This is a genomic window from Sphingobacterium griseoflavum (genome assembly GCF_014653155.1).
In the GTDB taxonomy this organism is placed as follows: domain Bacteria; phylum Bacteroidota; class Bacteroidia; order Sphingobacteriales; family Sphingobacteriaceae; genus Sphingobacterium; species Sphingobacterium griseoflavum.
This window is the reverse complement of the sequence record NZ_BNAF01000002.1, coordinates 173015-230685: the sequence shown is the minus strand read 5'-3', so window position 1 is coordinate 230685 and position 57671 is coordinate 173015. Positions and strand designations below refer to the sequence as shown.

The window sequence follows — 57671 nt, the reverse complement described above, 5'->3', positions numbered from 1 at the left end:
AGAAGCGATGCGTGGTGCATCCTGTATTAAATAAGTATAGTGATGATAAAACCTGTTTTAAAATTTAAGAAAATGCGGGAAGCGAATTTCCTGCGTTATGCAAACAATGTAGTTGCGCGTATGGAGGAGCATGCAGCTCTTTTTCCGGATTGTGAGCCACCGCTCTCGGTGTTGAAAGACACCTTGTGCCAGCTGTCAAACGCTATGGCCGAAGCCCAATTTCGTGATATGCGCTGTGTGGCTATCAAAAATCATTTGTTGCGTATGCACAAGGAACAGCTGTACCGGTTGTCCTTATATATAGCACAAGTAGCCCAAGGTGATCCTTGGATTATTCTATCGGCGGGCTTTGCGACCAATAAGCCTTATGCGCCAATTGGTGCCGCGCCCAAGCCACACAACTTGCGCGTGCAGGTTCAGATGCAACGGCCGGGATGCGTGCGCTGTCGGGTGGAAGTGTGGAAGAAAGCAACAGGATGTCGTTTTGAATACCGCAAGGTGGGCGATGCATTGTGGAACATCCTGTTCACCACGAAGTCTTCCTGTGAAATCAACGGATTGCAGTCTTTGGAGCAACATGAGTTTCGTGTAGCCTACACGAGCAGTAACCCCACGATAACTTACAGCTCGGTTGTACGCTCTTATGTGGTCTAGCCTGTTGGATTCATGTTGAGAAGAGTAATTTTTGATGTATTTTTATCTTTATTGCATCGATATGTAAGATTTGTAATTATGGAAAAGATGAATGTGCTGAAGTATGCCCCCAAGCTTCCGGCGGCGATCGCCTATTTTGTGTTGCTCGTGCTGATTATGCTTTTATTTTTTGGTCGTAAGACGATGTCGCTACGCCCCGCTGTTATTGTCGAACAATGGCCTGATTTTTATCTTCATGTATCCAATTTTTCTATCAGCTACCTGATGTTGGGCGGGGTGGGTTTTATGTGGATTTTGATAGGTATCCCCGTCAGGTTTTTGGTTGTTTGCGGGATGTTGTTGATCGGCTGTAATTTTGTTTATGAACTTTGGGTACCTATACTAAATACGCCGGATGTGGTTGATGCCTATTATGGTGTTGCGGGAACGATCTTAGCACTTTGCTTTTTGCTCTGTGTAAAACGTTTCGGACTCGTCCCTTTAAAAAAAGAGTCCGAAACGTAAATAGAAGCAGGTATTACTCGTCGCGTAGGCTTTTTATCGGATTACTGTGGCTGGCTCGCAACACCAACCCAGCAATAAACAAAAGTAAGATGGCGGATACACCTATGATCGGTAAGATAAATAGTTGTGGTTGCAGATCGATCTTTACCGCATAGTTCATCAGCCACTGGTGCATGAAGAAATAGGTAAGCGGAATGCTGACACATAAGGCTGCCGCAAAAATGACGAAAAATTCCTTGCTGAACAGCAGCACCATATTGCGGAGGTTAGCCCCTAAAACCTTTCTGATGCCGATTTCTTTCAGCCGTAGGTTGATGGAGATCGATGTAAGACCGATGATGCCGAGTACGACGATGAGCATCGAAATAGCCGTCGCGCTCTGTGAGGCCCGTTTCAATTGTATTTCGGTGCTGTACATGGCTTGGATGGTTTCATCCATGAACTTATATTTAAACGGTGCATCAGGCATCAGTTCCTTCCATCGGTTTTCCAATGCATGTACGGCAGGGGCGATCGCGCCAGCTTTTAGTCGGATAGAAAGAAAACGGTACTGCATGTTGGCCTGCACGGGAAACCACACGACGGCTGGTGATGCACTGTGCATGGAGTTTGCGTAGAAATCTTCCGTGACACCGGAAATGGTTCCCGTGAAGCCTCCGTCATAGAGCGTTATCGGTTGGCCAATAGCGTCATGAACCTGTTCATAGCCCAACGCTTGTGCAGCCTTTCTATTGATCACCACCTTGGACGCGATGCTAGCGTCTTCCTTGGACGCGAAAAATTGTCCCGCCAAAACTGGGATCTCGTAGGTGGAAGCAAAATGCTGGTCGGACGTGATGACCAGCGCGTCTATGCCTTGATCGGCACCTACTTTACTAACGGTCTGTATACCGTTACCAAAGGAATTAGGAATGCCATAGGAGAGGCTGATATCTTTTACCTGCGCTAGCTGCCTAAGCTCTTGCTGTACCTGCTGGATATTATGCAAGCCCTTTTCGGACCAATCGCGTGGCACCTGCGCGGTAAGCAAATAATCTTTGTTGTAGCCCAGCTGTCCGTTGATGAACGTGTCGACTTGTCTAGCGATGATGACCGATGATATAAGCACCAGCACCGCTACGGCAAACTGCAGCAAGAGGAGTGATCGTCGAATGAGATGCTTTCCGCGATGCTCGCTCAATTGGTTCTTGACTGCGCTCACGATGGAGTTGCTGGATAGTTTGAGGGCGGGATAGATTCCAGCAGTGAGGCCTAAGGCTAAAATTCCGGTGAAAAATAGTGCAAAAAAGCGGAAAGGGAGAACGGAGAGGGACGGAAGTTCTTTCATCATGACCGATGAAAACCAAGGCGCCAGCAGCGGGTACAGTACCAGCGCCAACAAGCCGGCAATAAAAACCATCAAGCAGTATTCTGCAAGAAGTTGTAGGATAAGCTGTTTGCGGCTGCTGCCCAATATCTTGCGCAGGCCTACTTCCTTCAGCCTGGTGAGGCTTTGGCTGATGCTGAGGTTCACAAAGTTGATAATGGCCATGATGATAAGGAAGGCCGCCGTCAAACTTAATACCAAGAGCAACTGTCTGATCGCTCCTTGGTTGTCGTCCAAGTAATAGGAAGAGAGGGGCTTAAGCTGCGGTTGTAGATTCTCGGCAATCTGTTTATCCGCATGCTGTTCCAGTAATTGTTTAATAGGTTGCTGAAGTTGGTCGGGTGTCACGCCTTCCTGAAGCTCGATAAAGCCCGCTATCCATAGGTTTTGCCAGTTGTTCACATTGCGTCCAAAGTATTTTTCGCTACTTATGGGTAGGAAGATCGCGGTCTGCATACTGGGCATCAGGCGCATGACGGAATTTTCGGAGGCCTGACGGATGACGGCCGTGACTTCGAAATCGCGCTGCTCTCCCGCAAAGTTGCGTATACGTAGTCGCTCACCCACAGCTTCTTTCTTTCCAAAATATTTCATAGCCGCTTGTTCGTCAATGACGACCGAAAAGGGATTGGATAGGGCTGTTAAGGCATTGCCCTGCAGCAAGGAAAAGCCGTACATCGTGAGGAGTGTAGAGTCACCTAGCGATACATTCTCTTCAAATACCTCGCTACCGTTCGAGACAATGCACGTTAAGCCATCCAGTCGATAGTAGTTGGCCACCAGTGCGGGGTACTCCTCTTGGAGTGCCCGCGGCAAAGCACCGATCGTCGTAAGATCGAGCCCTATGCCTGGTTGTTTATAGCTGCTTTGTAAAGCGAATTGTCTATCCTTGTTTCGTAATCCAGCATTTACCTGATAAGCCTGCCAAATGTAGGCGCTTATCAATAGCACAAAAGCCATGCTGCACAGCAAACCAACAATGTTGATCATGCTGTGTATTTTGTGCTTGCGCAAATTGCGCCAAGCGATTTTCGTTGTTAGGTATATGCTGGACATGATGAAATTAAAAAGTCAAAAATAAAAACTAAAAACGTGTAGCTCCGAATCTAAGCAGGCAGTAGTTCACTACTCATCTCGCAAGCTATCGACTGGATTTGCGCGTGCCGCGCGCAATGTCTGATAGCTGATGGTCAATACCGTGATGACCAGGCATAAGGCCATGGCAGAGAAAAACATCCACCAGCTTAGTTTTATGCGAAAGGCAAAACCCGTTAGCCAATGGTTTAGTAGGTACACGCTGATTGGTATGGCAATAACAACTGCCGCGGCAATCCATTTAAAAAAATCTATTGATAATATGCTCAGAATGCCCATGACACTAGAGCCGAGAATTTTGCGAATACCGACCTCCTTGGTTCTTTTCGCGATATGCATAGACATCAATCCCAAAAGACCAAGTGCCGTTACGGCGATGGCCATAAGGGCGGCGATCCAGATTAGTTTTTCCAGCAGCGCTTCTTTCTGGTATAGCGCGGCGATCTGATCGTCGTAGAAGGCGAACTGAAAAAGTTCCGACGGATACCATACGGTCCAATTTTTTTCAAGGTCCTTCAGCATGGCGGACGCATTATGCCCGCTATATTTTATAGCCAACTTTTTGATTCGGCCCTCGTGAACGCCGATGACGGTTGGCGAAATAGGTTCATACAAGGCGTTGGTATTGAAATCTTCGACAACACCGACAATGCGGCCTTTACTCTCGTCATGGAGCCCGCCTGCATACAGGCTTTTTCCCAACGCTTCATCAGGCGTTGCCAACCCTAAGTTTAGCGCCATCTGTTTGTTGATCAGAAATTCTGCTTCCGGAGCATTTTGGCGAAAATTACGACCCGCGAGCAGACGTATCCCAAAAGTACGGATGTATGCGGTGTCGCCTATGGCATACCGGGCCGGCCAGGTTTCCCAAACATCGCGATCGTCAAATTGGAAAGTCCCTCCCCATGCTTTTTCATTTGCTGGCGGATTGTCACAAAATGTGAAGGATGCGATATCGGATCGGCTCCTTAAAAAGGATTCTATTTTACCTTTTTGGCTTAGCATATCCTGTTTTATGGGTAAGGTAAGGATGGCGTCACGGTTAAATCCTAGGTCGGTACGCTTTAAGTGATTTACTTGGGCAACGATGACGATCGTGGATACGACCAAAATAAACGCAGTCATGTGTTGTACTAGCAATAATAATTTTGTGCCCAATCCCACATTTTTCGAATACTGTTTTGGCACGGTGCCGTTCCGTAATGTGCTAGTTAAAAAGAATGCCGGATACATGCTGGTAGCAACAAGGATTGCCAGCCAGATTGACAGTGCGGTCGTCGCGAGATGTGTCACGGATAGATTGTATATCGGGTCGTTCTTCAACAAAAACTGGTTTGACCAAGTTAGGAACAGATAGAACAGCGATATACCTAGGAGCAAGGCGAAAAAACTAACCAGTAGCGAGTCTAGCAGGTATTGCAAGAATAATTGCCATTTGGTGCTTCCAAGCACCTTTCTAATCCCCATTTCGGTGTTTCTATAGATCTGTTGCGCAGAAACGATATTGCAGTAGTTGACAACGGCCATCATAAGTATGACACCGGCAGCAATACCTAATAAGAGCAATAATGATTGTTGGGTGCCTTTTCCATAATCTGTATCAAAATGGAAATCCGTTATGGGGAGAAGCTTGTAACTAAAATACTGCAGCACATCGCTGTGCCAGTGCTTAGCCACCAGATCGTGGAAACATTTCTCGACCGCATGTTGATCGCCACTTGTTTTCAAGGTTAACAGGATGTTGTTTGTCGTTTGGGTATAGCCCCACTGGTTAAAAAAGCCATCTGTTTTCGGAATATTTCTAATTTGCGACAACGCGGACAAAGCGATGTACATTTCTGACCTAAAGTCAGAGTTTTTACGACTATCATCAATCACCCCAACGACAGTCAAATCGATCTCTCCTTCCACGGTCATGGTTTTGCCCAATGCATCTTGATCGCCGAAATATTTTTTTGCCAATGATTTGGTCAGCGCAACCGCATTAGGCTGATCTAAATCCTCGGGGTTTCCAGCAATCCAAGGGAAATCCAAAATTTCGAAGTACGACGATGAGGCGTAGGCCGCCTTTCCATCGGATTTAAAACGGTCATTGCCGATATCGATCGTGAGATCTTGTTTTTCGATAAATATTGCGGCTCGCTCGACTTGCGGCAACTCCGATTTGATGGCCTCGAACATGGCAAAGGATCCGCCTTTGCTGAACTCCGTTTTGTCCAATTTCAAATCTTGTACTAACAGGAAGGTACGAGCCGCTTTGCGGTGAAACCGATCAAAACTGCGTTGATACGTATTAAACGTGTAGATGAAAAAGAAGCAGGCTAAAGCCAAACCCAAACTAACGATATGCAGTAGGGTGTAAAACTTATATTTTAGCAATTGGCGCCAAGCCGATTTGAAGAATAACTTTAGCATATGGGAAGTTAAAAAAAAATCAAAACATAATCGTGAACGTGCAGCTACTCACTACTCATCTCGCAAGCTATCCACCGGATTGCTGGTTGCTGCACGTAGCGTTTGCCAGGTAATTGTTGCAAGTGCTATTCCGGTAATCAGTATGCCGGCAGCGGCAAACATCCACCATTGTATATCTATTCGGTAGGCATAGCCTTGCAACCACGAGCGCATCATCCACCAAGCCAATGGCGATGCGATAAAAAACGCAATCAGCATGAGTCCCATAAATTCTTTGGATAATAACAGCATAATCTGCATCACGGAGGAGCCCAGCACCTTTCTGATGCCGATTTCTTTCACTCTTTTATTGATCATCAAGAGTGCGAGTGCAAACAAACCAAGACAGGAGATGGAAATGGCCACAATGGCGCCGCTGATGACAATCTGCACGAAACGTTGCTCATCGCGGTACATGTTCTGTGTGTTTTCGTCTAGGTAGGATGCAGCGATATTCGCTTTTGGGTTTATCTTTTTCCAGATGTCTTCCAGCTTGCTCATGCTGTCGCCCAAGTTGTCTGTTTTGACGCGTACGAAGATGTAAGAGACGGAGAAGATATTTGGATTGATCGATAAGGTTAGCGGCTCGACCTTTCGGCGTAAATCCTGAAAGTTAAAATCATCAATGACACCAATCACTTGGGGGTTGCCATCTATCTCCAACGTTTTCCCAAGAACCTTGTCTGCCCCGCCGAGTTGCATCGCCATCTGTCTGTTGATCACGACACTGGCGGTGTCATTCAGGTAGCGGCGGTCAAAGTCCCGCCCGTCCAGCAGTTTAATGCCTAAGGTTTTCAAGTAATCAAAATCTACCCGCATAAAATTCGTATAGATCTGTTTCCCTTCAAAATCAAAACCGAAACGGCTGGTGGACATGCTACCATCGCGTCCGCGCCCAAGGTTCATGTCCGATGCACTGACAGCCTGTACCCAAGGGTGTGCTGCAAGAGCTACACGCATTTGCTGCAGGGCATTTTCGGGATCTATCCCTTCACCAATAGGGATGCTGATGACTTCCGTTTTATCAAAACCCAGCGGCCGCTCAGCCATATAGCGTAACTGAAAACTGATGACGATGGTTGCCAAGATCAAGACGATGGCAATCGAAAACTGCAGCACCGTTAAGCTATTGCGTAAGCGGCTGCTTTTGACGGAGACCTTTCCTTTTAGGGTCTGTATAATATTTGCTTTTGCGATGCGCCAAGCGGGATATCCCCCAGACACTAGTGTTAGGAGCAAGAACGTCAGCAAAAAGAAGAGGAGATTGAGCGGCGAGAGCAATTGCGCAATGGACAAGCTGTAATTCATGATCGCATTGTACTGCGCCAACAACACCCAAGCTAGTCCTATTCCAATACAGGTCGCCAATATACATAACAGCAATGATTCTGTCCACAATTGCGCCATCAGTTGGAAGGTTGTTCCGCCTAACGTTTTTCGGGTGCCTATTTCTCGATTTCGGGCGAACGAATTGGCTAACGAAAGATTGACAAAATTGGAGCAAGCGATAAAAAGAATCAAGCCAGCAATAATAAGTAAGATCCATGGATATAGCGGTGCGGAGCCATGACCGACGCCTAGATCATTACGGTGATATTTTGTTAAAGGTAGCAGGTGGAGGGCAACGTAAGCCCCATTTTTGTCTACCCCCCAACCATCGCGCTTGCGCATATTAATTTCATCTTTATAATACAGATCCACAAAAGGTTTAGCTTTTTTGGTAAATGCCTCGTCGTTTATTGAACCCGATTTCAGTTTTACAAATACGCTGTGATCTTCGTGCCCCCAATCGTTGAGATTGGCTTGGTAATTTGGTTTATGTTCAAAACGCAACAGTGTATTGAAAGTCAAGCTCGAGTTGTTGGGTATTTTAGCGAGTACGGCACTAATGGTCTTTGATCCCCATTTTCCGTTCTGGTATACCTCCACCTGTTTGCCGATGACGGAAGGGCTGCCGAAGAGGTTGTTGGCCGTGGTTTCGTCGATCACCAGGTTGTCCAACTCGTTTAGGGCCGATGTGTTTCCAGCCACAAAGGGAAAGCTAAAGATGGAAAGGAAGTCGGGGTCAACGTATTTGTTGCTTGCTTCCAGTTGCTTGTCTCCGTTTCGCAAGATAATACCGCTGTTCATGTATCGGCTAACATAGGCCATCTCTGGAAAGCCGGTTTTTAAAACGGGAGCCAAGGGTGTAGCTACCGTGGAGCTGCGCTTTGTTCCTTCCTCTGGCTGCATTTCGGTGTATAGCAAGCCTACTCGCTCGCGGTGCTCGTGGAAATTATCGAAAGACAACTCGAACATCGCTGTCAAATAGAGCAAGGTTGAGGAAGCGATAGCTACAGCTAAGCCGAAGATGTGTATGGCGTTTAGTGCTTTGGCCTTACTTAAAGACCGCCAAGCGATTTTTATGTGGTTCGTGATCATGTTAAAAATTAAAAAGTCAAAATTAAAAAGTCAAAAATATGCTTTGCTACGGAAGCACTCACTACCTGTACGCACTACTCATCCCTTAAGCTATCTACCGGGTTAGCCATGGAAGCGCGTATCGCTTGACCGCTGATGGTAAAGAGGGCAATAAATAAGGAGCTGGCGCCAGCGATGGCAAAAATCCACCATGGAATGGTAATATGATAGGCAAAATCACTGAGCCATTGGTTCATGGCCCACCAGGCCAAGGGAACGGCAATAAATAGAGCGATGATGACCAAGCGCAGAAAGTCTATAGAGAGCAGTTTGACGATACTAAAGGTGGATGCGCCCAGCACTTTACGCACACCTATTTCTTTGGTGCGTTGCTGCGCGGTGTAGGTTGCCAAGCCCAACAAGCCTAGACAGGCGATGAAAAGAGCCAAACCCGAGAAGGCGGAGAACAGTCGTCTGAAGCGATAGTCTGCGTCATACTGACGGTTGAAGCTATCATCAAGAAATCTGTATAGAAAAGGGCGATGCGGCGCTACGGAGGACCATATGTCGGCCAGTTTAGCGATTGTTTCCGGATTGCCGGCCTGCTGTATCTTCAAGGTGATGAACTTGCTACTCAGCGGTTCGAGGCGTAGGGTCAACGGTTCTATTTTTTGATGGAGCGAAAGGTAGTTGAAGTCTTTCACAACGCCAATGACCTGCCCTTCACGTCCCCATTGCGCGAAGCGCTTTCCAATGATCTTTTCTGGATCGGGGTAGCCCCACAGTTTGGCCGCGGCCTCATTGATGACCAGTGAGTTTATGGTGTCGGCGGGAAATTCCCTAGCATAGGGTCGGCCGGCAGCCATCTGTATATCGAAGTTGGGAATAAAGTCGACATCCACCTCGAATATAGCTTGGTTTAAGGATTTCATTTCACCGTCGGGCAGCTCGATCTGTGTGCCAGCATTGGGGAAATAAGAGCCCGGAATGCTTCGAGAGGCGGAAACGGAGAGGACGTCCTTTTGCTGGACAAAGGTTTGTTTGATGGCATCTAGGTTTTGCAGCACCTGATCGTCGTAGTTGAAGTCAATGACCAGCATTTGCGTTCTCTGGAACCCCAGATCCGTTTGTTGCAGGTGGCGCAGTTGTGAAAACACAATCAAGGTACCTGCAATCAATGCGATGGACAAACCGAATTGGAAAACGACCAACCCTTTTCTCAACCAAGTACCGCCCGCCGCTAAGCCGGATGAACCTTTAAATACTTTTACCGGCTTGAAGTTGGCTAATACAAATGCGGGATAGCTGGCTGCAACCAAAGAAGTGATCAAGACGATACATATAAAGAGGCTGAAGGTTTGCATTTGGAATAAACTGGATAGCGCAAAGCGTTTGCCTGCAAACATCTCCATAAAAGGCAATGAGCAGATGACGAGTGCGAAGGCCAATAGTGCTGCGAAGACCACGAGCAGGAGCGACTCACTCATAAACTGCACGATCAGATTTTTTCGGCTAGCGCCCACAACTTTACGCACACCGACTTCCTTGGCTCGTTCCAACGAACGGGAGGTAGCGAGGTTCATGAAATTAACGCAGGCGATGCAGAGGATGAAAGCGCCGATGATTGCGAAAATATAGATGTTTTGCATGTTTCCCACAGGGCCAGGTTGGCGGTCTGCTTTGGAATTTAGATAGGCGCCAAGCATGGGTTCGAAGTGAATGTTGTATTTACCTTCTTGAGAAGCCTGATGACGCGCAATAAAATCGGGTACCTGTTTCTCCAGTTTATGGATGTCGTAGCCCTCGGGCAGGAGCAGGTAGGTATAGAAATCTACGTATTCCCATTGATCGAATACTTCAGCCCACGATTGCCGAAAGGAACTCATGGAGAGCAGGGCATCGAAGGTAAAATGGGAGTTGGAAGGGAGGTCTTCTATCACGGCGGTGACAGTATATATGCCTGGCGCAGCGCGGCCGCCGGTGACGCCTCCTTCCAAGGTTTGACCAATAGGGTTGCTGTCGGCAAAGTATTTCTTGGCCATAGTCTCGGTCAATACGATCGAGTAAGGTGCCGCCAATGCGGTGTGGGGATTGCCTGCAATACATGTCCAGCTGAACATATCAAATGCGGTGGAGTCCATGCAGAAGACACGCTCTTCCTGAAATGCCTTTTCGCCCTGCTTCAGTAGGATGGATATCTGACCGGAAAACTGTACGATCGTTTGCACCTCTGGGAAATCGGCTTTCAGGGCTGCACCAACGGGTGCATTTCCCCATATCTGCTGTGTTTCCATCCCATTTTTTTCTTTCCAATCGTGCACTACACGATAGATGCGGTCCTTCTTGGTATGGTAATGGTCAAAGGAAAGCTCGTCTTGGATATACAGAACAACCAATAGGCAACATGCCAGCCCAATAGCTAAGCCGAGGATGTTGATCGACGAATATCCCTTGTTTTTCAAGAGGTTTCGCCAAGCGATTTTAAAATAGTTCCTTATCATAGTACGTTGTATTTAGATAATAGTATGTAGACCGTAGATGATACATTTGCTTTTAAAGCCCTAGTCCCATGCTTATTAACCCTGTCAGTTTTTCCCTTTTTAATTTTTACTACTCATCCCTTAAGCTATCTACGGGATTGGCCTTGGCCGCTTTCAACGCTTGAAAGCCGATCGTGATGAGGGCGATTCCCGTAGCGAATGAACCCGCAATTAGAAATGACCACCACGGAATAGCGATCTTATCGTTAAAATTCTGCAACCAATCGGAGAATATCCACCAGGCAATAGGGCTCGCAATGACCAATGATAGGAGGATCAAGAGCAAAAAGTGCGCGGATAGTAACTGTACAATCTTATAAATACTCGCGCCAAGTACCTTCCGAACACCGATTTCTTTTCGACGTTGTTCGGCCGTAAATGCTGCCAGTCCAAATAAGCCGATGCAGGCTACCAAAATGGTCAGGAGGGAGGCCGTCGTGATGATGTTGTTGGTCCTGCTCTCTGAGGAGTAATAGTTTTTGATATGGTCGTCCATAAACTGATAGTCAAAAGCAGCCTGCGGCAGCTGCGTCTCAAAGATCTGTCTTACTTGGAGCACGTAGTCCTCTTTTTTATTGGTTTGGTAGCGGAGCAACAAGTAACGGTAGCTTTCGCTGGGGTGATTCATGCGGGAGTAAACGTAACCACCGATGTCGCCTTTTAGGCTGTTGAAATTGAAGTTGCGCACCACGCCGCTGATGATGGAGCGATTGCTCATTTCCGTGTCGATATTTTTCCCGACGGCATCGTTTGGATCAGTATATCCTAAGTAGGCTGAAACAACTTCGTTGATCAGGACGTAACAGGTTGTGTCGTTGGGGGACAGTTGCGAAGGTAAATCGGTTCCGGCAATCAGGTGCAAGCCCAAAGTTGCTACTACGGGTCCGTTGCTGCTGCTGGTAGCTGTGGGAAGTCCCTCTTGGAGTGCCCCAGGCCGATGTATATTTTTTCCGCTTTCTCCGTAACCGGGGAATGATTGTAGCGTGGCGCTACTGACGGTGCCCGCTAGCCCTTCCACAGCCTGTTTGATGCTGTTGTATTTGTCCATGGACGGTATCGAGCGTATGGGTACAATCATGATATTTGTAGGTTGGTAGCCTAAATCTTTACTGGCTACATGTTTCATCTGCAGGGAGATGATGATCACCCCTATGATTAAGATGATCGAGCAAGTAAACTGGAAGAGTACCAGTCCTTGGCGGAAAATGGGCATGCCTCCTTTAGACGATGTAATCTTCTTCATCAACGATAATGAGGGGATGTTTGCCATCAAGGTTGCCGGGTAGGTGCCTCCCAACAGCGTAGTGATGAGCCAAAGAGCGAGGCACAGCCCTACACTTTCTTTACTTAAAAGCTGCGCAGCAGACATATTGGCATCTACCAGTGTATTGAATATAGGCGCGACGACTAATGCTAAAACGAGGCCGGCGCAGATGGAAAAAAAGGTGATGAATGCGGTCTCTAAGTAAAAGCGTGCCTTGATCTGTTTTGGTCGTGCTCCCAGCACTTTGTTTATGCCTACTTCTTTAGCATGGCGCTGCGAACGTGCAGTAGCCAGATTCATGTAGTTTATGCAGGCGATAACGATGATCAGCGCGGCAAGCAGAACAACCATTCTCACACTGGCGATGTTTCCTTGCCTGCTGAGTACGGTCTCTTCTAGGTCTGCCGAGTAAAGGTGTACCTGTGCAAGAGGTTGTAAAAAGAACTTGTTGTAGTATTGCTTGTCTGTCGGGATATATTTGTCGATCAAAGCGGTGGCTTTCGCTTCGACATCGGCCGGTGCAACCTTTTCATCCAGCAAGCAATAGGTTTGATAACTGGCATTTGACCAATGCACATTTTTGCCCATCCACGAGTCCATGATATTCAACATGATGGTGGCATCGAAGGAGCTGTTTGTCGGTAAATCGGCGTAGACGCCGGAGATATAGACGGTATCGCGTTGGTTGATGACCATCGTTTGGTTGAGGGCTGGACTATCGCCAAAGATCTTTCGCTTTTGGGTCTCGGAAATAACGACGCTCCCCGGCCTGGAGAAGCTGCTGCTGCGAGTGCCTTCCAAAAACTCTACGTCGAACAGATCAAAGAAAGCCGCGTCCGTAAGCACGATATTTTTTTCGATAAAGGTGTCGTCGTTTGCCTGAAATGAAGCAAAGCCGGTAAAGTCAAGCTTCACCAAGCGCGCAAAAGATTTTACCTCGGGGATGTCGGACAACATAAATGGCCCGACAGCGTTGGGGAGGTTGGTCCACTTTTCAAAGTTGTACTTTGCGTTTGCTTGCAAGTAAACCCTGTAGATATTCGACCCGTTGTTAAAGTGTCTGTTGTAGCTCCATTCTTGTTGCGCGTAGGAAAATAATAAGATGGCTGCTGCCAAGCTTATCGCTAAACCAACGACATTCAATAGGCTGAAGAAGCGGTTTTTTAAGATGCTACGCCAAGCGATTTTTATATAGTTCTTTATCATTTTTCTAGTATTTAGATGATAGTACTTAGACCGTAGACGATGCATTTGCTTGTGACTAATTCGCACCATGCTTGTCACCCCCTGTCGGTTTTTTTAATTTTTAGTTTTTCATTTTTACTTTTCCCTACTCATTCCGCAGGCTATCTACGGGATTTGCACGGGCAGCTTTAATGGACTGGTAGCTTACTGTGATAGCGGAAATAAACAATGCCCCAAGACCTGCTAGCATGAAAATGTCCCAGCCTATGGCCGTTCGATAAGCAAATGACTTGAGGTAGTTGCTCATTGCCCAAAAGGCGATGGGAAATGCCACTAAGCAAGCAAACAGTACTAGGGATAAAAATTCATTGGAAAGCAACTTGCTGATTGAGAAAATAGAAGCCCCCAAAACCTTACGGATACCAATCTCCTTGGTGCGATTTTCCGCCATAAAGGCCGCAAGACCTAAAAGGCCAAGGCAGGAGATAAAAATGGTGAGTCCAGAAAATAAGGATGCTAGCTTTCCTATCTTTTGAGATTCCGCAAATTTGTCGGCATACTCATCGTCAATAAATTTGTACTCAAATGGATAGTCGGGGTTAAATGTTTTAAATACCTGTTCCGTTCTTTCCAATGCCTCTTTGGTGGTCAAGTTGAGGTTAAATTTGATGTGTATGGTTTGCATGCCAAATCCATTTGCCCCTTCAAATACTAGCGGCAGCACTGGATCAAATGGTGACTCTTGAATAAAATCCTTGATGACGCCAATGATGTGGAACTTAGATCCTCCATCCATGATATAGTTTCCTACCGGATCCTTCAATCCCATGACTTGTATAGCCGATTCATTTAATATTGCAGCATTAGAATCTGTCGGAAATTTGTTGAGGTCGAAGTCACGTCCCTCAACTAAGGTAAAGCCAGCGGTTTGCACCAGCTTGTCATCTGCCGTTTGTCTGTTAAACTGTATTATGCTCTTCGGATCTTTTCCCTCCCAAGAGAAACCGTTCCATCCGCTCCAACGCTCGGTGAGGGGTGACATGGTACGTGTTATCGATGCGGCGATCTGCTGCTCCATCAAAGCCTGTTTGATTAGTTGAATGTTTTTAGAGATATCGCCTTTTTCGGGAATGTATACGAGGTTGTCCTTTTGGTATCCGCTTTCGCGATCTTGTCCGTGCTGGATTTGTTGTTGGATAACTAGGGTGCTAATGATCAAGATGATGGCTATCACAAACTGAAAGACAACCAATATCTTTCGGGCACTTATCTTGCCCTGTACTTGTTGAAACCTTCCTTTCAGCACTTTTATAGGGCGAAAGGAGGACAGGAAGAAAGCGGGATAACTCCCTGCCAACAATCCTGTAAATAGGATAAACGCACCGAATAACGACCAAAATTTCCAAGAGGTAAAATCGATGAATAGTTCTCTGCCAACCAATTGGCTGAAGGCTGGTAAAGCAAGTAGCGACAACACTATGGCGAAGATCCCAGCGAGGGTTGTCAATAAAAGAGATTCCGTAAGAAATTGCGCGATCAATGTCCGCTTTTGGGCACCGATGACCTTGCGTACACCGACTTCTTTTGCGCGCTTTTCGGATTGTGCGGTGCTTAGGTTCATAAAGTTTATGCAGGCAATCAACAGGATAAATCCGGCGATGATGGTAAAGACCCGCACCATCTCTACGCGGCCGCCTACAGCTTTGCCATTTTCGAATTTGCTGTACAGATACTTCTCGGACAAAGGCTGAAGAAAGGTTTCAGATCGTAAATCTGCAGAATGCCGTTGTAGGATTTTTTGCATCTTTCGCTGCACGGCGGGAAGATCCGCTTGTGGTTTCAGTTCGACAAAGGCGAGCACGGAGCTATTGCCCCAACTTTCATCGGCGTACCCTAGTTTTTCCATACAGGTCCAAGGAAGCAGATACTCCCAAGTGGCAAAGCGGCTATTGCTCGGAATAGGCTTAATGACTCCACTGACCGTAAGAATTTCGTTGCGATCTAAAGCAAGATTTTTCCCGATGACATCTGTGGTTCCATAGAGTTTTCTTGCAAGATCTTCTGATAGAACAATGCTGGACGGATCGGTTAACGCTGTTTTCGGATCTCCAGACAGAAGAGGCAGTCCAAACATTTCTAAAAAAGTGGAGTCGACGAAGGCCGCATCACCGGTCGTCAATTTTTTGCTATCTACCGTGAACAAGAAGCCGTTGATTCTTGAAACACGGGTGCTGTTCGTTACTTCAGGAAACTCCTCTTTGATAACCGGAGCTAATGGTTTTGGCGTCGAGAAAAAGACTGATATTTCATTGTCTAGTGGCTCTCGCGTACCCACAGCATATAAGCGATCTGTATTCGGGTAAAACCGATCGAAGTTTACCTCACTGCTAATCCAAAGGAAAATAAGCATAGCTGCTGCCATACCAATGGCAAGCCCCAGTATATTGATCGCTGTAAAGCCTTTGTTCTTACGAAGGCTTCTCCAAGCGATTTTAAAATAGTTCCTTATCATTTTTCTAGTATTTAGATGATAGTACTTAGACCGTAGACGAGGCATTTGCTTGTGACTAATTCGCACCATGCTTGTCACCCCCTGTCGGTTTTTTAAATTTTTACTTTTGCTTTTTTACTTTTCCCTACTCATCCCGCAGGCTGTCCACGGGATTTGCACGCGCAGCTTTAATGGACTGGTAGCTGATGGTAACCATGCTGATTAAGACAGCAGCTAACCCTGCGGAAAGAAAATAGTGCCACTGTATTTCAATGCGGTAGCTGTAATCTTGCAGCCATTTTTCCATTGCCCACCAGGCTACTGGAGAGGCAATGAGAATCGCGATAAGGACCAGTTTGATGAAATCGATGGATAGCAGCGACGTCACTTGGAGGATACTTGCCCCCAATACCTTTCTCACAGCGATCTCTTTGATGCGCGTTTCGGCCATGTACGTGATCAGTGCCAATAGCCCAAGACAAGAGATAAAGATGGTTAATCCCGCAAAGAGCAGGGAGATGGTCCCGATGGACTGCGCTTCCTTAAATTTGTCTTCAAATGATTGATCAATAAAGCTGTATTCGAAAGGGTATTCCGTATTAAATTTATTAAAGATCGTTTCGATAACTTTTAGATTATCGGATGTGCTGTTTGTGGTGTTCAGTCTGTAATGGATATTGGAAAACCAAGACTGTGGTCCAAATACAACCATGGGATAAGGGGAGTAGAAGGGTGACTCGACGATAAAATCTTTGATCACCCCAACCACTGTCCAGTTTTGTCCATCTCCTTGAATAGTCTGTCCGACGGGGTTTTCTAAACGCATCTTTTGGACGGCAGTTTCTGTTAGCAGCATGGCATTACTATCGGTCGCATACTTATATATATTAATATCCCGACCGTCAACAAGGGTAAACCCTAGTGTTTTTACCGCGTCGGCATCTGTACTAAAGCGATTGAAAGATATCCTTTTATCGCTTTCTGCGCTTCCGGCCCAACTAAATCCCCATCCGTTACTGTAGCGACTAGTTACGGGGGACATGTTCTTAGATACCGAGGTTACGGCATTGCTGGCCAGTAGTTCTTGGCGAAGGCTTTCGTAGTTTTTGTACAAATCTCCGGAGAATTTCGTTGTTACCAGACCGTTTACATTGTAGCCGCGGTCTCTGTCTTTGGTATGCTGAATTTGCTGGAAGACGATGATGGTTGATATGGTGAGGATAATAGCAAAGCTAAACTGCATGACAACTAGCAGCGACCTCAGGTTAAGACCTTTGCTGTAAGCCATCATTTTTCCCTTCAAGGTATGCATAGGCTTGAACGAAGAGAGGAAGAATGCGGGGTAGCTACCTGCCAAGATTCCTGTCACGATGCTGAAGATGGCTAGGAAGAGCCAGTTACATCCGGCTAGGAGAGAAATGGTCAGGTTTTTTTCGACCAAATTGTTAAAGGACGGAAGAGCGATAACCACCATAATCACCGCAAATACTGCTGCGCATAAGCTGATTAATACACTTTCCGTGATGAACTGTAGAATCAAGCTTTTGCGTGTCGCTCCAATAACTTTTCTAACCCCAACCTCTTTTGCTCTTCGCTCGGATCTTGCGGTGCTCAAGTTCATAAAATTTATGCAGGCGACAAGTAGGATGAATACACCGATCCAGCTAAAAAGATGTACGAGTCGAATGCGGCCTGTTGTGTAGTTACCCTGCTCGCTCGCGTCATATAGGTAAGTGTCTCGGTAAGGGAATGCAAATAATTCATTCGTTGATTTGATCTCGTTGTCGCCAACATTGATATGATTTTGGCTAAAGAGGCGAATGTTGTTGTTAAAATTGCTTAGTGTCGTTCCTTCTTTTAGCAATACATAGGTGTATGTGGAATTGTTGGACCAGTTTTCATCGACGTAGCCCATTTTTTTAGCGAGATCCCAAGATACGAGGTAGTCGAATTGCAGACTGCTAACGCTGGAGGGATCTTTTAGCACAGCTTTTACCACAACAGGGTGAGTCGACTCTATCTCCAATGATTTTCCGATGGGATCTTCATCGCCAAAAAGTGCCTGCGCATATTTTTCTGTAAGAACTACGGAATTGGCATCTGCCAGTGGGTTGACCCTATCGCCTCGAAGTAGTTCGTAGCTGAACATATTAAAAAAGCCGGGATCCACGAAAGCGACTTTTGAAACGAGTTTCTTCTCCTTGTTTGTTGTAAGAAACTCGTGTCCTTGGTCGATACGTGTAAAACTTTCAATTTCTGGAAAGTCATTCTTTAACGTTGGCCCCATGATTTTTGGGGTATTCAACCAGGCTTGAAGTTCGCCCTGATAGGTGTCGCGGTTGCTCATGACATACAGTCGATCACTTTTTGCATGAAAGTGATCCATGGAAAGCATATTTTGTAGCCAAAGTGCAATGAGCAGTGCACCCGCCATCCCGATAGCTAATCCTAAAATGTTGATGATAGAGAATGATTTACTCTTTCGTAAATTGCGCCAAGCTATCCTTATATAGTTCTTTATCATTTTTCAAGTATTTAGATGATAGTACTTAGACCGTAGACGAGGCATTTGCTTGTGACTAATTCGCGCCATGCTTGTCATCCCCTGTCGGTTTTTTTTAATTTTACTTTCGCTTTTTTACTTTTCCCTACTCATCCCGCAGGCTATCCACCGGATTTGCACGTGCAGCAAGAACCGTTTTCGATAGGAGTACAGCTGTTGCAACAAGGAGTAAGCCGATAGCCGATACGGCAAATATCCACCAGTTGATTGTCGTTCGGTAGGCAAAGTCCTGCAACCAATTGTTGACTAAATACCAAGCGATCGGAAATGCGATCAGACAGGCTATAGCCACTAAGGAGATCAGGTTTTTGAGCAGCAGGGCGACAATTTGTGCTGCGGTAGCACCCAATACTTTACGGATACCAATTTCTTTGGATCGCTGGTTGGCCGTGAATATGGCTAACCCAAATAGACCTAAACCGGCAATGACGATAGATAAGCTCACGGCCCATCGCAGTAGTTTGGACAGCTGCTGTTCTTTCATGTAGAAGCCTGCAATAGTTTCGTCGAGAAACTTGTATTCGAAGGCATCCTCTGGGAACAGTGCGCTGTATTCCTTGGATATCTTATCGATGGCTGTTTTCCAGTTTTCGGGATGTTGCTGATCTAGGGCGATATGCATAACATATCCTCTCTTATCCCCCCAATAAATGAGTGGCCGTACTTCGTGATGGGCAGAGGCCACATCAAAATCTTTCATAACGCCTACGACAGTTAATTCACCATTATTTAGGGATAGTCCCAAGGCGTCTTGCGGCGACTTCAGGTGAAGCAGCGGGAGTGCTTTTTCGTTGATCATGGCCTCGGTAATGGAGTCACGAAGTTCGATATTGCGCCCTGCCACGAGCGGAATATTGTATACCTCGAGATAATGCTCGTCGCCCGTTCTAGAGTCTAAGGTCACCAGTTTGTTGTCCTCTTCGTTGCCGGTGTTTATGGTGGTGTTCATCCATCCGGAGAAGGCCGGCGATTGGTTACCAAAACTTAAGGCCTTTATTTCGGGCATGGCTGTGAGCTTGCTCTTTAACAGTTTTCCTTTTTCTGTATTGCTGAACGAACCGGGTATATAGAAATTGATAATAGCTTCCTTCCGAAAGCCCATGTCCTTATGGGTAGCAAAGTGTATCTGCTTGCTGACCACCAAGACGGCTATCAGAAAAACTTGTGCTAAAACAAATTGAAATACGGTTAAGGTTTTGCGGATACCGGCGCTTCTCGACAGATTACTGTTTTTGGATAGCTGATTTTTAAGTGCTAACACCGGTGCATAGCCCGTCAGTATCCAAGCTGGGTAAAATCCGGCGATTAAGGTTACGAAGACAAGTTGGACGAATAGAAACAGCGCCATACTGGCTATTGGCAAGTTTTGCCAGGTAATTCCTTTGGGGATAAATCCGGCAAAGGTTTGTAGCAGGATAGGCAGTAAAATAATAGATAGCAGGTTCGCAACGAACGCTACGATGCATGTTTCGGTGAGAAACTGTAGCACCAGCTTCCGCTTAGAGCTGCCTAAGGTTTTGCGAATACCGATCTCTTTTGCCCGTTCGATGGATTGGGCCGTAGAAAGGTTGACAAAGTTGATGATGCCTAAGGACAGTAGAAACAGCGCTAGTATAAGCAGGTTGCGCAAGGTATCCGGCTTGGTGGCACTGTAATTAAAATCCGTGTTGAAGTGTACATCTGCAAGGGGCTGCAGCTTGAACTTGTCTTCCCAACCATCGATGTCTATCTTTTTATGCTTGGCCAATAGTGCAAGGATCTCTTTCTCCATGTGTTCGATGGAGGTACCCGCTTTGATCTTTAGCAGGCATTGGTAGGCATCCGAGTAATTACTCCATGCGTCCCAATTAAATTGTTCTTTGAGGCTTGCATACAGGGGTATCGTTGCGACGCCGACAAAGCTCGTAAACTTGAAATCGGAATTGTAGGACATCTCCTTGACAATCCCAGCGATCTCCAGCGTGATAGAATCGCCCAAGACAAACGTTTTGCCAATGGCTTCTGTAGGCGAAACATTCGGGAAATAGCGTTGCAGATCTTTGTCGGTCAATACGGCCATGCTCTGCTGATCGAGTGCGGCTGGCGATCCGGCCAGCCATGTGTGTGGATAGAATGCAAAATATTGGCTATTGGTGAAGACGAAGCCTTGCTGTTTGGTTAACACCTGCTGCTGTTTGCTGCCGGGCGTGGAGGCCTTTATTTTCGCGTTTTGGATCTTGTAAAGCGGAAGCACGGACTCGATGGCTGTCAGTTCGGTTTCTAGCATACGTACCAAGGGAACCAAAGTGCCGGAATTCTTAAAGTCGCCATCACTCACCAAACGGTACACGCGGTCTCGATCCGTGACTTCCTTGTCAAAGCTTAAGTCGTGTTGGATCAGCAGAAAGATAACCAAAGTGGCGCTAATGCCAATCGCTAAGCTGAGTATATTGATACCTGTAATCACCTTGTTCTTCAAGGTGTATCGGACTGCTGTTTTAAAATAATTCCTTACCATAGTACTTCGTATTTAGATAATAGTAGTTAGATCGTAGACGACACATTTGCTTTTAAAACCTCCGCAACCTGCTTATCACCCTTGTCGGTTTTTTTACTTTTTAATTTTGACTTTTCATCACTCATCCCGTAAGCTCTTGACAGGATTCATCCTTGCTGTTCTTAGCGCATGGTAGCAGATGGTGCCCATAGCTATAAACAGGCTGATGCCGCCGGTCAACGCAAATACCCACCATTCTACTTCGATGCGGTAATTAAAATCTTGTAACCAGCTTTGCATGGCCCACCAAGCGATAGGTGTGGCAATAAGTAAAGCCAATATTATCAGTTTTAGGAATCCAAAGGATAGCAGCTGGATAATGCGCGATACACTTGCCCCTAACACTTTGCGCACCCCGATTTCCTTGGTGCGCTGTGCCGTGGTATAGGCTGCCAGACCGAACAGTCCCAAACAGGCGATAAATATCGTAATGATGGCGAAGGCCGTGAAGATGCCTTGGGTACGCTGTACATCGTTGTATAGCGAGGCAAAACCTTCATCCAAGAAACTGTACTGTATCTGTTGCTGTGGCAAAAATTTAGTCCAAATGTTGCTGATATCTCGTAGGGTTTGCGTGGCATCGGCTGCTTTGATTTTAACGGATATGAGCGAATTGCTGCCGCCAATAACCATACAAAGGGGATCTAAGCCCTCTTCGCGTAGAGAGCCGAAGATGAAATCTTCAACCACACCGATGATGGTGTAGCTGTTGCCGTTAGTAATGCGTGCACCGATAGGATCTTTGATACCCAGCTCTCTGACCATCCGTTGGTTTACGATCGCAGCTGTCGAGTCGGACGCGATATCCATATTGAAGTTTCGCCCAGCCATCAAATGCAGCCCAAATGTGCTGATGTAGTCTTTATCGACTATCCAAAACTGTCCTCCTTTGCTAGTTTCCACTTGTTGCGTGTCTTCGAGATTAAACGTATTGCCATTACGCTTGGATCCGTCGATATTCACGGGTAGGTAATCGCTAATGGCAACACTTTGTATGCTGGGGATATTGCTGAGTTCATCTTTAAAAACCTCCGCCTGATTGCCTAAGGTTTTTGTTCCATGTAAAACCAAGACTTGGTCTTTGTTGAAGCCAATGTCTTTGTTCAGGATGAAATTAAGCTGTTGGTTGATAATGAGCGTGCCGATAATCAAGATAATGGAGGTGGCAAATTGAAAGATGACCAATCCATTACGGAAGTTGGAGCTACCGCTTGTTGGCGATACGTTGCCTTTGAGCACCGCGATAGGTTTGAAGCTGGAGAGTACGAAGGCGGGATACATGCCCGAAAGCAAGCCTAGGCCTGCTGCCGCAAGTAAGGCCGCAGGCAGAAAGTACCAGCTGTCCCACGGAATGTGCAAGGTCTTATCAGCTAGGTTGTTGAATAGGGGCAACAGCAGAAAGCTGATGGCGATACCTAGAAACACCGAGATGAGGCTATAAAGCAAAGATTCGGTGATAAACTGTTTGATCAAGGCCTTCTTGCTGGATCCGATGGTTTTCCGCACACCGACTTCTTTGGCGCGACTGCTCGCATTGGCAGTAGATAGGTTGATGAAATTAATTACGGCAATAAGTAGGATAAAGCTGGCGATGCCCGCAAAGATCCATACCACCTTGATGTCGCCGCGTTGCTGGGTCTCGATCTTGTAATCGTTTATGTCGGTCGAGTAGAGGTGTATCTTCTCGAGCGGCTGCAGTACGAGCCGTGCGGAATTTAATACTGGATTTACCTGCATACCGGCCTGCAGGATAGCCGGAATGTAATGGTCGTTGATGTATGATTTTGTGAGCTGCTTGGCAAGCAGCTCGGTATCTGTTCCTTTCTTGACCTTGATGTATGTGGCATAATTGCTGGCTACCCAATTTTGCTGTTCGCCGGGGTAGAAGTCGATGCCCGATAGGGTCATAAAGAAGTTGAAACCATAGAGGTGGGAGTTGCTCGGCACATCTTCGATAACGGCATTGATTTTATAGGGTTTTTCTTTATCGTTATTTAGGTAGATGATTTTGCCGATAGGGTCTCCTTTGAAATACTTCTCGGCTTTGCTTTTGGTGATCACGATGCTGTTGGGTTCGTCAAGTGCGCGAGGTAAGGAACCAAACACGGTGGCTAGCGGCAGCATATCCAACAGCGCCTGATCCACGTAGGTGAAGCCATTATCGGCGAAGTTTTCCGGATTTTCATTCGTAGATAACTGATTGCTCCCCGCGCCAAACAAGGGGTTGGAAAGCATCCGTCCCGTCGATTCCACAGCAGGAAATTCTGCTTGGAAGGTCGGTCCGGTAGGTGCCGGCATGGAGATACCCTTGCGGATGATATTGTCTTGCTTGGCTACGCCGACCAAGCGGAATACTTGATCCGCCTCCGGGTAAAATTTATCGTAGCTTAGCTCATGCTGCACGAACAACGCAATAAGCAGGGAAACAGCAATTCCAAAAGCAAAGCCTCCGATTTTAATGGTAGAGAAAAGCCGCTGGCTGCGTAGGTTTCTCCAAGCTATTTTGATGTCGTTCTGTAACATGTTAGAATTTAAAAAGTCAAAAGATGTACCTCCGATGCAACGCAGGTAGTAACTTTTACTATTCATCCCGCAAGCTGTCGATTGGGTTAGCTCTCGCTGCTTTTAATGCTTGATAGCTTACTGATAGGAAAGCGATCAACATGGTTAGTATGCCCGTTAGCAATAGCATCCACCATTGAATCTCTATGCGGTAGGCAAAATCTTCTAACCATTTACGCATACCCCACCACGCTAAGGGACAGGCAATCAAAATCGCAATACCAACCAATTGAATGTAGTCTTTTGCCAAAAGTGCGATGACGTTTACCACGCTGCTACCCAAAACTTTTCGTATCCCAATTTCCTTGGTGCGCTGGTAAGCGGTAAGGGTTACGAGTCCGATAAGGCCTAAACAACTTAAGACGATTGTTACCGCTGTAGCCAAGTTGATGATGCGCGCCTGTTTGATATCAGACTCGTACAACGATTTCATTTCATCATCATAAAAGCGAAAGGTAAAGGGGGCATTCGGATAGAAATGCTTCCACTCTTTTTCCAAAAGGGCAATGGCATGCGGCCAATCTTTTGGAGAGTTCGCTAGACGGATGTTGAATGCTTGCAATACCTGTTTGTTTCGTGAGATACGAATTGCAAGCGCCTCTTTTGCATTATGCAAGTCTTTTTGGTGGAAATCATTAATTATTCCAGTTATCGTAAAAAGCTTACCGTCGAAATCGGACACCTGTTGTCCTACAGCGGCGTCATTGCTTTTGAATCCTAGTCGCGCGCGGGCGCTTTCGTTCAAGAACACGACATTGGCCGTATCACTGGCTAAAGGAGATCGTCCGGCCAAGGTTTTGATCCCGTAAACGTTTAAATAGTCCGGATCGACGTATTTAAATGCTAAGTTAAGCTGCACTTGCCCCGTGTCCGATTTCGCAATTAAGCTATTCCCCCAATGGTTATTGTTTAAAGGGAGGTGCCCCAAGGCGATAGCAGCGATTTCAGGTCGGTTTTCCAACTCGTGTTTATATAAAAACGGATTAACTTCCGCATTTTGATAGGATTTGTACGGAAGCTTAATGGTGATCACTGCATTTTTTTCAAATCCCAGATCGGTGTTCATCATATAGTTTATCTGCGAGGCCACGATAAAAGCGCCGATAACAAATACCTGTGCGATAACAAACTGGAATACGATTAATAGTTTACGTACAGAAAGATTTCCTAGCGACAGTTTGCCCAAACCGTTTATTTTGATAACATCAGCAATATTAACCTTGTTGATCAGATAGGCTGGGTATAAGCCCGCGAATAGCGTCAGTGCGATTAATAGCGTGATCAAAAATATGGCAACAGCTAAGTTGTCGTTGAAGTCATTGATGCCCGGTGGCATAAAATCGTGGAAGAAGTATTGGAAAAACAATACCAAAGGAAAAGCGAGCAACAAGGCGCAAAGACAGATAAACAAGGTTTGCCGTAAAAACTCCAATGTTAGTCGCCCGTTGCGTTCGCCCAAGGTTTTTCGGATACCAATTTCCTTTGCGCGGTGCGGTACTTGGGCGGTGCTTAAGTTGATGTAGTTGATAGCAGCCAATAATGCTAAAAATATACCGACGCCTATGAGGCTGTAGGTCAGGGATTTTTTAGCGCTGTAAGCTCCAGCGGCATATTCTTGGTTAAAGTGTTTTGCTGCCAGTGGCGACAGCACATACCAACTTTTAAATTTGTATTTTTTGTATTCTTCAGCATTGACTTCGTCAGATTTCGCATTGAGGGCACGTAGAAAGCCCGCCTTTTGGGAAGGTTGCAGCTTTAAGTAAAGTAAATGCGCCGAGTTGGAGCTCATCCAATTGCCGCCGGTAATTTCATCTGCCGGTATAGGCATAAATTCCTTTGCGGCAAAACTGCTCGGTTTTTCCAGGTCGGCGACTATACCGGTAATGGTAAACAAAGTGCTGTCGTAGGCAATGGTTTGCCCAATGATGTCATCTACTTCTTTTTTTGGAAAGTATTCCGCAGCCCGCGAATGGGTTAATACAACCGTCTTTGGCTGCGCGATGGCTTTATCCTTACTGCCGGCAAGCCAAGTGTAAGGAACCATATCAAAATAGGCGGGTACGGTACTAACAATGTCTCGCTGCTCGTCAACGCGAAAAGGATCGTTATTTTTGCGATCAACCGCTACGGTCTCATAGTAACGTTCATATACTGGTACGACTTCCTCCAAATCGTCGAACGTTTCCATGATGTAAGGCGCTACAGGCAGTGGTACGCCAGCAAAACCACTTTCTTTGTTTTCGAACAATGATCTTTTACCAACTTGATAAATGTGCTCACCCTCTGGGTGCGACTTGTCGAAACTAAACTCGTAGTTTACAATACGGAAAATGATCCAACAGGCGCTGATGCCAATGGCCAATCCCAATATATTAAGACCGGTAAATAGGCGTCGTTGCCATAGTTGTCGTAAGGTGAGTTTAAAGCTCGTCATAGCTGCAGTATCTAAATGGGGTTAGTCTTTTATCTATTGTTGTATGCTGAGTGGTCGTGCTGTGAGCGTTATACGTTTTCCGTTTCCATAATAACTTGTCCATCCAACATACGGATCACGCGGTCGGAAAACTTGGCATCATGTTCACTGTGCGTCACCATGACGATGGTCGTTCCTGCCTCGTTAAGTTCTGTGAGTAGCTGCATCACCTCGTTACCATTGCTGGAGTCGAGGTTACCCGTTGGCTCATCGGCCAAAATCAGCTTGGGGTTGTTTACCACGGCACGCGCTACGGCCACACGCTGCTGCTGACCGCCGGACAGCTGTTGCGGGAAGTGGTTGCGGCGGTGCATGATCTGTACCTTTTCTAACACTTCCTCTACACGGCGCTTGCGCTCGGCAGCGGGAACATTGGTATATACCAGGGGAAGTTCCACGTTTTCGAAAACGGTCAGCTCGTCAATCAAGTTGAAGCTTTGGAAGACAAAGCCGATGTTGTGCTTACGTAGATCGGATCGTTTGCCCTCTTTAAATTTGGCGACCTCAATGTTGTTAAAAAGGTAACTTCCTTCATCCAAATCGTCTAACAGGCCAACGATATTAAGCAAGGTTGATTTTCCACAACCTGAAGGGCCCATTACAGCGACAAACTCGCCTTCTTTGACATGAATATTCACATTGTTCAAGGCTACCGTCTCCACCTCTTCGGTGCGATAATATTTTTGGAGGTTTGTTATTTTGATCATGTTATTTAGTTAATTTCTTATGTTCAATGTTCTGTTTGTCAATTGATGTTTGTGCTAGTTGTCACGTAATGTTTTGGTCGGGTTTGCATTGGCCGCACGCAGCGCTTGCGTGCTGATGGTAAATAACGCAATAAGTAGGGCTAGGGCGGCAATGATAGGGAAAACAACCCAGGGCATATCCATACGGTAATTGTAACCTTTCAACCAATCGTTCATGAAGTACCAGGCGATAGGGAAAGCAATGAGACAGGATAGGCTGACCAAGATAAGAAACTCGTAATTCAGCATCTTGACCAGTCGCGCAATGGAAGCACCCAATACTTTACGGATGCTGACTTCTCTCGCTCTTTGTTCGGCAGAGTAAGCCGAAAGACCGAGGAGGCCGAGGCAAGAAATAATGATCGCGAGAATGGCAAATAAACTGGCCAGCTTTTGAAGCATCATCTCGGTGCCGAAGTAATTATTGAATGTCTCGTCCAAGAACTGGTAGCTGAATGGAAAGTCGGGATTATACTTCTTCACAATTCCTTCTATCTGTTTTATGACATCTTGTAGGTTGGCGCCCTGCGCTGTTCTTATATTTAACACCCCACCGGTATAACCATATGCATATCCAATAGGCATAGGTGCTAGCATCAGGGGTTCTGCGGTACCGTAGATGTCGTTGTAAACATAGTTGTCTACAACACCTGCAACGGTGAATGTTAAACCGTTCATCTTGATTATTTTTCCAGCAACCAATCCGTCCGGCTGAATTAATTTAGCGAAGCTTTCGTTGATCAAAACAGCGGAGCTATCACCTAATAGGTTTGGCCTAAAGTTTCGGCCATCCTTCACCTTGATATGCAGCGCGTCTGTAAAATCTGGATCAACAAAAGTGAATCCGATGAGGATGGATGATTTAGGGTCTTTACCATCCCATTCAAATCCAGAAGTATTGGATCCGACATCGAGCACGTTGTTGATGCTTAATCCGACGGATTCGATACTGCCCGTTGCTTTCAACTCTTGCTTGATGACATCCATATGCGCTGGCATACTACCCTGTATGTTCGTCGTGATCACCTGGCTGCGGTCAAATCCTAAATCCCGGTTTTTGGCGTGGCGTACTTGAAGATAGATGATCGATGTGCAGATCATCAAAATGATGGCTGCGGTAAACTGCGTAATGACCAACACCTTGCGTATGATGTTACTTGATCCGGCGGCCCGTTTGCCACCTTTTAAAGTGGTTAGGGGAGCAAATGAGGATAGAAAAAAAGCAGGATAGCTGCCTGATACTAGGCCACATACGACAACGATGGACACAATAAAACCAAGATGCTTCCAATTGTCAAGCTCAATAGCCAATTCTTTATAAACAAAAGTATTGAATGAAGGAAGCCCTAATTGAACCAAACCTATGGCGAGCAGCCCAGCAATAAATGCAAAAACAAGGGATTCGCCAAGGAATTGTAGTATCAATGATTTTCTCCGCGCACCGACGATTTTGCGCATGGCTACCTCTTTGGATCTTTTCTCGGATCTAGCGGTGGACAGATTCATAAAGTTAATGCAGGCAATTAATAGTACCAACCACGCGATGGAGCTGAATAATCGGATGCTTTTAATTTTACCCTCTTGTTCAACCCCTTGTTTAAAGGTATTGTACATTTTCCAGCGTTCCATGGGATACAGAAAGTTTTTATCAATGCGATCGTCGGATCCCTGTTTAATGTTGACATAAAATTCCAGTTTGTCGTTCACTGCGCCCAAGTCTGCTGTAGGGGCTAGTTGCACTAGCGTCATTACGCTATTGTTGCCCCAATGGGAATATCCAAACTCGGGTTTAGCGATCTCCAACTTCTTAAGGTCTATTATCCATTCGTAGCGGAAACTAGAGTTTTTAGGGAAATCCTTGGTTACGGCAGATATGGTAAACACCTCATTATTATCAAATTTTACTGTTTTTCCAAGGACTTCCGTGTTTCCAAAAAGCTTTACCGCAGCAGACTCGCTTAAAACGATGTTACTAGGGTCTTTTAAAGCCGATTTTAAATCACCTTTTAAAAATTCAGGCGCTAAAATGGAAAGAATCTCTGGATCGGCATAATAGCCAAATTGATAAAGTTGCTTTTCGCCTACCGTAAAGAGGTTGCTGCTGCCCCAGTTTAATCTTCCGGCGTGTAATACCTCAGGAAACTCCCGTTGAAATTCTTTGGCGAATGGGCCGGGGGTAGCTTCGAACACATTGATGTTCCCATCATAGGTCTGTTGAGATTTTGTGATATAGATATCTTTTTTATTAACAAAATTATCATTCCAAGATACTTCGTCTTCGACCCAAAGGAAGATTAGCGCCGTGACAGCAATGCCCAAAGCCAATCCTAAGATATTCAAGAAGCTATACCCTTTGGTTTTCCAAAGGTTTCTGATCGCCGATCGTAGAAAGTTTGCTAGCATAGTCGTATAATAATTAGCGAATGTTCAATTCTTGTATTTTATCGTATGTTTCGTAGCTGGATACGATTACTTTGTCGCCAGGTTCCAATCCGCTCACCACCTCATAATATTCTGGATTTTGTCTGCCTAGTTGTATATCGACACGATAGGCTGTTTTGCCCCCTTTATCCAATTTAAAGATCCAGTTGCCCCCTGTTTGTTGATAGAAGCCTCCTTTAGCGAGTAGCAAAGCTTTTGTTTCGTCACTTAGCGCCAGGCGTATTTGCAAGGTTTGCCCACGGCGGATACCTTTTGGAATCTCGCCTACGAATTCCATGTCCACTTGAAAGCGTCCGTTGGTGACCTGGGTGTACACTTTTTTGATCTTTAGCTGGTAGTTTTTGCCGCTGATGGAGAATTGGCCAACCTGCTCGGTAAAGATGCGGTTGATATAGTGTTCATCAATTTCCGCTCGCACCTTAAAGCCTGTCAGCACGTCTATTTGGCCCAGACGCTCACCGGCATTCTTATTTTGCCCGATTTCGGAGTCAAAGGATGTCAGCTGTCCATCTACCGGCGCGCGAACGATCAGGTCGCCAACTTTTTGCTGCATCAGCTGTAGCGCACTCTGGGTACGTTGGTAGGTTTCGCGGTCTTGGTTGGCCTTTTGGCTAGTGGAAATGGAATCTTGCCGAAGAATCTGCTGGGTCAATGTCACCCGCTCCTTTTGGTAGTTGTATTCATTCAGGGACTTTTGATATTCTTGGCTACCGATTGCTTTCTCCTTGTATAATTTGCTATTTAATCTGTAGATGCGTTCGGCTTCGCGATAAGCGAGTTCAACATCGGCCATCTGGTTGCGGTTATTGATCGAAACCTGTTCGGCATTCGTGCGTGCTATTTGTGCTTGGGTAAGTAGATTCAATACCTGCGTTTCTTGGTTTACCAGGCTAAGCTCTTGGTCGGTATTCGACAGGCGCATAATGGCATCTCCTTTTTTGAGGATGGCACCATCTTCCACAAACTTTTCTTCCACGCGTCCGCCGACGGAGGCATCCAAGTAGATGCTACTGATGGGCAATACCGTTCCGTTGATGGGAATAAACTCCTGAAATGTTCCCTCCTTAATTTCCACGATGCTGATGCGATCGGCCTCGACGTTTAGCTTGCTATTTCCACTGGAGAAATAATAGCTGGCGCCAATAAGGCTAACGAGTGCAACGATGCCTACGAGCGTTAAAATACGTCTCGTGTTCCATTTCTTCTGTTCTATCGGTCTGTCCATTAAAATTTTAAGGTCAAATATGTAAAAATTGGCGGTTCCCTATCTACCGTTGCTAATAGCCTATACAAACTCATGCCATTTTTTTAATTATCTAAATATCAGATGTTTACTTTGTTTTTCAATATGCGGGTGTTCGTAATCGGACAGTTGCTGTTCGCTGTTGGACAGCCTTGGCGGGAACTTTATACCGTTAATGAATCATTTTTGAAGGAAAACGTCCGATTGTCCACGCTCGTACAGCGACTGTCCATATTCGGACAGTTTATCGCATGTGGTTATTGTATTTTGTTCTTTTATAAGTATTTATGTGTTTGGCACGTGCTGTGTGTATGGCAGGGAAACAGTATTGAATGAAAAATTTTCTCAGAGCCAGCTTGTTGATCCTTGTTTGCTGCGGCAATTTGACTGCGATCATGGGGCAGACGTCTCAGCGCCTTTCCTTGGCGGATTGTATCGCGCTCGCTATCAAAAATAATCCAATGCTACAGCGGTCCGAATTGGAATTGTCTCGCAATGAGGTGAACTATAAACAATCGAAGTATAATCGACTTCCCGCTATAGCGGGCAATGTTGGACATAGTTATAACGAAGGACGAAGTATCAACACCACAACGAATCAGTTCGTAGACAACAACTATTATTCCGGTAGCCAATCCCTATCACTCAGCGCGCCTATTTTTCGCGGCTTCGAGATCTTGCATGATATCCGTCGTAAAGCTAGCGCGCGCCAGGCTGGCAAATTTGAATTTGAGAGCGCCATCAATGAGTTGAAACTCGACGTTATCGAAGCCTATATTCTCGTGTTGACATCGCGCGACATGTTGCAGCAAGCCGAAGGCCAGCTCGCTGTGACGCAAGAAAACCTGCGCAGGGCAACCGTTATGCAGGGCGAAGGAGCCATCAACCCCGGAGATTACCACGACCTCAAGGGACAGGCCTATGCCGAGCAAAATACCTTGGAAAACACCAAAAGGGATCTTTACAATAATGAGGCTCGATTAGCGGCGCTGCTCTACCTACCCGTAGCAGAATTACCTTCTTTACATCCTTTGGCTATGCCCTCGTCGGTTGCTTCGTCTTCGGAGACGGAACTTTATGAAGAGGCGTTGCAGGTATTGCCAAACTTTAAAGCACTTGATTGGCGTATCCGAGAAGCGGAACAAGCAATTAAGGTGGCCAAGTCCGCCTATTATCCGACGCTATCGCTGGATGCTGGAATCAGATCTATCTATTCAAGCGTGGATGTTTTGGGCTACAACTACTGGCAACAATTGGTGAATTACCCCTCAAAAGCGATATCGTTGAGCCTGAGCGTACCTATTTTCAGCAGGATGGCGGTACGCAGCCAGGTAAAGCTAGCTAAGCTTAATTTAGAAGAAGCGAAATGGAACAGGAAGATACAAGAAAATGATATCCGAGAAGAGACGGCCAAGACCGTATTCAGTATGCTAACCTTGAAAAAAAATGTGCAGAACCTGCAGGAGCAGGAGTTGAGCTATCAAGAAGCATTCCGTATTGCGCAAGTACATTTTGATGCGGGAAACAGCAACTCTGTATTATTCCTGACCGCGAAGAATAAATTGGATAATACGCGGAATGAGTTGCTGATCAGGCAATATCAGTGGCTATTGCAGAAATATTTCAATGATTATTACGCGGGATTATTGGAATTGTAAGTATCTTAGTGTTTTATGAAAAAAGCCACCATATTAATCGTTGATGATGACCAAGACCTGTTGACGGCCGTACGTATTCTGCTGCGACCTAAGGTCAAGCAGGTTATCGTCGAGAAAAATCCAGAGCACTTAATGAATATTTTGAGCCGCGAGGCGGTGGATGTGGTGCTGCTGGACATGAATTTTAAAAGTGCCATCAACACGGGTAACGAAGGTCTCTTTTGGCTTGGAAAGATCAAAACGGCTTATCCACAGATCAAAGTGGTCATGATCACGGCCTACGGTGCGGTCGATCTGGCTGTCCGTTCTCTGAAACAAGGCGCGTCGGATTTTATTGTAAAGCCTTGGCAGAACGATCTATTGTTGCAAACTTTAACTACTGTTTTTGAAGAGATTAAAGCTTCGGGCGACAGCAAGCCGATTACAGGCAAAAAAAAGGATGAGATCGACCTCGTCGGTAGATCGGCTATCATGGAAGATCTGCAGTATAAGATGGACAAAGTTGCACCGACGGAGGCAAACATTCTTATTTTGGGGGAGAATGGGACAGGAAAGGATTTGATTGCGCAGGCCTTGCATCGTCGTTCTTTACGGAATAAGGGGCCTTATATCAAAGTGGATGTGGGAGCGCTCACGGATACGTTGTTCGAGAGCGAGCTGTTCGGATACAAAAAAGGGGCCTTTACGGATGCGCGCGAAGACCGTCAGGGACGTTTTGAAGCCGCGCAGGGCGGAACCTTGTTTCTCGACGAGATTGGTAACATCAGCTTGCAGCAACAAGCTAAGCTGTTGAGCGTATTGCAAAATCGACAGGTTATTCCACTTGGTTCTTATCAGGCAATACCCGTTGATATCCGTTTGCTCAGCGCGACCAATGTGCCGCTAAAAGCCTTAGCGGATGAGAGCCGCTTCCGGAAAGACTTGATATATCGTATAAACACGGTGGAGATACAGGTGCCCCCATTACGTAGCCGAGGGGAAGATATTGTGCTGCTGGCTAATTATTTTTTGGATTTTTACAACCAAAAGTACCATAAAAATATAGAGGGATTGGAGCGGGAAGCGTTGCTAAAGCTCAGGAATTACCATTTTCCGGGAAATGTTCGCGAGTTGCAGTATAGCTTGGAGCGTGCCGTTATCATGGCCGAGCGTCAGAGTATCCGGGATATCGATATCCTTTTTTCGCCCATTGAACAGGAACCTGCAGCCGAGGCTCTAATGGCCTCAACAAATGTATCTACACAAAGTTTAGAGGAGATGGAACGGAAAGCAATTCAATCGGCTATTGAACGTTATAGTGGCAATATCAGCAAAGCTGCTCGAGAACTAGGCCTGACCAGGGCCGCATTGTACCGACGCATGGAAAAATATGACATCTAATCGCATGGGACGCTCGGGAATCTTCTTTTTCTTAAAGATTGTTTTTTTATTGCTGGCGGCAATCTGTATTGCCTACTTGCTGTTCTTGAAGTTGTACATATACAGCAGCCTGTTGTTTGTAGTATGGCTTTTTATCGGTTACGGCTGGTTCCGTGCGGAACGTAGATTGCTTGGGCACGTGCTCGACTTTGCGGAGGCTGTACGCTATCGCGACTTCACCAGGCGCTTTGCGGTTAAACAACCCGAAACCATGGAAGGACGGCTGTTTTCTGCTTTTAACCAGATCAATCAAGTATATAAACAAATTAGTATCGATAAGGAAATCCAACACCAATACCTCAATAAAGTAATCAATATGTTGGATTCGGCCATTATTTTTTACCAGTCCGATTCGGGGAAAGTGATTTGGATTAATGACGCGTTTAAACAACTGTTTCAAACGCCACATTTGGGTAATATCCGAGGGTTGACAAAACGGCACCAAGAGCTCTACGAAAAGACCATTCATATGAAACTTGGGACACAGCAAATGGAAACCGCTAGTTCTGCTGTAGGAAAGATTAAATTGTTGATGCATGGTTCGGAGTTTGAAACGCAGGAAGGTACCTTCCGTATTGTCGTTTACCAAAATATCAACGAAGCAATAGATGCTACCGAAACAAAGGCCTGGCAGAAATTGCTGCGGGTGCTTACGCATGAAATCATGAATTCCATCGCACCGATCAGCTCATTGGCGGAAACCTTGCACGAAAGACTGGAAAAAGGTTATGGGGAAGATGATATAGATGACCTCAAGGTCGGAATATATACGATCAAACGGCGAAGCGAAGGCTTGCTGCAGTTCGCTAAAAGCTATCGTCTTATCAACCGTGTCGATGAACCCAACCTGCAAGAGGTGCAGCTGAAAGTACTTTTCGAAAGTATTTACCAGTTGTTGGAACCTACGCTACTGCAAAAATCTATTGAGTTTGATATCATCCTAAAAGATACGAGATTGATACTCAGAGCGGATATTAATTTGGTGGAGCAAGCATTGATCAATCTGCTGCTCAATGCTATTGAGGCGGTAAAGGATGTTGCTACACCCTATATCAGTATTGCCGGCCTGCATCGAGATGGTTATACCGTTATCAAGATACAAGACAATGGTTGCGGGATGCCCGGAGATATTCAGGAACAGATTTTTACCCCTTTTTTCACGACCAAGAAATCTGGGAGTGGGGTTGGGCTAACATTGAGCAAACAGATTATGCTGCTGCATAAAGGAAGCTTGTTCGTAGAAAGCGAAGAGGGGAGGGGCAGTACTTTTATTCTACAGTTTCAGGCATAATAGTTCATAAAAGGCATATTTTTGCGCCATGGGATATTATTGGGCACTTATCAAGCATTTTATAACCGCTAATAGTCGGCACGGAACGCATTCGCCATTTGTTTACCGATTAGCCGAACAGGTTGTCTACGCGAAAAAAACAAGCGGCGTTGCTGCTGTTGCTATGCCTAGGCACTTTCCGTGGGGATATCGTTTGCTTTTGCAACAAATATTGCCATTTTGCGGGGTGTCTGGTCTCGGTACTTTACATGAAGGAGAGGATAGCGCAGCCATTTGGGTAGACCTGGATGACGTATCTGCGGAGAGGATCCTTCACCTCGTGGAGCGCGGCAAAATTCTCATCGTTCACGAGCCCCATAAAAGGGAAGCGATATGGGATACCCTAACAGCAAATGAGCTGGTTGTGGTGAGCATCGATCTGTTTCACTTTGGCATGCTGATGCATCGGGATGGCCAACGTAAGGATCATTTTATTTTGCGGTATCCCTATTGGAAAAAGAACGGATCAAAACGCCTCGCTAATACTTAAATAGAACCCCTTTTGTTGCTTTTCTCCTGGTCTTTTCTCGCCGAATGCATAATCGAATCGTATCGTGCTGTTGTGTTCTAGGCTGAAGAAATAGCGGATCCCGGCTCCATAGCTCGGCACCAAGCGAAGATGCCGTTCGGGCGAGAAGGTCCCCCCCGTTCCGCCAAAGCCCACAATCCCGAAACGGGGCATAAAGCGGTAGCGCAATTCAGCTTGGGCCGTGGCATAGTTCAGATCTTTATATCGACCAAGATAGTAACCGCGCATGGTCATGTCGCCACCAAGATCCCGATAGGCATAAAATGGGACGTTTTTGCCAAATGTCCCACGATAGAGGAGTTGCCCAGCCATCGTCAAGGTCGGGGCCAGTTTTTTGAAGATGCGCAGATCGGCTTCCAATTCGCTTCCGGTGAAATTGTCTCCCTGAAAGAAGTTGGGCGAATAGTCATATTTTAATCTTGTGTAAAGACCGTTGGTGGTATAAGTGGTATTGTTTCGCGTGTCATACAGCGAAGATATGCCCAGCGCCAAGTATTGTCCGCCAAGTTTACCCAAAACATTGTCGCGATCAAATATGCCGCCAGTCTCTCGATCGTCGAAACGGAAATGCTCATATTTGATGTTCAAACCGGCGTACCAGTTTGGGACAATCTTTTTTTCCCCATCGAGCTTGGCCCGGATAAGCTTCTGACCAATGAGGTCCTCATCCGCGAGCCACGTGTCGGAGCCTAGGCCATAGAAGTTGAATGGCCAATCGCGGTAGCGAAGTTCGGAAAGTATATGGTAGTCGTTGTTTTTTGTCCAAATATCTGACGTGAGTTTTGCGTTTTTCTGTTTCTCGGTAGTTAGCGTACCAATCAACGTGATATTGGATGTGCGGCTGTTCAGATCAGATTTGTCTAAATAAAAATTATAGGTTCCGGCAATACCATATTCGAAGCCAGACTCCTGCGCATAACCTACAGCAGGAAGAACAATCAGGCTAGCTCCTCTGGTGGAATCGTTTTCTGATGAAAGGAACCGCTGGATCAATTTTTTAACGACGTTGTTGTCTTGTGCATGTGCCGGTAAAGCGAAAAAATTCGAAAGGAATAGTGTGCTGAATAATATATTTTTGAAGTTCAATGTCAAATTCATGGGTAACGATGGCGAAGCCGCTTAAAAAATGCGGTGCAAGATGTAAATTATTTCCTTGCATATCAAGTATATGGTCTAATGAGCGTTCTTTTTTTGCGAAATATTTTTGAAGTATGCTTGGAGTAACTATCTTTGCATCATCAAAAACGAACGGTGTTTGGCGGTTCGAGGATGATAAAAAAAGAGTTCTTTAACACGATAAAAAAAAGTTTTTAAAAAACTTGCAAATATCAAAAGTAAATGAGATTTTTGCACTCGCTATCTAAATAGATAGAAGTTCTTAAAAGAGAGTTTTTTAAAATAATATGCCTCTTTAGCTCAGCTGGTAGAGCAACTGACTTGTAATCAGTAGGTCATTGGTTCGATCCCGATAAGAGGCTCCAAAATGCAATTTCGATTGCAGGTATGGAGGGGTTCCAGAGCGGTCAAATGGGACGGACTGTAAATCCGTTGCTTCGGCTTCGAAGGTTCGAATCCTTCTCCCTCCACACTTTTTAACTGTTCGAAGCCTGTTAGCAGGTTTCGAACAAAAAAGCGGAAGTAGCTCAATTGGTAGAGCGATAGCCTTCCAAGCTATAGGTTGCGGGTTCGAGACCCGTCTTCCGCTCATTTTTTTAATGTTTGATTAAGTCTCTGTCTTTTTTTGATGAACGTATCTAAATAAGGTGGAGGCATTTATCTGTAATTAAGCTTTTAGGAAAGCCGAAGTAGCTCAGGGGTAGAGCACTTCCTTGGTAAGGAAGAGGTCGTGGGTTCAAATCCCATCTTTGGCTCACATAACCAAAAGTTTTTACTTTTGTAAAAAGGATTAAATAAGAAATATTTTATAATTACTAATTCGCATAAACATGGCAAAAGAGAAATTTGACCGTAGTAAACCGCACTTAAACATTGGTACTATCGGTCACGTTGACCACGGTAAAACAACTACTACAGCCGCTATCACTAAAGTATTAGCTGATAAAGGTTTGTCAGAAGCTCGTTCATTTGATTCAATTGACTCTGCTCCTGAAGAAAAAGAGCGTGGTATCACAATTAATACTGCACACGTTGAGTATTCAACAGCTAACCGTCACTACGCACACGTTGACTGTCCAGGTCACGCGGATTATGTGAAGAACATGGTTACTGGTGCTGCTCAGATGGATGGTGCTATCATCGTTGTAGCGGCTACTGACGGTCCTATGCCTCAAACGCGTGAGCACATCTTGTTGGCTCGCCAAGTAGGTGTACCTGCTCTAGTTGTATTCATGAACAAAACCGACTTAGTAGACGACGAAGAGTTGTTAGACTTAGTAGAGATGGAAGTTCGTGAGTTGTTGTCATTCTACGAATTCCCTGGTGATGATATTCCAGTAATCAAAGGATCTGCATTGGGAGCGTTGAACGGCGAGCCTGAGTGGGTTGAGAAAATCATGGAATTGATGGATGCTGTAGATAACTACATTCCAATTCCTCCACGTTTGACAGAATTGCCTTTCTTGATGCCTATCGAGGATGTGTTCTCTATCACAGGTCGTGGTACAGTTGCTACCGGTCGTATCGAAAGAGGTGTGATCAACTCAGGAGATCCAGTTGAGATCTTAGGTATGGGTGCTGAGAATTTGAAATCTACTGTAACAGGTGTGGAGATGTTCCGCAAGATCTTAGATTACGGTGAAGCTGGTGATAACGTAGGTTTGTTGTTACGTGGTATTGAGAAAACTGATATCCGTCGTGGTATGGTTATCTGTAAACCAGGTACTGTAACGCCTCACACTGATTTCAAAGCTGAGGTTTACGTATTGTCTAAAGCAGAAGGTGGTCGTCATACACCATTCTTCAACAAATACCGTCCGCAGTTCTACTTCCGTACGACTGACGTTACCGGTGAAATTTCTCTACCAGAAGGTACAGAGATGGTTATGCCAGGTGATAACATCACAATTACGGTGAAATTGATCAACGCAATCGCGATGGAAAAAGGTCTACGTTTCGCTATCCGTGAGGGTGGTAGAACAGTAGGTGCTGGTCAGGTAACTGAAATCTTAGCGTAATCTTTAAGATACGTCTATTATAAGAAAACAAGCTAATTGGCTGATGCTGATTAGCTTGTTTTTTCTCTTGATGGGACGATTTAAAAACAAAAAAAACAAAAATAATATTTGCGGCAATAGTGCTTAAACGCTATATTTGCAGCAGTAAACGAATTCTACACGGGCATAGTTTAAAGGTAGAACGAAGGTCTCCAAAACCTTTGGTCTGGGTTCGAGTCCTGGTGCCCGTGCTAAAATAATTTAGGTAAACTAAAAAATGGCGAAAGTACTTGATTTTTTTAAAGAGTCCTATATCGAAGTTACCGAAAAGGTAACTTGGCCTACTTGGGCTCAATTGCAAAATTCTGCAGTGGTAGTACTTGTAGCATCAATCCTTATTGCACTTCTTATTTTTGTGATGGATAAGGCGTCAAGCAATTTATTAGAGTTGTTGTACGGAATTACCTCCTAAATAGCAGTTAAATTTTATGGCAGATCAATCGTTAAAATGGTATGTAGTTCGTGCCGTTAGTGGAAAAGAGAAGAAGGTAAAGCAGTATGTGGAGGCCGAAGTTAGTCGCTTGGGAATCCAGCATTTGGTGCCACAGGTTTTGATACCGATGGAGAAATATTACCAAATGCGCGATGGAAAAAAGGTCGCGAAAGAACGTAACTATTATCCAGGATATGTATTGATCGAAGCGGCTTTGGATGGTGAGATCGAGCACGCTATAAAAAATTTGAACAGTGTCATTGGGTTTTTAGGCGATAAGGCAGGCAATGCTATTCCCTTGCGTCCGGCAGAAGTGAACCGTATCCTGGGTAAGGTGGACGAAATGGCCGAGCAGGGTGAGAGCATGAATGTGCCTTATTATGTTGGCGAAACAGTAAAAGTAAACGATGGGCCTTTCAACGGTTTTACCGGTGAAATCGAGGAGGTTCATGAAGATAAAAAGAAACTAACTGTCATGGTGAAGGTCTTCGGTCGTAAAACACCACTCGAGCTGAATTACATGCAGGTTGAAAAAGAATAAGCAAAAGCCCTTTTCCGAAGGGCTTTTTTATGCAGCAACCCGAACAATCGGTTTCCGTGAAAAGAAATAATTTTTTATTTCTTTTTTTTGTTATAATGGTGGTTATGTATTATCTTTGCACCTCGTTTGGTTGTATTGCATACGTGATTATAGCCTTCGAACACTAAATGTTACGTTTAAGCTTCCAACTTACTAACAAACATTTAACAATTAAATTCAAAACAAAATGGCAAAAGAAGTCAGTGCGTTAGTAAAATTACAAGTAAAGGGCGGTGCTGCCAATCCATCACCTCCAGTAGGACCTGCATTGGGTGCTAAAGGGGTAAATATCATGGATTTCTGTAAGCAATTCAATGCCCGTACGCAAGACAAACCAGGTCAAGTATTACCTGTTGTCATTACAGTTTACAGTGACAAATCATTTGATTTTATCATCAAAACACCTCCTGTGGCGGTGCAGTTGAAAGATGCTGCTAAGTTGAAGAGTGGTTCTGGTGAGCCTAACCGTAAGAAGGTTGCTGCCATCACGTGGGAGCAAGTTGAGACCATCGCGAAGGATAAAATGCCTGATTTGAACGCATTTACTGTAGAGTCGGCTATGAAAATGGTCGCTGGGACAGCACGTAGTATGGGTATTACCGTTTCCGGTAACGCTCCTTGGAACAATTAATTAACGAAATCAGTTTAAGAAAGTGGCTAGATTAACAAAAAATCAAAAAGCGGCACTATCCAAAATTGAAGCTGGTAAAGCGTATTCTTTACAAGAAGCTGCGGCTTTGGTGAAAGAGATTACTGCTACTAAATTTGATGCTTCTGTGGATATCGACGTTCGTTTAGGCGTGGATCCTCGTAAAGCAAACCAAATGGTACGTGGTATTGCGACATTACCTCACGGAACTGGTAAGACTGTACGTGTTTTAGTATTGTGTACTCCTGATAAGGAGGAAGAAGCTAAGGCTGCAGGTGCAGATTTCGTGGGTCTTGACGACTATATCAGCAAAATCGAAGGTGGTTGGACTGACGTTGATATCATTATTACTATGCCTAGTGTGATGGCTAAAGTGGGTAAATTAGGACGTATTTTAGGTCCTAGAAACTTGATGCCTAACCCTAAAACAGGTACAGTGACTACCGAAGTCGGTAAAGCTGTAACGGAAGTTAAGGCTGGTAAAATTGACTTCAAAGTTGATAAAACAGGAATCATCCATACTTCAGTTGGTAAAGTGTCCTTCGACGCAGATAAGATTTATGATAACGCATTGGAAGTGTTACAAACACTTTCCCGTTTGAAACCATCTGCAGCTAAGGGAACCTACTTTAAGAGTATTCATATCTCTTCAACAATGAGTCCCGGTATTCATGTTGAAACTAAATCAGTAGCAGGAATTTAATCATGAGAAAAGAAGAAAAACAAGAAATTGTTCAAGCTTTGGCCGAACAGATTAAATCTTACGGTAATTTCTATATTACGGATACTGCTGATTTAACGGTTGACAAAGTGAATAACATTCGTCGTAAATGTTTCGATCAAGGTATCATCATTCAGGTAGCGAAAAACTCCTTGATTGAGAAAGCTCTTGTAGAAGCAGGTATCGATTCGGAAGAGCTTCGCAGCGTGTTGAAGGGTGCATCTACTTTGATGTTCTCTGAATCAGGAAATGCTCCTGCAAAGTTGATCAAAGAATTGCGTAAAACAGGTGATAAACCAGTTTTAAAAGCAGCTTACATTCAAGAGACATCTTTTGTAGGTGACGATCAACTGAGTGCATTGGTAAGCCTTAAATCTAAGGAAGAACTTATTGCAGACGTTATTGCAGCACTTCAATCACCAGCGAAAAATGTTATTTCTGCTCTTCAGTCGGGAGGAAATACAATTTCAGGATTAGTAAAAGCTTTAGAAGAAAGAGGCTAACGAACCCCCTCTATAATAAAAGTTCGTGTATTCATTAAACATTATTTAAGTACATTCAAAAATTCAAAATAAAATGGCAGATTTAAAACAACTTGCTGAACAGTTGGTAAACTTAACAGTGAAAGAAGTTAAGGAATTAGCTGATATCTTAAAAGACGAGTACGGTATCGAGCCTGCTGCTGCTGCTGTTGCAGTTGCTGCTGCTCCTGCTGAAGGTGGCGCTGCTGCTGCTGAAGAGAAAACTTCATTTGACGTTATCTTGAAAGAAGCTGGTGGTCAGAAATTAGCAGTAGTTAAATTAGTAAAAGACCTAGCTGGTTTAGGATTGAAAGAAGCTAAAGATCTAGTGGATGGCGCTCCTAAAGAATTGAAAGCTGGTGTTTCTAAAGACGAAGCTGAAGCGTTGAAAAAACAATTAGAAGAAGCTGGAGCTGTTGTTGAGATCAAGTAATCTCACATATTAAAGCACCTTAAAGGTTTAGACTCTGTCAATATTTTGCCAGAGTCTATTCCTATTTATATTACTACATGTGTCAAATGGGTGCTGACATTTGACCCTAACACAATTACAGCATAGTTGGCTCAGTTTTTTTAAACTAAAATTCTTATTCCCTTGGCAAACAATAATATTCAAAACGAAAGAGTAAATTTTGCTACAAGTAAGAAGGTAATTGATTACCCGGATTTCTTGGACGTGCAATTGCAATCTTTCAAGGAGTTTTTTCAATTAGAAACTACTTCTGACAATCGCCATCAGGAAGGGCTGTTCAAGGTTTTCGCGGAAAACTTCCCTATTTCTGATTCAAGAAACATCTTTGTGCTTGAGTTTTTGGATTATTTTATCGATCCCCCTCGCTACGACATTCAAGAATGTATTGAGCGCGGTTTAACGTATAGCGTGCCTCTCAAGGCAAAATTGAAGTTATCTTGTAATGATGAAGAGCACGAAGATTTCGAAACCATTGTACAGGATGTTTACTTGGGTACAATTCCTTACATGACTCCCAAAGGTACCTTCGTGGTCAATGGAGCAGAGCGGGTTATTGTATCTCAGTTGCACCGTTCCCCTGGTGTGTTCTTCGGTCAGAGTAGACACACAAATGGTACTAAACTTTATTCTGCAAGGGTCATTCCTTTTAAAGGATCTTGGATCGAATTTGCGACGGACGTAAACAACGTCATGTATGCTTATATCGACCGTAAAAAGAAATTCCCGGTTACGACGTTATTACGTGCGATTGGATATGATTCGGATAAAGATATCTTGGAATTGTTCGATCTAGCTGACGAAGTAAAAGTTAGTAAGTCGGGTCTTAAAAAATATGTCGGCCGTCGTTTGGCAGCTAGGGTATTGAAGAAGTGGATCGAAGACTTCGTGGATGAGGATACAGGTGAGGTGGTTTCTATCGATCGTAACGAAATAATATTAGAACGTGAGACAGTTTTAGAGGAAGACCACATTGACTTGATTATCGACGCAGGCGTTAAATCTATTATCCTTGCGAAAGAAGATGCGTCAAACAATGCGGACTACTCCATTATATATAATACATTACAAAAGGATACGTCAAACTCTGAAAAGGAGGCGGTTGAGCATATCTACCGTCAATTGCGTAACGCTGAACCACCTGATGAGGAGACCGCACGTGGTATCATTGATCGCTTGTTCTTTTCGGACAAACGGTACGACCTAGGTGATGTTGGTCGTTACCGCATCAACCGCAAGTTGAAACTAGGTACGGCAGACGATATTAAAGTATTAACGCGGGAAGACATTATCGCCATTGTGAAGTACTTGATCAACTTGATCAACTCAAAAGCTGAAGTGGATGATATTGACCACTTATCGAACCGTCGTGTGCGTACAGTGGGTGAGCAGTTATATGCACAATTTGGTGTGGGGCTTTCACGTATGGCGCGTACCATCCGTGAGCGTATGAACATTCGTGATAACGAGGTGTTCACGCCGACTGACTTGATCAATGCGCGTACCCTATCATCCGTGATCAACTCGTTCTTCGGAACAAACCAGTTGTCACAGTTTATGGACCAAACCAATCCGTTGGCAGAGATCACGCACAAGCGTCGTTTGTCAGCCTTAGGACCTGGTGGTCTTTCCCGTGAGCGTGCTGGTTTCGAGGTTCGTGACGTTCACTATACGCACTATGGTCGTCTTTGTACCATCGAAACTCCAGAGGGACCAAACATTGGTTTGATTTCTTCTTTGGCCGTTCATGCTAAGATCAATAATTTAGGTTTTATCGAAACACCTTACCGTAAGGTGGCCGATGGTAAAGTGGTTGTTGACGAGCCTGTTGTTTATCTATCGGCAGAAGATGAAGACGATAAAACTATTGCACAGGCGAACGCGCAGTATGACGATAAAGGTAACTTCCTAGATCCTAAAGTAAAAGCGAGATACGAGGGTGACTTCCCGATTATCGAGCCAGAGCGTTTGGACTACATGGACGTTGCGCCTAACCAAATTACTTCGATTGCCGCATCATTGATTCCTTTCTTGGAGCATGATGATGCCAACCGTGCCTTGATGGGATCCAACATGCAGCGCCAAGCGGTGCCTTTGTTGCGCCCTAGTGCACCGATCGTTGGTACAGGCTTGGAGGCTCGCGTAGCATCTGACTCGCGTACCTTGATTAACGCCGAAGGCAATGGTGTAGTGGAATACGTCGATGCAAACGAAATTAAAATCCGTTACGAGCGTACCGAAGATGACCGTTTGGTCTCTTTCGATGACGACGTAAAAACATATAGATTAACGAAATTCAAGAAAACCAACCAGAATACTTGTATCAACTTGAAGCCTATTGTTATCAAAGGACAAAAGGTAAGTAAAGGTGAGGTATTGTGTGAGGGTTATGCAACCGAAAATGGTGAGCTAGCGCTTGGCCGTAACTTGAAAGTGGCATTCATGCCTTGGCAAGGTTACAACTTTGAGGATGCGATCGTGATTTCAGAGCGTGTGGTATCGCAAGATTTGTTCACTTCTCTTCATATTGAAGAGTTTGAATTGGAAGTGCGTGATACGAAACGTGGTGAAGAAGAGTTAACAGCAGATATCCCTAACGTTTCGGAAGAAGCGACAAAAGACCTTGACGAGAACGGTATCATCCGTATCGGTGCTGAGGTTAACGGTGGTGATATCTTGATCGGTAAGATCACCCCTAAAGGGGAGTCTGATCCTTCACCGGAAGAGAAACTTCTTCGTGCAATCTTTGGTGATAAAGCCGGCGATGTGAAAGATGCTTCTTTGAAGGCTTCTCCATCATTGAAAGGTGTAGTTATCGATACCAAATTGTTCTCTCGTGCGAAGAAAATGTCCAAAGAGGTCGAAAGAAAAGCATTGGACAAATTGGAGGTGGCGCATGACAAGGCTGCAAAGACGCTGAAAGAGCGTTTGGTGGAGAAGCTGTTTACGATTGTAAATGGCAAAACAAGTCAGGGGGTCTACAATGTGTACAAGGAGTTATTGGTGCCAAAAGGCGCTAAATTTACCCAAAAGATCTTGACAGATTTAGATTATACGCATATCAATCCAACGGGCTGGACGACAGACGACGATAAAAACGAGTTGATCAAATTATCGTTGCACTTCTACAACATCAAGATCAATGAGGAGCTGGGAGCATTCAAACGGGAGAAATTTGCGATCTCCGTGGGTGACGAACTTCCTTCTGGTATTGTGCAGATGGCTAAAGTTTACGTAGCTAAGAAGCGTAAGTTGAAAGTCGGGGATAAGATGGCGGGACGTCATGGTAACAAAGGTATTGTTGCACGTATCGTTCGTGATGAGGATATGCCTTTCTTGGCCGATGGAACGCCAGTTGATATCGTGTTGAACCCACTAGGGGTACCATCACGGATGAACCTTGGACAGATCTACGAAACCGTATTAGGCTGGGCCGGACAGAAATTGGGTATGAAGTTCGCTACGCCAATCTTCGACGGTGCTGAAATGGGTGAGGTAGAAGAGTGGATATCGAAAGCGGAATTGCCAGCTTCTGGTAGAACATACTTGTACAACGGTTTGACGGGAGATCGTTTTGACCAACCAACAACCGTGGGTGTGATCTACATGCTTAAACTCGGACACATGGTAGATGATAAAATGCACGCGCGTTCTATCGGACCATACTCCTTGATTACGCAACAGCCATTAGGTGGTAAGGCACAGTTCGGTGGGCAGCGTTTTGGTGAGATGGAGGTTTGGGCATTAGAGGCATTCGGTGCGTCTAACATTCTTCAAGAGATCTTAACGGTGAAATCCGATGATGTAGTTGGTCGTGCGAAAACCTACGAGGCAATCGTTAAAGGTAACAACCTACCAACTCCATCTGTACCAGAATCGTTCAACGTATTGGTACACGAACTACGCGGTTTAGGTTTAGATATCACATTAGATTAATATCAGGATGCCTGAGATGTTTTCGGACTTCTCAGGCTTCTCTATACAGCTTTAACTTTTTATAAAGTATGTCTTACAAAAAAGATAATAAAATCAAAAGTAACTTCACATCGATTACGATTAGCTTAGCTTCTCCAGAAACTATTTTGGAGCGTTCAAGTGGTGAAGTTACCAAACCAGAGACGATTAACTATCGTACCTACAAACCAGAACGTGATGGTTTATTCTGTGAGCGTATTTTTGGTCCTGTAAAGGACTACGAATGTCACTGTGGTAAGTACAAGCGTATCCGTTATAAAGGTATCGTTTGTGACCGTTGTGGTGTGGAAGTTACGGAGAAGAAAGTACGTCGTGAGCGTATGGGACACATCAGCTTGGTGGTTCCTGTAGCACACATCTGGTATTTCCGTTCCCTTCCCAATAAAATTGGTTATTTACTAGGTCTTCCAACCAAGAAATTGGATATGATCATCTACTACGAGCGTTATGTGGTTATCCAACCGGGTATCAAAGAAGAAGATGGCATTTCATTTATGGATTTCTTGACGGAAGAAGAATACCTCGATATTTTAGATACGTTACCGAAAGAAAACCAGTACCTAGATGATACAGATCCACAGAAATTTGTAGCTAAAATGGGTGCTGAGGCGATGGAGGAGTTGTTGAAACGTATCGATCTAGATCAGTTGTCATACGACCTACGTCACCAAGCGGCAAACGAAACTTCACAACAGCGTAAAAACGAGGCTTTAAAACGCCTTCACGTGGTGGAAGCTTTCCGTGGTGCTAACGGTCGTATCGAGAACCGTCCGGAATGGATGATCGTAAAGATCGTTCCTATTATCCCACCAGAGTTGCGCCCATTGGTGCCTTTGGATGGCGGTCGTTTCGCAACATCCGATTTGAACGATTTGTACCGTCGTGTTATTATCCGTAACAACCGTTTGAAACGTTTGATCGAGATCAAAGCGCCAGAAGTTATCCTGCGTAACGAAAAACGGATGTTGCAAGAGGCGGTAGACTCGTTGTTCGACAACTCGCGTAAGGTAAACGCGGTGAAGACCGAAGGTAACCGTGCGTTGAAATCTTTATCGGATATCTTAAAAGGTAAGCAAGGTCGTTTCCGTCAAAACTTGTTAGGTAAGCGTGTGGATTACTCGGCCCGTTCGGTAATCGTCGTTGGCCCTAACCTGAAATTGCACGAGTGCGGTCTTCCTAAAGATATGGCTGCAGAGCTTTACAAACCATTCATCATTCGTAAGATGATTGAAAGAGGTATTGTCAAGACTGTAAAATCCGCTAAAAAGATCGTTGACCGTAAAGATCCGGTTGTTTGGGATATTTTGGAGAATGTGCTGAAAGGTCATCCGGTTTTATTAAACCGTGCACCTACGCTTCACCGTTTGGGGATCCAGGCTTTCCAACCTACTTTGGTAGAGGGTAAAGCGATTCAGTTACACCCATTGGTATGTACAGCGTTCAATGCCGATTTCGACGGTGACCAGATGGCGGTTCACTTACCGTTGGGTAATGCGGCAATCTTGGAAGCGCAAATCTTGATGTTGGCGTCACATAACATTCTTAACCCTGCGAATGGTTCTCCAGTAACTGTACCGTCGCAAGATATGGTACTGGGTCTTTATTACATCACGAAAGGCCGTAAATCTGTAGCAGAACATACCGTAAGGGGGCAAGACATGATTTTCTATTCTCCAGAAGAGGTGATTATCGCTTTGAACGAAAAGAAAATCGATTTGCATGCTTATATCAAAGTTAAGACGAAGGCCAAAAACAAAGAAGGTCAGATTGTTGATACCATTTTAGAAACTACGGTAGGACGGGTTATCTTTAACCAGATCGTACCAGAGGAGATGGGCTTTATCAACGAATTATTGACTAAAAAGTCGTTGCGTAACGTTATTGGTGAGATTGTGAAAAATACGGGTATGGCTCGTGCTGCACAATTCTTGGATGATATGAAAGAGCTTGGATTCCAAACAGCCTTCAAAGGTGGTTTGTCGTTCAACTTGCAAGATTTGAATATTCCTGCTGCTAAGGTTGATTTGATTACACAAGCGACCAATGAGGTGGAGGAAGTGATGAACAACTATAACATGGGTTTCATCACCAACAACGAACGTTACAATCAGATCATCGATATTTGGACGCGTATCAATAACAAATTGACGGCGCACGTGATGGATATTCTTTCCAACGACAATCAAGGGTTTAACTCCGTATATATGATGTTGGATTCTGGGGCTCGTGGATCGAAAGAGCAGATTCGTCAGTTGTGTGGTATGCGGGGATTGATGGCAAAACCACAGAAGTCTGGTACTTCCGGTGGAGAGATCATCGAAAACCCGATCTTATCCAACTTTAAAGAAGGTCTTTCCGTATTGGAGTACTTTATCTCTACTCACGGTGCGCGTAAAGGTCTTGCGGATACCGCGCTAAAAACTGCGGATGCTGGTTATTTGACACGTCGTTTGCACGACGTTGCACAAGATATGATCGTTGTAGAAGAAGATTGTGCTACTTTAAGAGGTATTTATAAAACTGCATTGCGCGAAAATGACGATATCGTTGAGCCATTGTACGACAGAATTCTTGGTCGTACGCCATTGAACGATGTGTTCCATCCGGAGACCGGTAAACTGATCATTGCGGCTAACATCGATATTTCTGAAGAAGTTGCTCAGGAAATCGAAGACGCTGGTATTGAAGGGGTCGAAATTCGTTCGGTATTGACCTGCGAGTCTAAGCGTGGTGTTTGTGCTTGTTGTTACGGACGTAACTTGGCATCTGGCAAACGCGTTCAATTGGGCGAAGCTGTTGGGGTTATCGCGGCGCAGTCTGTTGGTGAGCCGGGTACACAGTTGACACTTCGTACGTTCCACGTAGGGGGTACGGCGTCTAACATCGCTGCAGACTCTAGTATTGTGGCGAAATATGACGGTAAAGTTGAATTTGAAAATGTCCGTACCGTTGCTAAAGAAGGCGAAGACGGTCCATATCAGGTCGTAATCGGCCGTTCTGGAGAGATCCGTATCGTGAACGACGAAAAGAAAGTGCTTTACACACAGGTGATCCCTTATGGTGCTAACTTGTATGTAAACGAAGGTGATCATGTTGAAAAAGGGAAAAACTTGGTCGACTGGGATCCATATAACGCGGTCATTATTTCTGAATTCCCTGGTAAAATCGAGTTCGAGGCAATTATCGAAGGGGTGACTTTCCGTGATGAGTCTGACGAGCAAACGGGGCACAAGGAAAAAGTTATCATCGAAACACGTGATAAAACGAAGAACCCGACAATCAAGATCTCTGATTTGACTGGCGATACGTTGCGTTCGTATAACATTCCTGTTGGTGCGCACGTTTCTGTTCAAGACGGGCAAAAAATCAAAGAGGGTACTATCTTAGCGAAGATTCCTCGTGCAACAGGTAAAACACGTGATATCACCGGTGGTCTTCCACGTGTAACGGAATTGTTCGAAGCACGTAACCCTTCTAACCCTGCTGTAGTAACCGAGATTGACGGTATCGTTACATTGGGGGGTGTGAAGCGTGGTAACCGTGAGATTTCTATCGAGTCTAGAGATGGACAGATCAAGAAATATTTGGTGCCACTTTCGAAACACATCCTCGTACAGGATAATGACTTTGTAAAAGCAGGTATGCCGTTATCTGATGGTTCTATTTCACCGGGTGATATCTTGTCGATCAAAGGCCCTGCAGCGGTACAAGAGTATATTGTAAACGGTATCCAAGAGGTTTATCGTCTGCAAGGGGTAAAGATCAACGATAAGCACTTCGAAACCATCGTTCACCAAATGATGCAGAAGGTGAATATCGAAGATCCGGGTGATACGAGATTCTTGGAGAAAGAAGCCGTAAACAAATGGGATTTTATGCAGGAGAACGACTCTTTATTCGATAAGAAAGTGGTGGTAGATGCAGGCGATTCCAATACGCTACGTCCGGGTCAGATCGTTACGATGCGTAAGCTTCGCGAAGAGAACTCGACTTTGAGACGACAAGATTTGAAGACGGTTGAAGTTCGCGATGCAATCTCAGCTACATCAAGTCCGTTGCTGCAAGGTATCACACGCGCATCTTTGGGCACGAAGTCCTTTATCTCGGCAGCGTCCTTCCAAGAAACGACGAAGGTACTTAACGAGGCTGCAATTGCTGGTAAGCGTGATGACTTATTGGGATTGAAAGAAAACGTGATCGTAGGTCACTTGATTCCTTCAGGTACCGGTTTGCGTCAGTATAGCAATATCATTGTTGGTTCTCGCGAAGAGTATGATCAGCTTTTAGCTTCTAAAGAAGAAGACTAGTCGTTGTGACTAAACATAAAAAAAAGGTAGCGATTTTCGCTACCTTTTTTGTTTTTGAAGCTTTGGCTAAAACCAACTGATCTGCCCGTCGCCAAAATCACCTTTTATAAAGAGCTTGTGAAAGCCAGCTGCCGTGGCGGTATCCACAACTTCCTGTGGGGTCATATTGTTTATTAAGGCGTGTATCAGACCAGCCATGAAAGCGTCTCCACTTCCAATTCGATCGATAACCTGTTGCGTTTCCAATGTCTTGGAGTGTACGTTCGCGCTTCGGTTATGGTAAGTGCCGTAGAATAGGTTGTGCTGTGGATTGTCCATAAAGCGAAAAGTATAAGCGAGATGCTTGCATCGTGGATACCGCTCAAATACCTCGTTCGCTGACATTTCCGCGGCTTCCAAATTGAGGTCTTTTGCACTGTACCTATCGAGCATTCCATCTATCGGCATACCTAGCATCTTATTTGCTGCCCAGATATTGCCCATGATGACATCGCAGTAAGCCACTAGCGAGGGCATTACCGCAATCGGTTCTTGCCCATATTGCCATAATTTATTTCGGTAATTCAAATCGACAGAAATCATTATTCCACGTTCCGATGCATTTTTTAATAGCGACTCCATAAGTTGAGCGATATTTTTGTTCAATGCAGGACTAAGGGCCGTCCAATGAAACCAGTTGATGTCTTCGAATAGTGCATCTATATCCAATTGATCTATTGTTAGTTGGCTGAAGCTGGAGTACTTTCGGTCGTATATGACTTCCCCTTTTGAAAGGCCATTGGCCGACATCAATAGGTAAGATCCAATACGGTCTCCCTGTATAACAGACTTGGCAGTATCGATGCCTAAACCCTGAAGAACGCTAAATATTTCGCTGGAAAGCGCATTTTCTGGAAAGGCACTGCTGTAGCAGACAGCATTACCCATTTGTGCCAAAGAGGCCGCCACGTTGGCTTCCGAACCACCGGGAAAAATCTCTAAGCGATTGTTTTTTTTGTCGAAGAAGCTCGTGCCCAAAAGCTGTTGTCGAATTAGGATTTCACCAAAGGATAATATACGGTTCATAGGTCGTTTGATTTATGGCGGTTAAAATAGCGTTATTTTTCTACTTTTTTTTCTGGTATTACGAAATCGTTATCGTGAATTATACGGCCATTCCTATCTATAGAGAGTAAAAAATTAGTTATTATTGGAACTTATAAACTCAAAACAAGACGATGAATATATTAGACAGATTTTCCTTAAAAGGGAAGGTGGTGGTGGTTACTGGCGGAACGGGGATTTTAGGAAAAGCTTTTGTGAAAGCACTCGCCGAAGCGGGAGCAAAAATATGTGTAATTGGAAGAAATGAAGAGCGCGCTAACGAACGCGTCAGATTGGTGCAAACGTTGGGTGGAGACGCTTTTGCCGTTGTTGCGGATGTGATGGACGAGGACTCCATGCGGTCTGCTAAAGATCTGATCATACGTAAATGGGGAACGATCGACGGCTTGGTCAATGCTGCCGGAGGTAATATTCCCGGAGCCACAATAGCTCCGGATGAAGATATTTTCGACAACAAGATCGGTCACACAATTAAAGCTATTGAATTGAATCTGTATGGCACAATTATTCCGACCATGGTATTTGGGGAGGTAATGGCTGAAAAAGGCGTCGGCTCGATCATCAATATCTCTTCGCTGGCGGCCAGCAGACCGATCACCCGCGTGTTGGGCTATACGGTTGCCAAACATGGTGTAGACGGATTCACAAAATGGATGGCTTCGGAGCTTGCTTTGCGCTACTCCAATAAAATTAGGGTGAACGCTATTGCTCCAGGTGTCTTCCTCACCGAGCAAAACAGAACGTTATTGACAAATGTCGACGGCAGTTATACGGATCGCGCAAATAAATTTGTTCAAGGAACGCCGTTCTCCCGCTTGGGAGATCCTTCCGAACTGGAAGGTACCTTGGTGTACCTATTGAGCGACGCGGCCGCGTTTGTAACCGGTGAAACAATATTTGTAGATGGTGGTTTCAACAGCTGGTCGGGCGTATAAAAAATGGAAAAAATGCACAATAAATTTTTAGAACAAGCTTGGCGCTGGTATGGCCCTGGCGATCCCGTTTCATTGCAAGATGTCAAACAGGCAGGCGCAACGGCAGTTGTATCAGCCCTGCACCATATTCCACATGGCGATGTATGGCCTAAAGCGGATATCTTAGCACGTAAGCGGATCATCGAAGAAGCAGGATTGGTATGGAGTGTCGTTGAAAGTGTGACGGTACACGAAGCGATAAAGACTAGGTCGGATCAAGTGGAGCACTACCTAGAGAATTATCGGCAAACGCTGCAAAACCTTGCCGAATGTGGGATCAAAACCGTGTGCTATAATTTTATGCCGGTATTGGATTGGACACGTACGCAGCTGGACTTATTGATGACGGATGGCTCCAAAGCACTCTACTTTGATTGGATAGATCTTGCTATTTTTGATATATACATTTTGCAGAGGCCAGAAGCCATCTTATCCTACACGCCAGAGATAGGTCGTGCAGCGCAAGAGCGATATGCGACTTACGATCAGGATGCCAAGAAGCATTTACAGGACAACGTATTGATGGGTATTCCTGGTGAAAAGGATCCCTCTTTGGAAGAGCTTAGAAATAGTATTGCTATTTACGGTAAGATCGGTTTCGATGGACTACGGGAAAATCTTGCGTATTTTCTAGAAGCAATAGCCGATGTCTGTGAATCGAATGGTATAAAAATGACTATTCATCCAGATGATCCGCCGTTTCCTATTCTCGGGCTGCCGCGTATAGCCAGTAGCCTATCCGATTTTGAAGATATTATCAGCCGTGTGGACAGTCCATTCAACGGCGTTTGCTTCTGCACTGGATCTTTGGGCGCCGGACCCGAAAATGACTTAGTTAAGATATTCAAGAAGGTACAGCATCGGGTGAACTTTGTACACCTACGTAACGTAAAAAGGGATGCTTTGGGAAGCTTTTATGAAGCCGATCATTTAGATGGAGATGTCGATATGTATGCGGTGATGAAAGAACTGGTGGCAGAAAACCAAAATCGAGAGATCGCGATACCTTTTCGGCCTGACCATGGACATCAGATGCTGGATGATCTCGAAAAGGTGACAAATCCGGGCTACTCTGCGATTGGCCGTTTGCGCGGCTTGGCTGAATTGCGAGGTTTGGAATTAGGCGTTATCCGCAGTCGATAATAATGATTACCCGATCGTCGATCGACGAAGCTGAATACTTGTTGGTAGATTAATCTCTTCCCACTCTATTTGGCTTCGATCGCTTTTATGAATGGTTTCCACGAGCTTACGGACGGAAATGGCTCCAATATCTTTGGCTGGTTGACGGATTGTAGTTAATGAGGGGTTTAGTGACAGTGCTAAATCTGTATTGGCAAACCCAACGACGGCGATGCGCTCGGGCACTTTAATTTCCAGCTTAGCCAAAACACCTAGCAAATGGGTGGTGATGGTGTCAGAACTACCAATGATGGCTTCTGGCGGGTCGGGCAGCGCAAGTAGGCGTACAATATGGTTTTCCATTTGCAAATGTAGCTCTTCAACACTGTTTATCGCACAGAAAACCACATAGTCCTGCTGTAAAGGAACGTGGAATGCTTGATGTGCTTGTCGATATCCCGCTAGCCTTTTCGCGGTGATGCCTTGGTTGCTTCCGCAAAATATTGCAACTTTTTTTCTTCTTATTTCGAAGAGATGTTTGCAGGCGCCAAAGGTACCTTCTGCGTTCAGCACACCGACTTTATGCGTCTCCAAGGGATAATCAGTCCGGTCGAAGATCAACATCGGCGTTCTGTTCAGTATCTGTTTGGCAAGATCGACATTGGAACGTTCGTGGATAGGACAAAACAAGAGACCATCAATGGGCTTATTCACCATGGATTGCAAAGCGATACGCTCCAACTCTTCATTTTCCATACTGCTCATGATGACAACTTTATACTGTAGCGCACTAGCCGTGAGCTGTATGCCCTCTAAGATTTGTGACTCGAAGGGACTGGTCATCTTTGGGAGAATAACGCCTATAGTCTGTGTCTTTCCGGTTTTTAACGATTGTGCCAGAACATTGGGTTGATAGTCGAGTTTGTTTGCAAATTCCTTAACACGTTGCTTCGTGCTTTCGCTAATTTCATAACTGTCATTCAACGCCTTAGAAACCGTGGAAACCGACATGTTGAGTGCGGCTGCTAAACTCTTGAGTGTCGTTTTGGCCATAACAATTTATCTTAAATCGACGAGTTCGTAATTCGGATAATTTGCTTTATTGAACGAAAAATTGCTAGGGGATATTGAATTATTCACGTAAAGTGTTTTGATGGTATAGGTATACCGTGCCCCGGATTTGTCGAAAATGAGTACATCATGGATGTGCCTGTTTTTATTGACGCGCAATTTGATTTTAAAGTAGTTGTTTTTGGTGTCCAGCGGACTGAGTTCTACAACGCGTAGTAGCTCTCCGCCCACGCGCTCGTCGTCACTGCTTACGTATTTAAAGCCACTTTTGTAAAAAGTAAACAGGTTGTTTGGCCCAATACTTGAAGATCCATTGTCGGCATCAGCGATTTGTACTTCTTTGTCGTCTTTTAAGATGCTATAGGTCGTCTTCCCATCGCTGATCAACTCCTGGTTTTTAAGTTGTATGCGGTATTGGCTTTGTTTTTTATTCAAAAATAAAGTGCCCTGATCGGTGTACATCTCTCCGTTAGGCTGCTTAGCTGAAAAATTAAAGTCCGACTGCAACGTCTGGTAGGCGTCGTATTTTTTTGAAACCTGATCCAATAATTGCTGTGCGGCAGGATCGTTCTGTGCGAAGGAAGCTAAACTACTACACAAAATAAATATCCATATACCGATATGTGTTTTCATTTTAATCATTTTTTCTCAAACTTTCCAAATACTGTTCCAACGAGTATTCATCCGGGTAAAGGACCTCACGTGCTTTACTTCCTTCGAATGGCCCTACAATGCCGGCGGCCTCCAGCTGGTCAATGATACGTCCAGCGCGATTGTATCCCAATTTTAGTTTGCGCTGAATCAACGAAGTAGATCCCTGCTGATGCATGACAATAAGCCGAGCCGCTTCCTCGAAAAGCTGATCTCTGTCGCTTGCATCAAATTCCATTGACCCACTTCCCTCACCATTTTCATCCACATATTCCGGAAGTAGAAAGGCAGAAGGATAGCCCCTTTGGCTACCAATAAATTCCGAGATCTTATCCACTTCCGGCGTATCCACGAATGCACACTGTATACGTGTCAAATCGCTTCCTGTACTCAGTAGCATGTCACCGCGACCGATAAGCTGATCTGCACCTCCACTGTCCAAAATCGTTCGCGAATCTACTTTCGACAACACCCGAAATGCTAAACGGGCGGGGAAATTCGCTTTGATCGTTCCCGTGATGATATTTACAGAAGGCCGTTGCGTGGCGATAACCAAATGTATACCCACGGCTCGCGCCAATTGTGCTAAACGTGCAATAGGCGTTTCCACCTCTTTGCCGGCAGTCATCATCAAATCTGCAAACTCGTCCACAACAAGTACTATAAAGGGTAAGAATCGATGACCCTCCTCAGGGTTTAATCGGCGCCCAATAAATTTTGCGTTATATTCCTTCAGATTTCTTACCTGTGCATTTTTCAATAGATCATAACGTTGATCCATCTCGATGCACAAGGAGTTGAGTGTGTTAATAACCTTTTTCGTGTCGGTGATAATGGCTTCTTCTTCACCGGGGAGTTTCGCTAGAAAATGTCTTTCTATTGTCTTAAAAAGCGATAATTCCACTTTTTTTGGATCTACCATAACAAACTTCAACTCTGCAGGATGCTTTTTGTAAAGCAATGAAGTTAGGATAGCATTAATACCAACCGATTTTCCTTGCCCAGTTGCCCCAGCGACGAGCAAGTGAGGCATCTTCGAAAGATCAGCAATAAAAACTTCGTTGGAAATCGTTTTGCCCAGTGCAATCGGCAAATCCATTTCCGTTTTCTGAAATTTCTCGGTGGCCAGAACAGAACGCATTGACACCATTTCTGGCGAGCTATTAGGAACTTCAATACCAATTGTCCCTTTGCCGGGCATTGGCGCGATAATACGGATACCGAGTGCGGCTAAGCTCAAGGCGATATCATCTTCCAGGTTTTTAATTTTTGAAATCCGTACGCCAGGTTTAGGGATAATTTCGTACAAGGTGACCGTTGGGCCTATGGTTGCTTTGATATGTTCTATCTCAATATTATAATTCCGCAACGTATCGACAATACGATTTTTGTTCGCTTCTAGTTCTTGCTGGTTGATGGTTATCTTGCCCGTTCCGTAGTCTTTTAGCAGATCTAAGGTCGGATATTGGTAACCCGAAAGGTCCAGCTTAGGATCATATTCACCGAATTGGGCAACCAAATCGTTAGCAGTGATTTCCTTTTCTTCGACCACTTGGGCAACGCTAAGCACAGGGCCTTCCTCTACTTCGGCTAAGGGCTCGATATCTTCCGGTTCGTGGTCGATGGATAGCGTGATTTCATTTGTTGACGTTGGGATCGATGGGGATGAGAAAACGTAATCCTCTTCCTCCGGACTATGGCTATCGTCAGCGGTATGCAGTTCCTCGTATTTCCGGGCCGCAGCAGTGGCCATGGCACCGTTACGCATAGCTTCGGCGGCCATCTCATTGATACTTTTCGACCGGATAGGTGCATGGCTCGATGCCTCCTCTTCATCAGTATCGGTGCCAGCTTCCACCTGTTTATTTTCCATAACAGTATTTCTGGCAGCGGCACGATTCGTATTAGGACTGTTGAAGCTATCAAAATTGTCCTCTTCGTCAAACTCCTCTTCTTCAAACTCCTGTCGCTTCGTTGTCCAAGTCCACTTCAAGTCGAGGTTGTAAACCAATATCAAGGCTGTAAGACAGCATAAAACTAATAGCGCAGCAACACCGGTAGATCCTATTTGGGCTTTTAGCAGCTGATTGGTCCAAAATCCGAATTTCCCTTCTAGAATATGGGGTGAGTCGGTGAGGAAATCTTGCAGAAATCCGAAGGTAAGAGATAAGAACACGATGCCCAACGAGGCGTAAAGCGTAGTCTTCCAAACCGGGAACAATGATTTTTTGTATAGCAATTTATAGCCAAGCACGAAGAATATCAGGGCGAACAAAAAAGATGCTAAACCAAACCATTCGTAGATAAATTGATTGGCTAGAAGAGCCCCCAATTTTCCGAGTTTATTTTCAACAATCGGTAGCTCGATCGCTTCATCCGCAATTTCATCAGCCGTTTGGAATAGGGTAGACCAACCGCCGTTGGTTTGCGCAATATAGCTTTGGTCTTGTTTCCAAGTGAACAGATA

Annotated in this window: 35 protein-coding genes and 5 tRNA genes (1 of these 40 cut by a window edge); 22 read left to right on the top strand and 18 right to left on the bottom strand. The window is 45.0% G+C overall.

Translation table 11 applies throughout. From position 1 onward, the window contains the following. Positions 1-42 precede the first annotated feature (42 nt). Both IE165_RS03040 and IE165_RS03035 read left to right on the top strand, forming a co-directional pair. Positions 43-654 (top strand): hypothetical protein, encoded by a 612-nt coding sequence (locus tag IE165_RS03040; RefSeq protein WP_189625129.1) that lies wholly within the window; start codon positions 43-45, stop codon positions 652-654. A gap of 78 nt (positions 655-732) precedes the next feature. Beyond that, on the top strand, positions 733-1158 hold the full coding sequence (locus IE165_RS03035; RefSeq protein WP_189625128.1) for a hypothetical protein: 426 nt from the start codon (positions 733-735) through the stop codon (positions 1156-1158). Positions 1159-1171: 13 nt separating this feature from the next. Here IE165_RS03035 and IE165_RS03030 read toward each other — a convergent pair whose 3' ends face one another. The 13 genes from IE165_RS03030 to IE165_RS02970 form a co-directional block, all read right to left on the bottom strand. Beyond that, the gene (locus IE165_RS03030) at positions 1172-3514 is read right to left on the bottom strand and encodes an ABC transporter permease (RefSeq protein WP_189625127.1); all 2343 of its coding nucleotides are present in this window, start codon (positions 3512-3514) and stop codon (positions 1172-1174) included. 135 nt (positions 3515-3649) lie between these two features. After that, positions 3650-6034: an ABC transporter permease gene (locus IE165_RS03025; protein ID WP_189625126.1), complete on the bottom strand. Its 2385-nt coding sequence runs from the start codon at positions 6032-6034 to the stop codon at positions 3650-3652. A gap of 51 nt (positions 6035-6085) precedes the next feature. After that, positions 6086-8494, bottom strand: coding sequence for an ABC transporter permease (locus IE165_RS03020; RefSeq protein WP_189625125.1), 2409 nt, complete (start codon positions 8492-8494; stop codon positions 6086-6088). A gap of 74 nt (positions 8495-8568) precedes the next feature. Next, a complete protein-coding gene (locus tag IE165_RS03015; RefSeq protein ID WP_189625124.1) occupies positions 8569-10974 on the bottom strand; it encodes an ABC transporter permease in 2406 nt (801 codons plus the stop codon). Between the two features lie 109 nt (positions 10975-11083). Further along, on the bottom strand, positions 11084-13483 hold the full coding sequence (locus tag IE165_RS03010) for an ABC transporter permease (protein ID WP_189625123.1): 2400 nt from the start codon (positions 13481-13483) through the stop codon (positions 11084-11086). Between the two features lie 124 nt (positions 13484-13607). Next, the gene (locus IE165_RS03005; RefSeq protein WP_189625122.1) at positions 13608-15974 is read right to left on the bottom strand and encodes an ABC transporter permease; all 2367 of its coding nucleotides are present in this window, start codon (positions 15972-15974) and stop codon (positions 13608-13610) included. Positions 15975-16098: 124 nt separating this feature from the next. Then, complete coding sequence (locus IE165_RS03000; protein ID WP_189625121.1) at positions 16099-18477, bottom strand: ABC transporter permease; 2379 nt, start codon at positions 18475-18477, stop codon at positions 16099-16101. Between the two features lie 124 nt (positions 18478-18601). Beyond that, positions 18602-21013: an ABC transporter permease gene (locus IE165_RS02995; protein ID WP_189625120.1), complete on the bottom strand. Its 2412-nt coding sequence runs from the start codon at positions 21011-21013 to the stop codon at positions 18602-18604. Between the two features lie 117 nt (positions 21014-21130). Continuing rightward, positions 21131-23575 (bottom strand): FtsX-like permease family protein, encoded by a 2445-nt coding sequence (locus IE165_RS02990; protein ID WP_189625119.1) that lies wholly within the window; start codon positions 23573-23575, stop codon positions 21131-21133. A gap of 58 nt (positions 23576-23633) precedes the next feature. After that, entirely contained in the window at positions 23634-26048 is a 2415-nt protein-coding gene (locus IE165_RS02985) for an ABC transporter permease (RefSeq protein WP_189625118.1), read from the bottom strand. A 68-nt stretch (positions 26049-26116) separates the two neighbouring features. Further along, the gene (locus IE165_RS02980) at positions 26117-26794 is read right to left on the bottom strand and encodes an ABC transporter ATP-binding protein (RefSeq protein ID WP_189625117.1); all 678 of its coding nucleotides are present in this window, start codon (positions 26792-26794) and stop codon (positions 26117-26119) included. A gap of 54 nt (positions 26795-26848) precedes the next feature. Then, positions 26849-29236, bottom strand: a complete 2388-nt coding sequence (locus tag IE165_RS02975; protein WP_189625116.1) for an ABC transporter permease — start codon at positions 29234-29236, stop codon at positions 26849-26851. A 13-nt stretch (positions 29237-29249) separates the two neighbouring features. Next, positions 29250-30500: an efflux RND transporter periplasmic adaptor subunit gene (locus IE165_RS02970; protein ID WP_189625115.1), complete on the bottom strand. Its 1251-nt coding sequence runs from the start codon at positions 30498-30500 to the stop codon at positions 29250-29252. 350 nt (positions 30501-30850) lie between these two features. Here IE165_RS02970 and IE165_RS02965 point away from each other — a divergent pair, with 350 nt between their 5' ends. Genes IE165_RS02965 through IE165_RS02950 form a run of 4 tightly spaced genes read left to right on the top strand, consistent with a single transcriptional unit; the run spans position 30851 to position 35415 of the window. Continuing rightward, positions 30851-32176 carry a TolC family protein gene (locus tag IE165_RS02965; protein ID WP_189625114.1) on the top strand — a complete coding sequence of 442 codons (1326 nt, stop codon included), beginning with the start codon at positions 30851-30853 and terminating at the stop codon, positions 32174-32176. 15 nt (positions 32177-32191) lie between these two features. Next, the gene (locus IE165_RS02960) at positions 32192-33556 is read left to right on the top strand and encodes a sigma-54-dependent transcriptional regulator (protein WP_189625113.1); all 1365 of its coding nucleotides are present in this window, start codon (positions 32192-32194) and stop codon (positions 33554-33556) included. Then, positions 33546-34886 carry a sensor histidine kinase gene (locus tag IE165_RS02955; protein ID WP_229826306.1) on the top strand — a complete coding sequence of 447 codons (1341 nt, stop codon included), beginning with the start codon at positions 33546-33548 and terminating at the stop codon, positions 34884-34886. Before IE165_RS02960 ends, IE165_RS02955 begins: the two co-directional genes overlap by 11 nt. Before the next feature lie 28 nt (positions 34887-34914). Then, positions 34915-35415, top strand: coding sequence for a hypothetical protein (locus IE165_RS02950; protein ID WP_189625112.1), 501 nt, complete (start codon positions 34915-34917; stop codon positions 35413-35415). Here IE165_RS02950 and IE165_RS02945 read toward each other — a convergent pair. Next, entirely contained in the window at positions 35392-36552 is a 1161-nt protein-coding gene (locus tag IE165_RS02945; protein ID WP_189625111.1) for a BamA/TamA family outer membrane protein, read from the bottom strand. The genes IE165_RS02950 and IE165_RS02945 overlap by 24 nt on opposite strands. 307 nt (positions 36553-36859) lie before the next feature. Here IE165_RS02945 and IE165_RS02940 point away from each other — a divergent pair. From IE165_RS02940 to rpoC, 14 genes are all read left to right on the top strand, one after another. After that, positions 36860-36935: transfer RNA gene (locus IE165_RS02940), tRNA-Thr, on the top strand. Positions 36936-36959: 24 nt separating this feature from the next. Continuing rightward, positions 36960-37040: transfer RNA gene (locus IE165_RS02935), tRNA-Tyr, on the top strand. 46 nt (positions 37041-37086) lie between these two features. Then, positions 37087-37159 (top strand) — tRNA-Gly (locus tag IE165_RS02930). A 94-nt stretch (positions 37160-37253) separates the two neighbouring features. After that, a tRNA-Thr gene (locus IE165_RS02925) sits at positions 37254-37325 on the top strand. A 75-nt stretch (positions 37326-37400) separates the two neighbouring features. Further along, positions 37401-38588 carry an elongation factor Tu gene (tuf, locus tag IE165_RS02920; RefSeq protein WP_133639251.1) on the top strand — a complete coding sequence of 396 codons (1188 nt, stop codon included), beginning with the start codon at positions 37401-37403 and terminating at the stop codon, positions 38586-38588. A 159-nt stretch (positions 38589-38747) separates the two neighbouring features. After that, positions 38748-38818 (top strand) — tRNA-Trp (locus IE165_RS02915). Between the two features lie 26 nt (positions 38819-38844). Continuing rightward, positions 38845-39039: a preprotein translocase subunit SecE gene (gene secE, locus IE165_RS02910; RefSeq protein WP_189625110.1), complete on the top strand. Its 195-nt coding sequence runs from the start codon at positions 38845-38847 to the stop codon at positions 39037-39039. 16 nt (positions 39040-39055) lie between these two features. Continuing rightward, a complete protein-coding gene (nusG, locus tag IE165_RS02905) occupies positions 39056-39601 on the top strand; it encodes a transcription termination/antitermination protein NusG (RefSeq protein ID WP_189625109.1) in 546 nt (181 codons plus the stop codon). 226 nt (positions 39602-39827) lie between these two features. Further along, entirely contained in the window at positions 39828-40271 is a 444-nt protein-coding gene (rplK, locus tag IE165_RS02900; protein ID WP_189625108.1) for a 50S ribosomal protein L11, read from the top strand. 22 nt (positions 40272-40293) lie between these two features. Then, positions 40294-40992: a 50S ribosomal protein L1 gene (rplA, locus tag IE165_RS02895; protein ID WP_189625107.1), complete on the top strand. Its 699-nt coding sequence runs from the start codon at positions 40294-40296 to the stop codon at positions 40990-40992. A gap of 2 nt (positions 40993-40994) precedes the next feature. Continuing rightward, positions 40995-41513 carry a 50S ribosomal protein L10 gene (gene rplJ, locus IE165_RS02890; RefSeq protein ID WP_189625106.1) on the top strand — a complete coding sequence of 173 codons (519 nt, stop codon included), beginning with the start codon at positions 40995-40997 and terminating at the stop codon, positions 41511-41513. Positions 41514-41586: 73 nt separating this feature from the next. After that, complete coding sequence (gene rplL, locus IE165_RS02885) at positions 41587-41964, top strand: 50S ribosomal protein L7/L12 (protein ID WP_002992785.1); 378 nt, start codon at positions 41587-41589, stop codon at positions 41962-41964. Positions 41965-42126: 162 nt separating this feature from the next. Next, positions 42127-45936, top strand: coding sequence for a DNA-directed RNA polymerase subunit beta (gene rpoB, locus IE165_RS02880; protein ID WP_189625105.1), 3810 nt, complete (start codon positions 42127-42129; stop codon positions 45934-45936). Positions 45937-46004: 68 nt separating this feature from the next. Then, a complete protein-coding gene (rpoC, locus tag IE165_RS02875) occupies positions 46005-50282 on the top strand; it encodes a DNA-directed RNA polymerase subunit beta' (RefSeq protein ID WP_189625104.1) in 4278 nt (1425 codons plus the stop codon). A gap of 66 nt (positions 50283-50348) precedes the next feature. On the opposite strand, the gene IE165_RS02870 is transcribed toward rpoC, so the two are convergent. Then, complete coding sequence (locus IE165_RS02870; protein ID WP_189625103.1) at positions 50349-51347, bottom strand: sugar kinase; 999 nt, start codon at positions 51345-51347, stop codon at positions 50349-50351. A gap of 152 nt (positions 51348-51499) precedes the next feature. Between IE165_RS02870 and IE165_RS02865 the strand changes: the two genes are divergently transcribed. Further along, positions 51500-52321, top strand: coding sequence for an SDR family oxidoreductase (locus IE165_RS02865; RefSeq protein WP_189625102.1), 822 nt, complete (start codon positions 51500-51502; stop codon positions 52319-52321). Positions 52322-52333: 12 nt separating this feature from the next. Then, positions 52334-53503: a mannonate dehydratase gene (gene uxuA / locus IE165_RS02860; RefSeq protein ID WP_189625101.1), complete on the top strand. Its 1170-nt coding sequence runs from the start codon at positions 52334-52336 to the stop codon at positions 53501-53503. Positions 53504-53509: 6 nt separating this feature from the next. Here the strand turns inward: uxuA and IE165_RS02855 are convergent, their stop codons facing one another. The 3 genes in view from IE165_RS02855 to IE165_RS02845 are tightly spaced (at most 6 nt apart) and all read right to left on the bottom strand, a layout consistent with a single transcriptional unit that may run on beyond the window. Further along, positions 53510-54535 carry a LacI family DNA-binding transcriptional regulator gene (locus IE165_RS02855; protein WP_189625100.1) on the bottom strand — a complete coding sequence of 342 codons (1026 nt, stop codon included), beginning with the start codon at positions 54533-54535 and terminating at the stop codon, positions 53510-53512. A 6-nt stretch (positions 54536-54541) separates the two neighbouring features. Next, the gene (lolA1, locus tag IE165_RS02850) at positions 54542-55186 is read right to left on the bottom strand and encodes an outer membrane lipoprotein periplasmic chaperone LolA1 (RefSeq protein ID WP_189625099.1); all 645 of its coding nucleotides are present in this window, start codon (positions 55184-55186) and stop codon (positions 54542-54544) included. A gap of 1 nt (position 55187) precedes the next feature. Then, positions 55188-57671 carry the 3' portion of an FtsK/SpoIIIE family DNA translocase gene (locus IE165_RS02845; RefSeq protein WP_189625098.1) on the bottom strand. The gene runs 213 nt beyond the window's last position, so the window shows 2484 of its 2697 coding nt (coding positions 214-2697); its start codon lies off the right edge, out of view; its stop codon occupies positions 55188-55190.

Bases quoted from the DNA above. Each gene is read 5' to 3' on its own strand.
- IE165_RS03040 (WP_189625129.1), top strand. From the start codon at position 43: ATGATAAAACCTGTTTTAAAATTTAAGAAAATGCGGGAAGCGAATTTC.
- IE165_RS03035 (WP_189625128.1), top strand. From the start codon at position 733: ATGGAAAAGATGAATGTGCTGAAGTATGCCCCCAAGCTTCCGGCGGCG.
- IE165_RS03030 (WP_189625127.1), bottom strand. From the start codon at position 3,514: ATGATCAACATTGTTGGTTTGCTGTGCAGCATGGCTTTTGTGCTATTG.
- IE165_RS03025 (WP_189625126.1), bottom strand. From the start codon at position 6,034: ATGCTAAAGTTATTCTTCAAATCGGCTTGGCGCCAATTGCTAAAATAT.
- IE165_RS03020 (WP_189625125.1), bottom strand. From the start codon at position 8,494: ATGATCACGAACCACATAAAAATCGCTTGGCGGTCTTTAAGTAAGGCC.
- IE165_RS03015 (WP_189625124.1), bottom strand. From the start codon at position 10,974: ATGATAAGGAACTATTTTAAAATCGCTTGGCGAAACCTCTTGAAAAAC.
- IE165_RS03010 (WP_189625123.1), bottom strand. From the start codon at position 13,483: ATGATAAAGAACTATATAAAAATCGCTTGGCGTAGCATCTTAAAAAAC.
- IE165_RS03005 (WP_189625122.1), bottom strand. From the start codon at position 15,974: ATGATAAGGAACTATTTTAAAATCGCTTGGAGAAGCCTTCGTAAGAAC.
- IE165_RS03000 (WP_189625121.1), bottom strand. From the start codon at position 18,477: ATGATAAAGAACTATATAAGGATAGCTTGGCGCAATTTACGAAAGAGT.
- IE165_RS02995 (WP_189625120.1), bottom strand. From the start codon at position 21,013: ATGGTAAGGAATTATTTTAAAACAGCAGTCCGATACACCTTGAAGAAC.
- IE165_RS02990 (WP_189625119.1), bottom strand. From the start codon at position 23,575: ATGTTACAGAACGACATCAAAATAGCTTGGAGAAACCTACGCAGCCAG.
- IE165_RS02985 (WP_189625118.1), bottom strand. From the start codon at position 26,048: ATGACGAGCTTTAAACTCACCTTACGACAACTATGGCAACGACGCCTA.
- IE165_RS02980 (WP_189625117.1), bottom strand. From the start codon at position 26,794: ATGATCAAAATAACAAACCTCCAAAAATATTATCGCACCGAAGAGGTG.
- IE165_RS02975 (WP_189625116.1), bottom strand. From the start codon at position 29,236: ATGCTAGCAAACTTTCTACGATCGGCGATCAGAAACCTTTGGAAAACC.
- IE165_RS02970 (WP_189625115.1), bottom strand. From the start codon at position 30,500: ATGGACAGACCGATAGAACAGAAGAAATGGAACACGAGACGTATTTTA.
- IE165_RS02965 (WP_189625114.1), top strand. From the start codon at position 30,851: ATGAAAAATTTTCTCAGAGCCAGCTTGTTGATCCTTGTTTGCTGCGGC.
- IE165_RS02960 (WP_189625113.1), top strand. From the start codon at position 32,192: ATGAAAAAAGCCACCATATTAATCGTTGATGATGACCAAGACCTGTTG.
- IE165_RS02955 (WP_229826306.1), top strand. From the start codon at position 33,546: ATGACATCTAATCGCATGGGACGCTCGGGAATCTTCTTTTTCTTAAAG.
- IE165_RS02950 (WP_189625112.1), top strand. From the start codon at position 34,915: ATGGGATATTATTGGGCACTTATCAAGCATTTTATAACCGCTAATAGT.
- IE165_RS02945 (WP_189625111.1), bottom strand. From the start codon at position 36,552: ATGAATTTGACATTGAACTTCAAAAATATATTATTCAGCACACTATTC.
- tuf (WP_133639251.1), top strand. From the start codon at position 37,401: ATGGCAAAAGAGAAATTTGACCGTAGTAAACCGCACTTAAACATTGGT.
- secE (WP_189625110.1), top strand. From the start codon at position 38,845: ATGGCGAAAGTACTTGATTTTTTTAAAGAGTCCTATATCGAAGTTACC.
- nusG (WP_189625109.1), top strand. From the start codon at position 39,056: ATGGCAGATCAATCGTTAAAATGGTATGTAGTTCGTGCCGTTAGTGGA.
- rplK (WP_189625108.1), top strand. From the start codon at position 39,828: ATGGCAAAAGAAGTCAGTGCGTTAGTAAAATTACAAGTAAAGGGCGGT.
- rplJ (WP_189625106.1), top strand. From the start codon at position 40,995: ATGAGAAAAGAAGAAAAACAAGAAATTGTTCAAGCTTTGGCCGAACAG.
- rplL (WP_002992785.1), top strand. From the start codon at position 41,587: ATGGCAGATTTAAAACAACTTGCTGAACAGTTGGTAAACTTAACAGTG.
- rpoC (WP_189625104.1), top strand. From the start codon at position 46,005: ATGTCTTACAAAAAAGATAATAAAATCAAAAGTAACTTCACATCGATT.
- IE165_RS02870 (WP_189625103.1), bottom strand. From the start codon at position 51,347: ATGAACCGTATATTATCCTTTGGTGAAATCCTAATTCGACAACAGCTT.
- IE165_RS02865 (WP_189625102.1), top strand. From the start codon at position 51,500: ATGAATATATTAGACAGATTTTCCTTAAAAGGGAAGGTGGTGGTGGTT.
- uxuA (WP_189625101.1), top strand. From the start codon at position 52,334: ATGCACAATAAATTTTTAGAACAAGCTTGGCGCTGGTATGGCCCTGGC.
- IE165_RS02855 (WP_189625100.1), bottom strand. From the start codon at position 54,535: ATGGCCAAAACGACACTCAAGAGTTTAGCAGCCGCACTCAACATGTCG.
- lolA1 (WP_189625099.1), bottom strand. From the start codon at position 55,186: ATGAAAACACATATCGGTATATGGATATTTATTTTGTGTAGTAGTTTA.